At 65.7% G+C, this 48,960-nt stretch carries 46 protein-coding genes and 1 pseudogene; 16 read left to right on the top strand and 31 right to left on the bottom strand.

Translation table 11 applies throughout. From position 1 onward, the window contains the following. From ACX12L_RS20215 to ACX12L_RS20170, 10 genes and pseudogenes are all read right to left on the bottom strand, one after another. Positions 1-139, bottom strand: a pseudogene (locus tag ACX12L_RS20215) (electron transfer flavoprotein subunit beta/FixA family protein); the annotation flags it as partial. A 24-nt stretch (positions 140-163) separates the two neighbouring features. After that, positions 164-1,138 carry an NAD(P)H-dependent flavin oxidoreductase gene (locus tag ACX12L_RS20210; RefSeq protein WP_459264232.1) on the bottom strand — a complete coding sequence of 325 codons (975 nt, stop codon included), beginning with the start codon at positions 1,136-1,138 and terminating at the stop codon, positions 164-166. A 7-nt stretch (positions 1,139-1,145) separates the two neighbouring features. Beyond that, complete coding sequence (locus ACX12L_RS20205; protein ID WP_459264231.1) at positions 1,146-2,141, bottom strand: Bug family tripartite tricarboxylate transporter substrate binding protein; 996 nt, start codon at positions 2,139-2,141, stop codon at positions 1,146-1,148. Positions 2,142-2,214: 73 nt separating this feature from the next. Further along, positions 2,215-3,447, bottom strand: coding sequence for a CaiB/BaiF CoA transferase family protein (locus ACX12L_RS20200; RefSeq protein WP_459264230.1), 1,233 nt, complete (start codon positions 3,445-3,447; stop codon positions 2,215-2,217). A 24-nt stretch (positions 3,448-3,471) separates the two neighbouring features. After that, on the bottom strand, positions 3,472-3,894 hold the full coding sequence (locus tag ACX12L_RS20195) for a PaaI family thioesterase (protein WP_459264229.1): 423 nt from the start codon (positions 3,892-3,894) through the stop codon (positions 3,472-3,474). Positions 3,895-3,929: 35 nt separating this feature from the next. Beyond that, positions 3,930-4,736 (bottom strand): oxepin-CoA hydrolase, alternative type, encoded by an 807-nt coding sequence (locus ACX12L_RS20190; RefSeq protein ID WP_459264228.1) that lies wholly within the window; start codon positions 4,734-4,736, stop codon positions 3,930-3,932. 116 nt (positions 4,737-4,852) lie between these two features. After that, positions 4,853-5,983 (bottom strand): acyl-CoA dehydrogenase family protein, encoded by a 1,131-nt coding sequence (locus tag ACX12L_RS20185; RefSeq protein WP_459264227.1) that lies wholly within the window; start codon positions 5,981-5,983, stop codon positions 4,853-4,855. A gap of 10 nt (positions 5,984-5,993) precedes the next feature. Beyond that, the gene (locus ACX12L_RS20180; protein ID WP_459264226.1) at positions 5,994-7,190 is read right to left on the bottom strand and encodes an acyl-CoA dehydrogenase family protein; all 1,197 of its coding nucleotides are present in this window, start codon (positions 7,188-7,190) and stop codon (positions 5,994-5,996) included. Between the two features lie 12 nt (positions 7,191-7,202). Next, positions 7,203-8,402, bottom strand: coding sequence for an acetyl-CoA C-acyltransferase (locus ACX12L_RS20175; protein WP_459264225.1), 1,200 nt, complete (start codon positions 8,400-8,402; stop codon positions 7,203-7,205). 76 nt (positions 8,403-8,478) lie between these two features. Then, positions 8,479-10,596, bottom strand: coding sequence for a 3-hydroxyacyl-CoA dehydrogenase NAD-binding domain-containing protein (locus ACX12L_RS20170; RefSeq protein WP_459264224.1), 2,118 nt, complete (start codon positions 10,594-10,596; stop codon positions 8,479-8,481). A 110-nt stretch (positions 10,597-10,706) separates the two neighbouring features. Here ACX12L_RS20170 and ACX12L_RS20165 point away from each other — a divergent pair, with 110 nt between their 5' ends. Further along, complete coding sequence (locus tag ACX12L_RS20165) at positions 10,707-11,627, top strand: LysR family transcriptional regulator (RefSeq protein WP_459264223.1); 921 nt, start codon at positions 10,707-10,709, stop codon at positions 11,625-11,627. A gap of 18 nt (positions 11,628-11,645) precedes the next feature. On the opposite strand, the gene ACX12L_RS20160 is transcribed toward ACX12L_RS20165, so the two are convergent. From ACX12L_RS20160 to ACX12L_RS20130, 7 genes are all read right to left on the bottom strand, one after another. Continuing rightward, positions 11,646-11,999 carry a hypothetical protein gene (locus tag ACX12L_RS20160; protein ID WP_459264222.1) on the bottom strand — a complete coding sequence of 118 codons (354 nt, stop codon included), beginning with the start codon at positions 11,997-11,999 and terminating at the stop codon, positions 11,646-11,648. A gap of 283 nt (positions 12,000-12,282) precedes the next feature. After that, positions 12,283-13,338, bottom strand: coding sequence for a linear amide C-N hydrolase (locus ACX12L_RS20155; RefSeq protein WP_459264221.1), 1,056 nt, complete (start codon positions 13,336-13,338; stop codon positions 12,283-12,285). 17 nt (positions 13,339-13,355) lie between these two features. Further along, on the bottom strand, positions 13,356-14,177 hold the full coding sequence (locus ACX12L_RS20150) for a porin family protein (protein WP_459264220.1): 822 nt from the start codon (positions 14,175-14,177) through the stop codon (positions 13,356-13,358). A gap of 284 nt (positions 14,178-14,461) precedes the next feature. Beyond that, a complete protein-coding gene (htpX, locus tag ACX12L_RS20145; protein ID WP_459264219.1) occupies positions 14,462-15,334 on the bottom strand; it encodes a protease HtpX in 873 nt (290 codons plus the stop codon). 126 nt (positions 15,335-15,460) lie between these two features. Next, positions 15,461-16,225, bottom strand: coding sequence for a DUF3025 domain-containing protein (locus ACX12L_RS20140; RefSeq protein WP_459264218.1), 765 nt, complete (start codon positions 16,223-16,225; stop codon positions 15,461-15,463). After that, entirely contained in the window at positions 16,207-17,256 is a 1,050-nt protein-coding gene (gene pyrC, locus ACX12L_RS20135; RefSeq protein WP_459264217.1) for a dihydroorotase, read from the bottom strand. The genes ACX12L_RS20140 and pyrC overlap by 19 nt, the downstream gene beginning before the upstream one ends. Positions 17,257-17,310: 54 nt before the next feature. Beyond that, positions 17,311-17,820, bottom strand: a complete 510-nt coding sequence (locus tag ACX12L_RS20130) for a hypothetical protein (RefSeq protein ID WP_459264234.1) — start codon at positions 17,818-17,820, stop codon at positions 17,311-17,313. Between the two features lie 219 nt (positions 17,821-18,039). On the opposite strand from ACX12L_RS20130, the gene ACX12L_RS20125 reads away from it, so the two are divergent. The 3 genes from ACX12L_RS20125 to ACX12L_RS20115 are packed head-to-tail and all read left to right on the top strand — an operon-like array spanning position 18,040 to position 19,257. Continuing rightward, positions 18,040-18,429, top strand: coding sequence for a DUF488 domain-containing protein (locus ACX12L_RS20125; RefSeq protein WP_459264216.1), 390 nt, complete (start codon positions 18,040-18,042; stop codon positions 18,427-18,429). A gap of 14 nt (positions 18,430-18,443) precedes the next feature. Continuing rightward, positions 18,444-18,902 carry a carboxymuconolactone decarboxylase family protein gene (locus ACX12L_RS20120; protein ID WP_459264215.1) on the top strand — a complete coding sequence of 153 codons (459 nt, stop codon included), beginning with the start codon at positions 18,444-18,446 and terminating at the stop codon, positions 18,900-18,902. 19 nt (positions 18,903-18,921) lie between these two features. Further along, positions 18,922-19,257 (top strand): carboxymuconolactone decarboxylase family protein, encoded by a 336-nt coding sequence (locus tag ACX12L_RS20115; RefSeq protein ID WP_459264214.1) that lies wholly within the window; start codon positions 18,922-18,924, stop codon positions 19,255-19,257. Between the two features lie 21 nt (positions 19,258-19,278). Here the strand turns inward: ACX12L_RS20115 and ACX12L_RS20110 are convergent, their stop codons facing one another. Further along, the gene (locus tag ACX12L_RS20110) at positions 19,279-20,226 is read right to left on the bottom strand and encodes a LysR family transcriptional regulator (protein ID WP_459264213.1); all 948 of its coding nucleotides are present in this window, start codon (positions 20,224-20,226) and stop codon (positions 19,279-19,281) included. Between the two features lie 126 nt (positions 20,227-20,352). Between ACX12L_RS20110 and ACX12L_RS20105 the strand changes: the two genes are divergently transcribed. Genes ACX12L_RS20105 through ACX12L_RS20085 form a run of 5 tightly spaced genes read left to right on the top strand, consistent with a single transcriptional unit; the run spans position 20,353 to position 23,648 of the window. Then, positions 20,353-21,681, top strand: a complete 1,329-nt coding sequence (locus tag ACX12L_RS20105; protein ID WP_459264212.1) for an MFS transporter — start codon at positions 20,353-20,355, stop codon at positions 21,679-21,681. Positions 21,682-21,709: 28 nt separating this feature from the next. Then, positions 21,710-22,225 (top strand): 2-oxo-4-hydroxy-4-carboxy-5-ureidoimidazoline decarboxylase, encoded by a 516-nt coding sequence (uraD, locus tag ACX12L_RS20100; RefSeq protein ID WP_459264211.1) that lies wholly within the window; start codon positions 21,710-21,712, stop codon positions 22,223-22,225. A gap of 41 nt (positions 22,226-22,266) precedes the next feature. After that, positions 22,267-22,776 carry a hydroxyisourate hydrolase gene (locus ACX12L_RS20095; RefSeq protein ID WP_459264210.1) on the top strand — a complete coding sequence of 170 codons (510 nt, stop codon included), beginning with the start codon at positions 22,267-22,269 and terminating at the stop codon, positions 22,774-22,776. A gap of 35 nt (positions 22,777-22,811) precedes the next feature. Then, complete coding sequence (gene uraH, locus ACX12L_RS20090) at positions 22,812-23,147, top strand: hydroxyisourate hydrolase (RefSeq protein WP_459264209.1); 336 nt, start codon at positions 22,812-22,814, stop codon at positions 23,145-23,147. Between the two features lie 18 nt (positions 23,148-23,165). After that, positions 23,166-23,648 (top strand): nucleoside deaminase, encoded by a 483-nt coding sequence (locus tag ACX12L_RS20085; RefSeq protein WP_459264208.1) that lies wholly within the window; start codon positions 23,166-23,168, stop codon positions 23,646-23,648. Positions 23,649-23,658: 10 nt separating this feature from the next. Here the strand turns inward: ACX12L_RS20085 and ACX12L_RS20080 are convergent, their stop codons facing one another. Together ACX12L_RS20080 and ACX12L_RS20075 are read right to left on the bottom strand one after the other, a co-directional pair. Further along, the gene (locus tag ACX12L_RS20080; RefSeq protein ID WP_459264233.1) at positions 23,659-24,636 is read right to left on the bottom strand and encodes an alpha-hydroxy acid oxidase; all 978 of its coding nucleotides are present in this window, start codon (positions 24,634-24,636) and stop codon (positions 23,659-23,661) included. A 258-nt stretch (positions 24,637-24,894) separates the two neighbouring features. After that, on the bottom strand, positions 24,895-25,806 hold the full coding sequence (locus ACX12L_RS20075; RefSeq protein ID WP_459264207.1) for a Bug family tripartite tricarboxylate transporter substrate binding protein: 912 nt from the start codon (positions 25,804-25,806) through the stop codon (positions 24,895-24,897). Between the two features lie 53 nt (positions 25,807-25,859). Here ACX12L_RS20075 and ACX12L_RS20070 point away from each other — a divergent pair, with 53 nt between their 5' ends. Beyond that, positions 25,860-26,708: a LysR substrate-binding domain-containing protein gene (locus ACX12L_RS20070; RefSeq protein ID WP_459264206.1), complete on the top strand. Its 849-nt coding sequence runs from the start codon at positions 25,860-25,862 to the stop codon at positions 26,706-26,708. 86 nt (positions 26,709-26,794) lie between these two features. Here ACX12L_RS20070 and ACX12L_RS20065 read toward each other — a convergent pair whose 3' ends face one another. Genes ACX12L_RS20065 through ACX12L_RS20025 form a run of 9 tightly spaced genes read right to left on the bottom strand, consistent with a single transcriptional unit; the run spans position 26,795 to position 36,171 of the window. Further along, a complete protein-coding gene (locus ACX12L_RS20065; RefSeq protein WP_459264205.1) occupies positions 26,795-27,529 on the bottom strand; it encodes an IclR family transcriptional regulator in 735 nt (244 codons plus the stop codon). 20 nt (positions 27,530-27,549) lie between these two features. After that, positions 27,550-28,539, bottom strand: a complete 990-nt coding sequence (locus ACX12L_RS20060) for an NAD(P)H-dependent flavin oxidoreductase (protein WP_459264204.1) — start codon at positions 28,537-28,539, stop codon at positions 27,550-27,552. Between the two features lie 8 nt (positions 28,540-28,547). Next, positions 28,548-29,360: an SDR family NAD(P)-dependent oxidoreductase gene (locus ACX12L_RS20055; protein ID WP_459264203.1), complete on the bottom strand. Its 813-nt coding sequence runs from the start codon at positions 29,358-29,360 to the stop codon at positions 28,548-28,550. Positions 29,361-29,413: 53 nt separating this feature from the next. Further along, positions 29,414-30,205, bottom strand: coding sequence for an enoyl-CoA hydratase/isomerase family protein (locus ACX12L_RS20050; protein WP_459264202.1), 792 nt, complete (start codon positions 30,203-30,205; stop codon positions 29,414-29,416). 8 nt (positions 30,206-30,213) lie between these two features. Next, complete coding sequence (locus ACX12L_RS20045; protein WP_459264201.1) at positions 30,214-31,371, bottom strand: thiolase family protein; 1,158 nt, start codon at positions 31,369-31,371, stop codon at positions 30,214-30,216. Beyond that, entirely contained in the window at positions 31,368-31,757 is a 390-nt protein-coding gene (locus tag ACX12L_RS20040) for a Zn-ribbon domain-containing OB-fold protein (RefSeq protein ID WP_459264200.1), read from the bottom strand. Before ACX12L_RS20040 ends, ACX12L_RS20045 begins: the two co-directional genes overlap by 4 nt. A gap of 37 nt (positions 31,758-31,794) precedes the next feature. Further along, entirely contained in the window at positions 31,795-32,874 is a 1,080-nt protein-coding gene (locus tag ACX12L_RS20035; protein ID WP_459264199.1) for a CaiB/BaiF CoA transferase family protein, read from the bottom strand. After that, positions 32,871-35,015: an acetate--CoA ligase family protein gene (locus ACX12L_RS20030; protein ID WP_459264198.1), complete on the bottom strand. Its 2,145-nt coding sequence runs from the start codon at positions 35,013-35,015 to the stop codon at positions 32,871-32,873. The genes ACX12L_RS20035 and ACX12L_RS20030 overlap by 4 nt, the downstream gene beginning before the upstream one ends. 4 nt (positions 35,016-35,019) lie before the next feature. After that, complete coding sequence (locus ACX12L_RS20025) at positions 35,020-36,171, bottom strand: acyl-CoA dehydrogenase family protein (RefSeq protein WP_459264197.1); 1,152 nt, start codon at positions 36,169-36,171, stop codon at positions 35,020-35,022. Between the two features lie 186 nt (positions 36,172-36,357). Between ACX12L_RS20025 and ACX12L_RS20020 the strand changes: the two genes are divergently transcribed. Beyond that, positions 36,358-37,347: a Bug family tripartite tricarboxylate transporter substrate binding protein gene (locus ACX12L_RS20020; RefSeq protein ID WP_459264196.1), complete on the top strand. Its 990-nt coding sequence runs from the start codon at positions 36,358-36,360 to the stop codon at positions 37,345-37,347. A 48-nt stretch (positions 37,348-37,395) separates the two neighbouring features. On the opposite strand, the gene uvrA is transcribed toward ACX12L_RS20020, so the two are convergent. After that, entirely contained in the window at positions 37,396-43,218 is a 5,823-nt protein-coding gene (uvrA, locus tag ACX12L_RS20015; protein WP_459264195.1) for an excinuclease ABC subunit UvrA, read from the bottom strand. A gap of 133 nt (positions 43,219-43,351) precedes the next feature. On the opposite strand from uvrA, the gene ACX12L_RS20010 reads away from it, so the two are divergent. Beyond that, positions 43,352-44,464, top strand: coding sequence for an ABC transporter substrate-binding protein (locus tag ACX12L_RS20010; protein ID WP_459264194.1), 1,113 nt, complete (start codon positions 43,352-43,354; stop codon positions 44,462-44,464). Positions 44,465-44,677: 213 nt separating this feature from the next. On the opposite strand, the gene ACX12L_RS20005 is transcribed toward ACX12L_RS20010, so the two are convergent. After that, positions 44,678-45,706 carry a GlxA family transcriptional regulator gene (locus tag ACX12L_RS20005; RefSeq protein ID WP_459264193.1) on the bottom strand — a complete coding sequence of 343 codons (1,029 nt, stop codon included), beginning with the start codon at positions 45,704-45,706 and terminating at the stop codon, positions 44,678-44,680. A gap of 175 nt (positions 45,707-45,881) precedes the next feature. Between ACX12L_RS20005 and ACX12L_RS20000 the strand changes: the two genes are divergently transcribed. The 4 genes from ACX12L_RS20000 (at position 45,882) to ACX12L_RS19985 (ending at position 48,900) form a co-directional block, all read left to right on the top strand. After that, the gene (locus tag ACX12L_RS20000) at positions 45,882-46,754 is read left to right on the top strand and encodes an EamA family transporter (protein WP_459264192.1); all 873 of its coding nucleotides are present in this window, start codon (positions 45,882-45,884) and stop codon (positions 46,752-46,754) included. 31 nt (positions 46,755-46,785) lie between these two features. After that, positions 46,786-47,334 (top strand): PaaI family thioesterase, encoded by a 549-nt coding sequence (locus tag ACX12L_RS19995; protein ID WP_459264191.1) that lies wholly within the window; start codon positions 46,786-46,788, stop codon positions 47,332-47,334. A 100-nt stretch (positions 47,335-47,434) separates the two neighbouring features. Further along, a complete protein-coding gene (locus tag ACX12L_RS19990; RefSeq protein WP_459264190.1) occupies positions 47,435-47,935 on the top strand; it encodes an OsmC family protein in 501 nt (166 codons plus the stop codon). Between the two features lie 23 nt (positions 47,936-47,958). After that, positions 47,959-48,900 (top strand): LysR family transcriptional regulator, encoded by a 942-nt coding sequence (locus ACX12L_RS19985; protein WP_459264189.1) that lies wholly within the window; start codon positions 47,959-47,961, stop codon positions 48,898-48,900. The last annotated feature ends 60 nt before the right edge of the window (positions 48,901-48,960 follow it).

Genomic DNA, 48,960 nt, shown 5'->3' with positions numbered 1-48,960 from the left:
CGGCTTCCTCGACGGCGATTTCGTCGAAGGGGTTCATGCTCATCTTCACGTTGGCGATGTCTACGCCCGTGCCGTCCGATTTCACCCGGACTTTCACGTTGTAGTCCACCACGCGCTTGACGGGGACGAGGATTTTCATGGAGAGCTTCTTTCTGCTGGGGGGTTATCGGAGCATGCCGGCCAGGCGTTCCTGGATCAGCGCCTCGGCCTGGGACATGATGGAATCGATGAGCTGCTGCACGGTGGGCACGTCGCGGATCAGGCCGGCGACCATGCCGCAGGACCAGACGCCGGCCCCCATGTCGCCCTGCTGCATGATGCGCGGGTAGACGCCGGCCACCTCGGGCGCGATGTTGGCGAACGTGACGGCCGCGCCCAGTTCGCGCTCCTTTTGCAGCACGCGCTCGGTGGCGGCGTTGGTCAGCACGCGCTCGGTATTGCGCAGCGGCCGCATGATCAGGCGCGTGTCCAGTTCGCTGGCGGCGACGATGGCCTGCTTGACGTTGTCGTGCACCGGCGCCTCCCGGGTGGCGATGAAGCGCGTGCCCATGTTGACGCCATCGGCGCCCAGCGCCAGCGCGGCCACGAGCGAGCGGCCGTCCGCCATGCCGCCCGAGGCGACGAACGGGATCTTGAGCTCCTCGGCCGCGCGCGGCAGCAGGATGAAGTTGGGGATGTCGTCCTCGCCCGGATGGCCGCCGCACTCGAAGCCGTCCACGCTGACGGCGTCGCAGCCGATGGCCTCGGCCTTGAGCGCGTGGCGCACCGAGGTGCACTTGTGGATGACCTTGATGCCCGCCTCCTTGAGCGCGGGCAGCCATTTCTGCGGGTTGTTGCCCGCGGTCTCGACGATCTTCACGCCGCCCTCGACGATGGCCTTCACGTAGCCCGGATAGTCGGGCGGGTTGACCGCGGGCAGGAAGGTGAGATTCACGCCGAAGGGCTTGTCGGTCATCTCGCGGCAGCGCGCGATCTCCCTGGCCAGCAGCTCGGGCGTCTTCTGCGTCAGGCCGGTGATGATGCCCAGCCCCCCGGCGTTGGAGACGGCCGATGCCAGCTCGGCATAGCCCACGTGGTGCATGCCGCCCTGGATGATGGGGTGCGCTATGCCGAACAGTTCTGTGATACGGGTCTTCATGTGGTCCTCATTCAGGCGCAATGCCCTTGTCGCGGATGATCTGGCCCCAGCGGCCGTAGTCGTTCTGGATGCGCTGGCCCATCTGCGCCGGGTCCTGGAAGTGGGCGATGGCGCCAACGCCCAGCAGCTTGTCCTGGATCTCCTTGTCGGCCAGGATCTGCTTGACCTCGGCGGCGATGCGGTCCACCACGGCCTTGGGCGTACCCTGGGGCGCCAGCAGGCCGCCCCAGGACACGGCGTCGTAGCCCTTGATGCCCTGCTCGGCGATGGTCTTCACCTCGGGCAGCATGACCACGCGCTGGGGCGAGCCCACGGCAATGGCGCGCAGCTTGCCCGCCTGGATGTGCGGCAGCGCCGCCACCAGGTCGGCATACATGATGGGCACCTGGCCGCCGATGGTGTCGGTGATGGCCGGCACGCCGCCCTTGTAGGGCACGTGCTGCATGTCGAAGCCCGCCATCTGCTTGAGCAGTTCCATGCTCAGGTGGCCGAAGCTGCCGGCGCCCGAGCTGGTGTAGTTCAGCGGGGTCTTCTGCGCCTTGGCGTGGGCGATGAGCGACTTGAGGTCGGCCACATCGGGCAGCAGCTTGGGGTTGACGACGATGACGATGGGCAGGTCGTACACCGTGGCCACGGGCGCGAAGTCCTTCACCGTGTCGTAGCCGGTCTTCCGGTACAGGTGCGGGGCCAGCAGCGTGGGCGTGGCCAGCATCATCAGCGTGTAGCCGTCGGGCGCGCTCTTGGCGACCTGGCCCGCGGCGATGGAGCCCGAGGCGCCGGGGCGGTTGTCCACCACCACGGCCTGCTTGAGCCGTTCGGCCAGCTTCTGGCCCACGATGCGCGAGGCCGTGTCGGTCGGGCCGCCGGCCGGGAAGGGCACGACCAGCTTGACCATCTTGTCGGGCCAGGCGCCCTGCGCCTGCACGCCGCCCGCCATGCCGGCCAGCAGCGGCGTGGCGGCCAGGGCCAGGGCGGCGCGGCGGTTCATTGCGGAAAACTTCATTGCTCGGTTCCTCTAGTCAAAAACGCATGCAGCCCTTGTGTACCAAGCGGCTGCAGCTATGCTTTCCAAAGCATCACGGTTGCGGCAGGGTCAGCACGCCCTGCGCCTGCAGGGCCTGCAGCTGCTCGTCGCTCAGTGCCAGCAGCTTGTGCAGCACCTCGCGCGTGCCCTCGCCCAGCGTGGGCGGCGCGTTGCGGATCGGCAGGCGCTGGCCGTCCAGGCGGTACGGCGGCGCGAACACCGGCGTGGTGCCCACGACCGGGTGCGGCATGTCCTGCACCATGCGGCCGCGGCGCGTGCGCTCGCTGCTCAGCGCCTCGTGCAGGCCGGCCACGCGGCCGCAGGGGATGCCGGCGGCCGTCAGGCGCTCGAGCAGCAGGTCGCGCGGGAAGGTGTGGATCAGCTCCTTGAGCAGGGGGCTGAGCTCCAGGCGGTTCCTGGCGCGCTCCACGTTGGTGGCGAAGCGCGGGTCCTCCACGATGTCCGGGCGCATGATGACCTGGCGGCAGAACTTGTCGAACTGGGCGTTGTTGCCCACGGCGATGATCAGGGGGCCGTCCGCCGCCTCGTACATGCCGTAGGGCACGATGGAGGGATGGGCGTTGCCGTAGCGCTCGGGGTCGTGGCCGAGCTTGAGCGCGTCCAGCCCGTAGTAGCCCGTGACCGTGAGGCCGCAGTCGTACAGCGCCATCTGGATCAATTGCCCCTTGCCCGTGCGCTCGCGCCTGAACAGCGCCGCCAGCACGGCCTGGGCCGCGTACATGCCGGTCATCAGGTCCACCACGGCCACGCCGAACTTCAGCGGCGGCGTGTTCGCCTCGCCGTTGAGTGCCATGAGCCCGGCCTCGCCCTGTATCACCAGGTCGTAGCCGGGGCGGCTGGCCTCGGGGCCGGTCACGTCGTAGCCGGCCACGGCGCAGTAGACCAGGTCCGGCTTGATGGCCTTGAGCTGCTCGTAGCCCAGGCCGAGCTTTTCGGCGCCGCCGGTCTTGAAGTTGTGGATGACCACGTCGCACTGGGGCACCAGGTCGTGGACGATCTTCAGCCCCTCGGCCGTCTGCAGGTCGATGGTGATGGACCGCTTGTTGCGGTTCATGCTGTTGTAGTAGGTGGTCTCGGTCTTGCCGATGCGCAGGCCCCAGTCGCGCGTGTCGTCGCCGCGGCCCGGGTGCTCCACCTTGACCACCTCGGCGCCGAAGTCGGCCAGCACCATGGCGCACATGGGGCCGGCGAACACGCGCGAGAGGTCGAGCACGCGCACGCCTTGCAGGGGAAAGTCCTGGACGGACGGGTTGGTCGATGTCATGGCTCGCACTCCTTGTTGCTCACGTCAATCCGTTTTCCTGGCGCCCATGAGGGCAATCGTTCCCTGGGCGACGGCGCACAGTTTCTCGGCGCCATCGGAGACCGCATAGACATCGCAGCGGCAGACCGCCTGCGTTCGGCCCGCATGCACGGCCGTGGCGCGTGCCGCAAGAAAATCGCCGACAGCGGGGCGCACATAGTTGATCTTGTATTCCGAGGTCACGACACCGGGCCCCAGTGCCATGCCGCCGGCAAACGTGAGCGCGTTGTCCGCCAGATACGAGACCACGCCGCCGTGCACGAAGCCGTGCTGCTGCCTGATCTGTTCGGTGACGGGCACGCGCAGCTCCACCACCTGCGCCGTGTATTGCGTCACTTCTGCCTGAACCAGGCGGCTGAACGGCTGCGCGTCCAGGACCCGCCGTGCGTCTTCAATGGATCGGCTCATACGTCCATGTCTCCCCGCGCCAGGCGCACCAGCGCTCAGCCCTGCCTGCCGCCGCGCAGCTTGGCAAAGTCGGGCGCGCGCTTTTCCAGGAAGGCGTTGATGCCCTCGCGCGACTCCTCGGTCTCCTGCGACAGCGGCATGTACAGCGCCTCCAGCTCCAGCTGCTGCTCCAGCGTATTGCGCGGCGCCACGCGGCACAGGTGCTTGATGCGCGCCATGGCCAGGTCTGGCCCGGCGGCCACCTGCCGCGCCATCTCCAGCGCCGTGGCCAGGGCCTGGCCGGGCTCGGCCAGGCGGTTGGCCACGCCGAGCTGGTGCATGCGCTCGCCGCTCACGCGTTCGCCCGTCAGGCACAGCTCGGTGAGCAGCTGGCGCGGCAGCGTTTCCGCCAGCAGCGCGGTGGCGCCGCCGTCGGGCGTGAGCCCCACCTTGACGTAGGCCACGGAAAACTGCGCGTTCTTCGCGGCCACCAGCATGTCGCCGGCCAGCGCCAGCGACAGGCCGGCGCCCGCGGCCGCGCCCTCCACGGCCATGATCACGGGCTTGGGGCAGTCGCGCAGCGCGCGCACCACGTCGTGCAGGGCTTCGATCTTCAGGCGCCGCTGCGCGATCGGCTGCTCGCGCCGGTGCGCGATCTGGCGCAGGTCGCCGCCGGAGCAGAAATGCCCGCCCTCGCCGGTGAGCACCACGGCGCCTACGGTGCTGTCGCACGCGGCCGCGTGCAGCGCCGCCGTGAGTCCCGTGTAGAAGCCCGGCGTGAGCGCGTTGCGCGCGCCGGGGTTGTTGTTGGACAGCACGAGCACGGCACCCTCGCGGCGGGTCAGCAGGGCGTTATCGGTCATGGGCATCTCCTGTATTAGTTTTTTGATAGCTGGCAGCGCTTGCTGGGCAAGGGCTGGCGGCTTTTTTCCTTGATCCCCTCGCCCCAGGGGGGACGAGGGAGCCAATGCGGCGAGGTTCAGGCGGCCAGCGCCATCCAGCGCGCCAGGTGGTGGTCCATGTCGCCGAGCTGGTGGTCGATCAACACGAGGCGCTTGGCGTAGTGGGCCAGCGGCAGCTCCCAGGTCACGCCGATGCCGCCGTGCATCTGGATCGCCTCTTCCGCGATCAGCGTGCCGATCTTGCCCACGCTGTACTTGGCGGCCGACAGGGCCTTCTCGCGCGCCACGCGGTCGGTGCCATCGATGGCCGCGGCGGCGTTGATCACGGCCGAGCGCGCCTGCTCCACCTCCAGCAGCATGTCGGCCATGCGGTGCTGCAGGGCCTGGAAGCTGCCGATGGGCACGCCGAACTGCTTGCGCGTGCGCAGGTATTCCAGCGTGTCGGTCTTGGCCTTGTCCATGGCACCCAGGCTTTCGGCCGCCAGCGCCAGCAGGCCGAAGCCCACGCAGCGCTCCAGCAGCGCATGGCCGGCGCCTTCGGCGCCCAGCAGCGCATCCGCGCCGACCTTGACGCCAGCCAAGGCCACCTCGGCCGCGTGGCCGCCGTCGATGCGGCCATAGCCGCGCGCGCTGATGCCGGCGGCGTCGCCGGGCACCAGGAACAGCGAGATGCCGGCCTCGTCGCCCACGGCGCCGCTGGTGCGCGCGCTCACCAGCAACAGCTGCGCCTGGTCGCCGAACAGCACCACGGCCTTGGCGCCGTCGAGCACCCAGCCGCCGCCGTCCCGCTTCGCGGTGGTGGCGACGCGGTTCAGCTCGTAGTGGTTGGCGGGCTCGTCATGCGCCAGGGCAGCCAGCGTGGTGCCGGCGATGATGCCCTCCAGGCGGTCCTTTTGCGCCGCGCTGCCGGCCTCGGCCAGCGCGCGTCCGACCAGCAGCGCGCCCAGCAGGGGCTCGGCCACCAGGTGGTTGCCCAGGGCCTCGAACACCAGGGCGATGTCCGGCCCCTGGCCTCCGAGGCCGCCATCGGCCTCCTTGAACAGCGCGCCGATGGCGCCGATCTCGGCCAGCTTGGCATAGGTCTCGGCGCTGAAGCCGGCCGCGCCATAGGCCGCCCGGTTGCGGTATTCGGCGGGGTATTGCTCGCCCAGGTAGCGCTGCAGCGCGTCCGCCAGCATGCGGCGGTCTTCGTTGTGCTCAAAGTTCATGCCCGTCCCCTCACAGCCCCAGGATCATCTTGGAGATGATGTTGCGCTGGATTTCGTTGGAGCCGCCGAAGATCGACAGCTTGCGGTAGTTGAAGTACGCGGCCGCGGCGGTGGCGGCCTCCTTGGGGCCGACGGGCGCCTGATCGTACTCGGCGAACTGCGCGGCCTCGATGTAGGGCAGCGCATACGGCCCCATGGCGCGGCGGATCAGCGACAGCAGCTCCTGGCGGATCACCGTGCCGCGGATCTTGAGCATGGAGCTCTCGGCCCCCGGCACGCCGCCGCCCTGCACCGCGGCGAGCACGCGCAGGTTGGTGGTCTTCATGTTCTCCAGGTCGATCTCGACCTGCGCCATGCGCGTGGCGAACTGCGGGTCCTGCGCCAGCGGCTTGCCGTTGCGGTGCACGCGCGCCGCGATCACCTTCAGCTTTTCCAGCGCGGCCATGGAGAAGCCCACGCCGGCGATGCCCGTGCGCTCGTAGGTCAGCAGGTACTTGGCGTAGGTCCAGCCCTTGTTCTCCTCGCCCACCAGGTTCGCCAAAGGCACCTTCACGTCGGTGAGGAAGACCTCGTTGACCTCGGCGTCGCCGTCCAGCGTGCGGATGGGGCGCACCTCCACGCCGGGCTGGTCCATGTCGATGAGCACGAAGCTGATGCCCGACTGCGCCTTGGCCTGCCTGTCGGTGCGCACCAGGCAGAACATCATGTTGGCGTGCTGGCCCTGGGTGGTCCAGGTCTTCTGGCCGTTGACGACGTAGTGGTCGCCCTCGCGCACGGCCGTGGTCTTGAGGCTGGCCAGGTCCGAACCCGCGCCGGGCTCGGAATAACCCTGGCACCACCAGTCGTCGCCATTGAGGATGCGCGGCAGCCAGCGCTGCTTCTGCGCCTCGTTGCCGTACTTGATCAGCACCGGGCCCAGCATGGACAGGCCGAACGGCACCAGGCGCGGGCCGCCGGCCATGGCGCATTCATCGTCGAAGATGAACTTCTGGATCGGGGTCCAGCCGGTGCCGCCATGCTCCTTGGGCCAGTGGTAGGCGAGCCAGCCCTTCTGGTTCAGGATGGCGTGCCAGCCCTCCTGGTCGGCGCGCGTCAGGCGCTGGCCGGCCTTGACCTTGGCGGCGAGCTGCGGGGGCAGATGGTCCTTGAGGAAGGCGCGCACCTCGGCGCGGAACGCCTCTTCTTCGGGGGTGAATTGCAGGTCCATGGTGGTGCTTTCTCAGAAAATCTCGAACAGGCCGGCCGCGCCCATGCCGCCGCCGATGCACATGGTGACCACGCCCCACTTGGCCTTCTCGCCGCGCGCCTTGCGGCGCTGGCCTTCGAGCAGGACGTGGCCCGCCAGGCGCGCGCCCGTCATGCCGAACGGGTGGCCGATGGAGATGGCGCCGCCGTTGACGTTCAGGCGCTCCATGGGAATGCCCAGCTTGCGCTGGCAGTACAGCGCCTGCGAGGCGAAGGCCTCGTTGAGCTCCCACAGGTCGATGTCCTCGACCTTCAGGCCCGTGCGCTCGAGCAGGCGCGGCACGGCGAACACCGGGCCGATGCCCATCTCGTCGGGCTCGCAGCCGGCGATGGCGAAGCCGCGCAAGGCGCCCAGCGGTTGCAGGCCGCGGCGCTCGGCCTCCTTGGCCTCCATCAGCACGCAGGCGGCCGAGCCGTCGGACAGCTGCGAGGCATTGCCCGCGGTGATGAACTTGCCCGCGCCCTTCACCGGCTCCAGCTTGGCCAGGCCTTCCAGCGTGGTGCCCGGGCGGTTGCAGTTGTCCATGGTAGCCACCACCTCGCGGTGGGTGACCTCGCCGGTCTCCTTGTTCTTCTCGGCCATGGTGGTGGCGCAGGGCACGATCTCGTTGGCGAACACGCCGGCGGCCTGGGCGGCGGCGGTGCGCTGCTGGCTCAGCAGCGCGAACGCGTCCTGGTCCTCGCGCGTGATGCCGTAGCGCTGGGCCACCACGTCAGCGGTGTCGATCATCTCCATGAACAGCGCGGGCTTGTGCTCGAGCAGCCAGGGGTCCATGTCGGACGTGCCGGTGCGGCCCGCGGGGCGCATGAGCGAGATGCTCTCCACGCCGCCGGCGACCATGGCGGGCACGCCCTCCATGACGATGCGCCCGGCCGCCACGGCGATCGCCTGCAGGCCCGACGAGCAGAAGCGGTTGATCACGGTGCCGCCCACCGTCACCGGCAGGCCGGCGCGCAGCGCGGTCTGGCGGCCGATGTTGCGGCCGGTGGTGCCCTCGGGGTAGCCGCAGCCCCAGATCAGGTCCTCGATCAGGCCGGGCTCGATGCCGGCGCGCTGCACCGCGGCCTGCACCGAGAAGGCGCCGAGCTGGGCGCCGGGGGTGACGTTGAATTCGCCGCGGTGCGACTTGGCCAGAGGCGTGCGGGCGGTGGAAACGATGACGGCTTCGCGCATGGTGTGCTCCTTTGATGGTTCTGTATGTCTATGAAATTTCTCCCTCTCCCCCGTGGGGGAGAGGGCGTGCCGGGAATCAGCCGCGCTGGTTCAGGCTGGCGAAGTTCTTGCCCTCGGCAACCAGCTTTTCCAGCAGCGGCGCGGGCTGCCAGAACAGCGCGTCTTCCTTGGCGAATTCGCGGATGTCGGCCAGGACCTTGGGCAGGCCGGCCATGTCGGCCCACTGCATCGGGCCGCCACGCCAGCGCGGGAAGCCGTAGCCGAACAGGAAGGTCACGTCGATGTCCAGCGGGCGCAGCGCGATGCCCTCCTCCAGCACCTTGGCGCCCTCGTTCACCATGGCCGCCATGTAGCGGCGCATGATCTCCTCGTGCGTGAAGGCGCGCGGCGCGATGCCCTTCTTCGTGCGCTCGGCGTCCACGATGGCCAGCACCTCGGGGTCCTGCTGGCCGGTGCGTGCTCCTTCAGGGTACAGGTACCAGCCGCGCCCGGTCTTCTGGCCGAACCAGCCGCGCTCGGCAACGCGGTCGGCGATCTCCACGTAGCGCGCCCTGGGGTCGCGCGTGGCCGCCTTGCGCTTGCGCGTGGCCCAGCCGATGTCGCCGCCCGCCAGGTCCGACATCTGGAACGGCCCCATGGGGTAGCCGAACTCGCGCACGGCCGCGTCGATCTCGTAGGGGCTGGCGCCGTCCTCCAGGATGTGGTTGGCCGCCTCGCGGTAGACGGACAGGATGCGGTTGCCAATGAAGCCGTCGCACACGCCGGCGCGCACCGGCACCTTCTTCATGCGCTTGGCCAGCTCGAACGCGGTGACCACCACGTCGGGCGCCACCTTGGCGGGCACCACGATCTCCAGCAGCCGCATGATGTTGGCCGGGCTGAAGAAGTGCAGGCCGATCACGTCCTGCGGACGGCTGGTGACGGCGGCGATGGCGTCGATGTCCAGGTACGAGGTGTTGGTGGCCAGCACCGCTCCGCTCTTGCACACGCGGTCGAGTTCCTTGAACACGGCCTTCTTGACCTCGATGTCCTCGAACACCGCCTCGATCACCAGGTCCACATCCTTGATGTCGTCATACGCGGTGCTGGGCTGGTAGCGCGCAAGAATAGCGGCCTTGGCCTCGGCGGTCATGCGGCCCCTGGCGATCAGGCCGTCGTAGACCTTCTCCACGTTCTTCCGGCCGCGCGCGATCGACTCGGCATCGCGCTCGATCATCACCACCTCCAGGCCCGCGTCCAGGGCCGAGACCGTGATGCCCGCGCCCATGGTGCCGCCGCCGATGACGGCCAGCTTGGCGAAATGGCGCGGCGCGGCGCCCTTGGCCTCGGGGATCTTGGCGGTCTCGCGCTCGGAGAAGAAGGCATGCACCAGGCCGGCGCGCTGCGGGCTGTTCAGGCATTCGAGGAACAGTTCGCGCTCGCGCTTCACACCGTCGGCGAAGGGCATCTGCACGGCGGCCTTGACGCATTCGATGATCTTCCCCGGAGAGAACAGGCCGCGCGTCTTCTTGGCCGTGTCGGCCGCCAGCTGGTCCAGCGCCGCCAGGGCCGCGGCCTTGTCGGCCACCTCCAGGTCGCAGGTGCGGCGCGGCAGCGTGCCGCCGGCGAGCAGTTCGCGCACATAGGCGAGGCCGGCAGCCTCGGGGTCGTCGCCCTCGACCAGCCTGTCCACCAGGCCGGCGGCCAGGGCCGCCTTGGCAGACAGGTGCTGGCCAGCGAGCATCAGTTCGGCCGCGGGCAGCGCGCCCATCAGGCGTGGCGAACGCTGCGTGCCGCCGGCGCCGGGCAGCAGGCCCAGATTCACCTCGGGCAGGCCCAGCTTGGCGCCGGGCAAGGCCAGGCGGTAATGCGTGGCCATGGCGACCTCCAGCCCGCCGCCCAGCGCCGGGCCGTGGATGGATGCCACCACCAGCTTGCTGCCGGCCTCCATGCGGTTGAGCACCTCGGGCAGGAAGGGGGCCATCGGCGGCTTGCCGAACTCGCGGATGTCCGCGCCGGCGATGAAGGCCCGCCCCCGGCCCACGAGCAGCATGGCGCGGACGGCGGCATCCTGCTCCAGCCGCTCCAGGGCCGCCTGAAGGCCGGCACGCACGGCCTGGCCCAGCGCGTTGACGGGTGGGTTGTCGATGCTGACCACCAGCACCTCGCCATCGAGGCGGATCTGGACGGGGGAAGCGCCGGCTTGCTCGCTCATCGTGTTGTCTCCTGATGAAAAGTAAAGACGCCCATTCTGCATAGACAGGCGGTTTTAACAATAACATCATTCATTGACAAAGAGTCAAATACAACTTGACAATCCATCGCATGGACCTGCAATCCCTCACCCTTCTGGTGGAAATCATCGACAGCGGCAACCTGAGCCAGGCGGCGCGCAAACTCAGGATGACGCGCGCCAACGTCAGCTACCACCTGGCGCAGCTGGAAAAGTCCGTGGGTGTGCAGCTCATCAAGCGCAGCACGCGCCGCGTGGAGCCCACCGAGATCGGCCTGCGCCTGTACGAGCACGGCCGCGCGATACAGAACGAGATAGTGGCCGCGCGCGAGACCGTCACCAGCCTGGGCCAGGGACTGCTGGGGCGCGTGGGCATCAGCGTGCCCAGCGGCTATGGCCAGCTCGTGATGAGCGAGTGGCTGATCGAGTTCAAGCGGCTGTACCCCGGCATCGTGCTGGACGTGCTGTTCGAAAACCGCACGGACCATCTGCGCGACGAGGTGGACATCGCCATCCGCGTCATCGCCGAGCCGCCGCTGTCGGTGATCGCACGCAGCCTGGGGCCCATGCACTACGTAGCCTGCGCCTCACGCGCCTACGTCGCCAGCCACGGCCTGCCCGCCACGCTGTACGAACTGCGCAACAGCCCGGTGATCACGGCCGGCGTGACCGGCCGCCAGCTGCGCCTGTCGGCCTACCAGGGCGAGGAACGCCAGGAGGTGCTGCTGGAGCCCACGCTGATCTCCGAGCACTTCCCGTTCCTGCGCCAGGGCATCCTGGCCGGGCTGGGCATAGGCCTGGTGCCCGACTACGTAGTGCAGGCCGAGGTGGCCAGCGGCGAGGTGCTGCTCACGCTGCAGGAATACCGCCTGAGCATCTTCGGCAGCCACATGTACCTGATGTACCTGCCCGACCGCCACCAGACGCGCGCCGTGCGCACCTGCATCGACTTCCTGATGGCCAAGGCCGGGCATGGCGCGTCGCCGGCAACGCCGCAGGACGCCCAGGCGTAATGCACTGCGGGGTCTGTATCAGCGCGGGCCCCAGCGGCCGCCGCGCTGCTGCCAGCCGCGCGGCCCATGGTCCCAGCGGCGCGGGTGCCAGACATAGCCGGGGCGCGGCGGCACGGCCCAGTAGCCCGGCGTCCAGGCATAGCGCCCGCCGCCCCAGCCCCAGTAGCCGTTGATCCACACATGCACCGGCGAGGGCGCGACCGGAACCACCTCGGCCTGCACGGGCGGCGGAGCCGTGGGGGCATACACCACATCGCCCACCGGATAGGCCGGGGCCACCACGCAGCCAGTCAGCGCCAGGCCGGCGGCGGCCAGCGCCAGGGCCGGCAGCGCGCGGCGCAGGCCCGTTGTAAACGTCGATGTAAGAATCACGATGCTCTCTCCTGACAGTCAGGCCCCTACAACGAGAAAACCCCTACCGGATGTTGACAGGGGTTTGTGAAGACGGGGTAAAGAAGCGCAGCCAGATGCAGTTGCACACGCCGTAGTGCCCCGCGCCGCCACCTCGGCAGTTTTCCTGCGAGCGGCTGTCCAAGGTCGTGAGCGGACTGCACTTTCTGGTCTTTGCCGTGCCCATGCTACCGGCCGCCGCTCGGATACTGGCTTCGGCTGGAAGTTCAGAACACGCCCTGGTCTCCGGCCATTTCGTCCACCGCTACTCGGCCGCCTTGAATTCGAAAGGCTTGGCAGGAACGAATTGGCTCGACACTTCACCGGCAAGAATCCGATTCATGTCCACCCCTAGTTTGAGGGTCTGTGCTTGGGCCCCTTGCGAAAAGTCGAGACGCTTGAGATCCACCCAGAACACATTGGGCGACGTCGCGGACTCGGCATAGAACAGCTTGTTCTTGTGATCCGCCACGACACGCCAGCGTGTCGTGGACAGATTGGGGGCGTCCGGCAGGCTGATGCCATAGGGCACAGAGACATTCCGAACAATGCTGAACACCGCGGCTGCGGCGGTCCTAGGGTCGTCGGTCTGAACGACCGCATCGGCGTAATAACTTGCGCGCACGAACCGGTCGGATGCGCGATTGGTGCCGGGCAAAAACGTGCGCCCATCGACGCCGCTCCAGTAGCGCGTGATCGCGAGCTGCTCATCGTAGGAGGGTTCGTTCGTCATCACGCGGAACTCGCGGCCATGATGAATGCGCAGCTTGCCATCAATCCACTCCAAAATCGCGCTATCTCCCGTCGCGTCCGACAGCGACAGGTGCAGCGGGGCAAGACTGCCGGGCCGGCCGGGAACTTCGCCGCTGACCACCTGCACCGGCGTGGATTGCGCATGCTTGACCGCCTCGTCGACCGTGGCGAATTGATCAAGAAAATACTGCGCCCATATCGACAGCGATATGCGAGGTGTGGCGCCATCGTCCTGGGGATATTTGGCGTTGGCCAGCCACAGTAAATTGGCATTGAGGCCGGCCTCGTTCATCCCGTCCACCGCCGAGATTTCATAGCCGGAAACGATCACGCTGCCATAGGCCGAAGTCCACTCCACCGATCGCGGCCCGGCGGCCCCGTGCCGCTTCATGCCGCGCGGAAAGACCCAGAGATTGCTGAGAATGGGATCTTTGAAGTCCATCGAACGGCCAGTGAGATACGTTCCGCCGGGACCGTGGTAGATGACACGAGTGCAAGCCTGCGCCTCAACGGCCATTAACGCCGTGGCCGCGGCCAGTATGGTGAGAATGTGAGCGAATCGGGACATATTCAAAGTGCACTCCCTTAAAACCGATAAGTCAGCCCCAGGACCGGGCCGCTCAGGCGCGTGTCATAGATATGGCCACCACGGTCGTAATCGACATGGAGCACCTTGTAGCCCGCCGACGCAGAAAGGCGATCAGAGAAGACATAGTTGACCGTCGCATGCGTCGACCAAGTGTGGTTTGCGCCGACGCCGAAGCCGCCGGCATCCGCCTGCGCTTGCAGGGAGAGTTTCTGTGTGATGGGAAGAAAGGCGCGGACACCTACCACAGGATCCACCCAACTGAAACTCTCCCCATGCCTGGCTGACCGCGTTCCGATGGAGGCGTGGCTCGCAGTCACCGAGACATCCGTGGAAATATGCCAGTAGCGTACGCCCCCCAAGGCATCGAGGGTAAATCGCGGTGAGTCGATGACGCGGTAGCCACCTTGCAATGTCGCCGAGAACTGCTTGCTGTTGACCTTTGCATTGACACTAGATCCTGGCGGGATCGGAACGCCCAGACCTGGTACCTGGAATGCCGCCAGAGGGCCACTGCCCTGACCATTCGCCGTGCGGACATACATCACATCGCCCGACAGCACGAATCGATCGCGGCGGCCCCACACATTGACGAAGCCGCCCATTCTAAAGTCATGCATCACATCCGAAAAGGACTTATCTACATCCATCGTCGGGGCATGCTGGAATGGGGAAATATGGCCTTTGAGTCCGGCGGCCCACACATAGGGGGTGACCTGCCATTTCCACGACCGCTCATCCTTTGGTGTGCGGGGTGACTGTGTTGGCTGGCCTGCAGCAATGCCATCGGCATAGGCGGCCTGTACGGTGAAGAGCGTCAAGCAAAGAGCTGCTGCATATCGATTCGAGGCATACCCCCTCCATACAGATAACTTCATCTTTTGAATGACTTCCCCCGTCATGGCGCCCTTTGTGATTCGGATATGGATAGGCGATGGCGAACCTATCAGTCCGTAATCTATAGATGTTTCAATTTCGCACCTGCATCCTGCGATATTGTCGTGGCCGACTTCCGCTGCTCAGGCTTGCTTCCGGCGCCGCGAGCCGATCTAAGAGCGTGTTTACGGTCTCCCGCCCTCAGGCAATAGGCGGGTGAAAAATCCGTTCAGCGCAGGTTCTGCAGCGCGGCCACGCGCTCCTCGATGGGCGGGTGCGAGGAGAACAGCTTGCCGATGTTCCCCGTGATGCCCATGGCCTGCAGGCTCTGGGGCATCTGGCCCGGGTGCATGCCACCCAGGCGGTGCAGCGCGTTGATCATGGGCTGCTTGCGGCCCATGAGCTGGGCGGCGCCGGCGTCGGCGCGGAACTCGCGCTGGCGCGAGAACCAGGCCACGATGATGGCGGCCAGGAACCCCAGCACGATGTCGAGCACGACGGTGGTGACCATGTAGCCGATGCCGGGGCCCGAGCTGTTCTCGTCGTTCCTGCGCAGGAAGCTGTCCACCGCGTAGCCGATCACGCGCGAGAGGAACACCACGAAGGTGTTCATCACGCCCTGGATCAGCGCCATGGTCACCATGTCGCCGTTGGCCACGTGGGCCACCTCGTGGCCGATCACGGCCTCGACCTCCTCGCGCGTCATGCCCTGCAGGAGGCCCGTGGAGACGGCCACCAGCGCCGAGTTCTTGAACGCGCCCGTGGCGAAGGCGTTGGGCTCGCCCTGGTAGATGCCGACCTCGGGCATCTGGATGCCGGCCTTGTCGGCGAAGCCGCGCACGGTCTCCACGATCCAGGCCTCGTCGGCGTTGCGCGGCGCGTTGATGATTTGCACGCCCATGCTCATCTTGGCGATGGGCTTGCTCATCAGCAGCGAGATGATGGCGCCGCCAAAGCCCATGACGAAGGCGAAGCCGAGCAGCGCGCCCAGGTTCAGGCCGTTGGCCGTCAGGTAGCGGTTCACGCCCAGCAGGCTGGCGACGATGCCCAGCACCGCCACCACGGCGATGTTGGTCAGCAGAAAGAGCGCAATGCGTTTCATCGAAGGGTTCTCCGGACAAGGACAGGAAGTCGCCCGCGGCGCCGCGCCGAGGGCAAACAACAAGGTGGGGATGGCGCGGGGCGGTTCAAGCCACGCTGGCAGCGGCAGGCACCTGTTGTCGATGGCTTATGCGGTGCGCGCGCTGCGGAAAACGAGAGAGTCATCATAAAAGCAAAAGTTCTCGTTTTCGGGCCACCAGCCAGGCACGCCCAGAACCGGCAGGGGATTGAACGGCTTGGCCGCCAGCCGCTGCGCCGACAAGCCGGCGGCCAGCCAGCCGTCCACGCTCACTACATTTTCAGTAGCTGCCTGCGCTTGGTAGACATGGGCCGTGATCTGTTTTCGCGGTGAAACCAGCTTCTCCAGCAGCGCATGGCCCAGGATCAGCAGCCGCGCCTGCCGCCACAGCGGGCGCAGCTCCACGCACAGCCTGCGCCACTGGCGCGCGGCCAGCGCCTCGTGCAGGGCCTGCGGGGCCAGCAGCACGGCGCCGTTTTCGTCGAACACCGTGAGCGCGTCGCGCAGCGGCCCGCGCACCGCGCCCACGCCCTCGGCCGCGATCACCTGCGCCTGCAGCCGGTTGAAGCGGCGCTTGGTGGCCGGGTAGTGCAGCCAGACGAGGCCGTTGAAAAAGTCGTGCAGGTTGTCGCGCGTGGGCACGCGGCCCTCGGCGTGGATGAACTGCTCGTAGGCCATGCCCGGCGGCAGCGCCGCCTGGGGCGCGAAGCGCACGCCGGGCGGCGGGGCGGCGCCCTCGTCGATCAGCGCGTTGAGCGCATCGGCCACGCCAGAGCCGGCCTGCACGCGCTGCGCGGCCTGGCGCCCCAAGGGGGCCAGATGGGTCAGCCAGGGGCGCTGCCAGTCGATGGCGGCTAGGCCACCAGCCGCCACGGCAGTGCCTCGCCCGCGCGCAGGGGCTTGAGCTCGGCCTCGCCGAAGGGGAAGCTGTCGGGCGGCATCCAGCTTTCTCGGCGCAGGGTGATCGTGCCCTGGTTGCGCGGCAGGCCGTAGAAGGCCGGGCCGTGGAAGCTGGCGAAGCCCTCCAGCCTGTCGAGCACGCCCGCGTTGTCGAAGGCCTCGGCATACATCTCGATGGCGGCGTGCGCGGTGTAGCAGCCGGCGCAGCCCGTGGCGTGCTCCTTGAGGTGCGCGGGGTGCGGCGCGCTGTCGGTGCCCAGGAAGAACTTGGGGCTGCCGCTGGTGGCCGCCTGCACCAGCGCCTGGCGGTGCAGCTCGCGCTTGAGCACGGGCAGGCAGTAGTAGTGCGGGCGTATGCCGCCCGTGAAGATGGCGTTGCGGTTGTACAGCAGGTGGTGCGCGGTGATGGTGGCCGCGGTGTACGCGTCGCCGTCCGCCACGTACTGCGCGGCCTCGCGGGTGGTGATGTGCTCGAAGACGATCTTGAGCTCGGGGAAGTCGCGGCGCAGCGGGATCAGCTGCCGGTCGATGAACACGGCCTCGCGGTCGAACAGGTCGATGTCGCTGCTCGTCACCTCGCCGTGCACCAGCAGCAGCAGGCCGGCCTTCTGCATGGCCTCCAGCGTCGCGTAGGTCTTGCGCAGGTCGGTCACGCCCGCGTCGCTGTTGGTGGTGGCGCCGGCGGGGTAGAGCTTGCATGCGACCACGCCGGCATCCCTGGCACGCACGATCTCGTCGGGCGGCAGGTTGTCGGTGAGGTACAGCGTCATCAGGGGCTCGAACGACACGCCCTGCGGAACGGCGGCCAGGATGCGCTCCTTGTAGTCGAGCGCCTGGGCCGCCGTGGTCACGGGCGGGCGCAGGTTGGGCATGATGATGGCGCGCCCGAACTGCGCCGCCGTGTGCGGCACGACGGTGCGCAGAGGCTCCCCGTCGCGCATGTGCAGGTGCCAGTCGTCGGGGCGGGTGATGGTGAGGGTGTCGGGGCGATGGGCTGCGGTCATGGCCGTCATTGTCCCATCCACTCCCGGCCATGCGCGGGAGAGCGGGCCGATGGCTCAGCAGCCCGAGGGACGGTTGGGCCGCATGGGCACAACGCCCGAGACGGTCACGCGCGCGCCGGAGCCATCCGTGGCAACCAGTGTCTTGTTGGCCAGACGAACGCGGTCGGTATCGCGCACCACGGCCACGTCGCTCCAGTCGTCGGCGCGGAACTCATGGCCCAGGACGGTGAAGAAGGCCTCGTACACCACGCTGGCATCGGGCCGGTAGCGGATGTCGCCAAACGCCTGCCCGCTGCCACCCACGCGGTTGACACCGTCGAAGCGGAAGGTGCACACCTCGGGGTACGAGCCGATGGGGTTCTTCTTGTCCACATCGGTGAGGTTGATGTTGCCGTCGCCATAGATACCGTTGAGGCCTTCCACGGTAGCGCCGGTGACCGTCAGCACGCCGAGCTGGTCGCTGGGCGTGGGATCGTCGTCATTGCCGCCGCCGCAAGCGCTGAGAAAAAGGGCGGAGGCGGCGGCCACCGTGACGGCGCAAGAGGTTTTGAGGAAAGCATGCATGGTGCTGAGTGCTCCCAGGTGGTTGAACATGGCTCCATCCTAGGAAGGGCGCGGCCGGGAGCACGTGGGCCACGCCCCCCACGCCCTGTAAGAAAAGCCCGCGCGGCCTGGTCGGCGCGCCGGCGGCCACGATGGGTGCCGCGGCCAATACCCCTGCTGGCGGCCGAAGCCGCAGGGGCGCGTATCCTGCCCGGGTGTCGGGCCCTGCAGGACCATGCCATGGACAAGACCATCCCACCCCGCCATGTCCGCATCAAGCGCGCCTACGAGCCGCCCGCGGCCGAGGACGGCGCGCGCATCCTGATCGACCGGCTGTGGCCGCGCGGCGTGAAGAAGGAAGCGCTGGCGCTGGCCGAATGGAACAAGGCGCTGGCCCCGAGCACCGCGCTGCGCCAGTGGTTCAACCACGACCCTGCGCTGTGGGACGAATTCCGCCGCCGCTACGCCGCCGAGTTGCGCGCCCAGCCCGAGGCCTTCGACGCGCTGCGCGAGCGCGCGCGCCATGGCGTGGTGACGCTGGTGTATTCGGCACGTGACGAGACCGTGAACAACGCCGTCGCCATGCGCGCCTTTTTGCTGCAGCCGGACGGACTGGCTGCGGCGCAATGAACAGGAGGTTTTCGATGACGCAACGCCTGGACTACAGGCAGGCATCGCCCCAGGGTTTTGCCGCCATGCTGGGGCTGGAACAGCACGCGCGCACCAGCGGGCTCGACCACACGCTGCTGGAGCTGGTGAAGACGCGCGTGTCGCAGATCAACGGCTGCGCCTTCTGCCTGGACATGCACACCAAGGACGCGCGCGCCGCCGGCGAGAGCGAGCAGCGCCTGTACCTGCTGCCCGCATGGCGCGAGGCGCCCTGCTACACACCGCGCGAACGCGCCGCGCTGGCCTGGGCCGAGGCCGTGACCCTGCTCAAGGACCAGCAGGTGCCGGACGAGGTGTACGCGCAGGCGCGCCGGCAGTTCGACGACAAGGCGCTGGTGGACCTGACGCTGGCCATCGTCGCCATCAACGGCTGGAACCGGCTGTCGGTGGCGTTCCGCACCGAGGCCGGCAGCTACCAGCCCGGCAGCCATTGACATCGAAAGAGGCACGACCATGGACCATGCCATGTACCCGGTCGGCAGCGCCGAGATTGCACGCAAGCGCCGCGAACTCGCGCCCAAGCAGTTGGAAGCGTTTCGCGCCTTCAGCGCCGCCGTGTTCGCCGATGGCGAACTCGACGCGAAGACCAAGCAGCTGATCGCGGTGGCCGTGGCGCATGTCACGCAGTGCCCGTACTGCATACGCGGCCACAACGAGGGCGCGCTCAAGGCCGGCGCCAGCGAGGCGCAGGTCATGGAGGCGATCTGGGTCGCGGCCGAAATGCGCGCCGGCGGCGCCTATGCGCATTCGGCGCTGGCCATCGACACGATGGCCGGACACAAGGGCTGAGCCGCCCCTTTCTCTCCGGAATCAACCGTCCCCGGCAGCCTGCTGGTGCGCAGCCGCCTGGGTGAGCAGCCCGCGCAGCCAGCGGTGCCCTGCCTGGTGGTGGGAGCGCTCATGCCACAGCTGGTAGAAGCGCATGCGCGGAAAGCCCTCGGGCGCTGGCACCATCACCAGCGGCAGGGTGCGCGTGAACTGACGGGCGAAGTGGCGCGCGGTGGTGAAGACCAGATCGCTATGGGCGACCAGATACGGCGCCACGGCGAAATAGGGCACCATCACGCGGGCGTCGCGCACCTGCCGCAACCCTGCCAGATGCGTGTCCACCACCGGACGGTGCGATGCGGCCAGCGGCGTGGGCAGCAGGTGGGCGGCCGCCAGGTAGCGCTCCAGCGGCATGGGGTCGCCGCTTGAGTCCTGGGCCAGCGGATGGTTCGGGTTCATCAGGCAGACCAGGTCGTCCTCCAGCAGCAGCGACAGGTGCAGGCGCTCGGTGGGCTGCGGCCAGTTGCCGACCACGATGTCCAGACTGCCCTGCGCAAGCGCCTGCTCGAAGTCGTAGTCGCCGGACAGCGGCTGTATCACCAGGCGGGCGTGCGGCGCCTCGGCGCGAAAGTGCTGCACCACCTCGGCCATGAAGCTGGTGGCCAGGTAGTCGGGCGAGGCGATGGTGAAGGTCTGCGCGCTGGTGGCGGGGTCGAACGCCTCGGGGCCAGCCAGCATGTGGTCGATCTCGGCCAGCGCGGTGCGGGCGCGGGCGCGCAACTGGCGCGCGCGCTCGGTCGGCACCATGCCGCCGCGCTCGCGCACCAGGATCGGGTCGCCCAGCACTTCGCGCAGGCGCCGCAGGGCGGCGCTGATGGCTGGCTGCGTCTGGTTCATACGCACCGCCGTGCGCGATACGCTGCGCTCGGCCACCAACGCCACCAGGACGCGCAGCAGGTAAGTATCCAGAGGGTCTTGCGCACGGGACATAGATAGCGATGAAAAACATCGGGAACCGTTATGCCGGACATTATGAAAGCTCCGCGCACTACCACCGATTCCTTCCTACAGTCCGGCCAGACACGGTCCACCAGCGAGACCGGCAAGGAGACAAACATGGGAACGACACACGTGATGGACGCATCGGCGCAGCCGCAGGCTGGCGCGCCGGAACTGGACGGGGTCTACCGCAAGATCATCTGGCGGCTGATCCCCTTTCTGATGATGCTGTGGGTGCTGGCGTGGATCGACCGCGTCAATGTGGGCTTCATCAAGCTCACCATGCTTGATGAGTTGAAGTGGAGCGAGGCCGTGTACGGCCTGGGCGCTGGCATCTTCTTCCTGGGCTATTTCTTCTTCGAGGTGCCGAGCAACCTGCTGCTGCAGAAGATCGGCGCCAAGAAGACCATCATGCGCATCACCATCGGCTGGGGCCTGACCTGCATCGCCACGATGTTCGTCAAGACGCCCGAGATGTTCTACTTCCTGCGCTTCCTGATGGGTGCGTTCGAGGCGGGCTTCTACCCCGGCATCATCCTGTACCTGACCTACTGGTTTCCCAACGACCGGCGGGCCAAGGCGTTCGGCATGTTCATGTCGGCCTCGGCCTTCGCGGGCGTGATCGGCGGGCCGCTGGCGGGCACCCTGATGAATGGGCTGCACGGCGTCAACGGCTGGTCGGGCTGGCAATGGGTGCTGCTCATCGAGGGCATTCCCTCGGTGATCGCCGGCTTCGTCACCTTCTTCTATCTGACCGACAAGCCCGAGCAGGCCCGCTGGCTCACGCCGCGCGAACGCCAGCTGGTGCACGATGACCTGGCGCGCGACAACGCGGCCATGGGCCACCGCGAGCACAGCATGCTGGCCTCGCTCAAGAGCGGCCGCATCTGGCTGCTGATCCTGATCTTCTTCTGCGTCATCGCGGCCAACTCGGCGCTCACCTTCTTCGGCCCCTCGCTGGTCAAGGAAGTGGGCTTCACCAACCCCGCCACGGTGGGCTGGATTATGGCCGGTGCCTACCTGTGCGGTGCCTTCGGCATGATCTGGAACGGCTTCCACTCCGACAAGCACCAGGAGTCGCGCTACCACTGTGCGCTGGCAGCGGCTCTGGGGGCGGCCTCCATCCTGGTCATCGCCATGTTCCTGCAGCAAAGCCCGGCCATCGTGCTGGCGGCGCTCACGCTGGCCATCGTCGGCACCATGAGCGCCATCCCCGTTTTCTGGCAGATGCCCAACCGCTTCCTGGCCGGCACGGCCGCGGCGGGCGGCGTGGCGCTCATCAACTCGTTTGCCAACCTGGCGGGCTTTGGTGCGCCGTGGATGCTGGGCGCCATCAAGACGGCCACCGGCAGCCTGTCGTCCGGCCTGTACGTGGTCGCGGGCGTCGAGGTGTGCGCCACGGTGCTCATCCTGGCCTGCGTGCCCGCATTGCGCAAACAACGCTGAACCTTCCCTCACCCAAGACCTACACACCATGCACTCCATCGACCTGTCCACCGTCAACGCCATGGACCGCGACACCTTCGTCCAGGCCCTGGGCCCCACCTTCGAGCTGGCGCCCTGGGTGGCCGAGGCCGCCTGGGCCAGGCGCCCGTTCGCCAGCGTCGGCGCGCTGCATGCCGCCATGCTGGACGCCGTGCGGCAGGCGCCGGACGCTCAGCAGCTGGCCTTCCTGTGCGGCCACCCCGAGCTGGCCGGGCGCGAGGCACAGGCCGGCACCATGACCGCCGAATCCGTGGGCGAGCAGAGCAGCGCGGGCCTGGACGCCCTGAGCCGCGACGAGATGGCCGACATCCAGCGGCTCAACCGCACCTACCGCGAGCGGCACGGCTTCCCCTTCATCATCGCCGTGCGCCACCACGACAAGCAGCAGATCTTCGAGGCGCTGCGCACGCGCGCCGCCGGGCAAACCGAGGTGGAGCGCACGGCCGCGCTGCAGCAGATTGGGCTCATCACACGCGGGCGCATCGAAGCGCTGGTGCGCGAATAGCCCGCACCCCATTCCCCAATGGCATCACAAAAGGAGACATCATGGAAACGCTACCCAACTTTCGTCCCGAGCGCCGGCAGTTCGCCTTGTCCAGCCTGGCGCTGGGAGCCGCCGCGCTCGCAACGCGCGGCGCGCAGGCGCAGGCTGCCCCCGCGGGGCCCCTGCAGTCCAGCGGCCCCATCGTGCTGCACGGCGTGAGCCCCCGGCTGACTGTGCACACGCTGGACACCTTCCACGGCGCGGCGGCCACGGGGCTGCGCATCGATTTCTCCAAGCGCGAAGGCGACCGCTACCGGCAACTGGCCTCCCTGGTCATGAACGGCAACGGCCGCTCGGACGAGCCGCTGCTGATCGGCGACACCTACCAGCCGGGCGACTACGAACTGCTGTTGCACGTGGACGACTTCTACGCCGCCAAGCAGGCCAGGCTGCCCACGCCGCCGTTCCTGTCCAAGGTGCCGGTGCGCATCCGCATCGTCAACGTGGCCGAACGCATCCACCTGCCGATCCAGTTCGGCCCGTGGAGCTACACCTATTCGCGCGGCAGCTGATTTCCCCCGTTCGCAAGACTTGCAAGGAGCGACCCATGGCAGGCATCTCGACCCATGTACTCAACATCACCACCGGCCGGCCGCTGACGGGCCTGAAGGTGGAACTGTTCGACGTGGCGGCCCAGCCGCCCGTGCGCATCAACAGCACCCGCACCAACGCCGACGGCCGCACCGACGCGCCCATGCTGTCCGCCAAGGACGCGCGCACCGGCCACTTCGAGCTGCGGTTCCACGTAGGCGACCATTTCAAGGAGCCGGACACCCTGGCGGACGTGGTGCCCGTGCGCTTTTCCATCTACGACGCCGCGCAGCACTACCACGTGCCCATGCTGTGCGCGCCCTGGTTTTTCTCAACCTATCGCGGCAGCTGACCGCAGGAGCCCATCCCCATGACCCACCCCGATCCGAACGCAGAAAAGTACATGGTCGATGCCATCCGCGCCGCGATGACCAACGTGCGCGAGCGCAAGACCTGGCCCTTCGGCGCCGTGCTCGTGCGCGGCGGCAAGGTGCTCGCCACCGCCGTCAACGAGGTCGATGCGCTGTGCGACCCCTCGGCCCACGCCGAGATGCAGGCCGTGCGCGCCGCGGCCAGGACGCAGGGCGGCACCGACCTGTCGGGCTCCACCGTCTACGCCAGCGGCTACCCCTGCCCCATGTGCCTGACCGCCATGTACCTGGCCGGCGTGAAGGAGGTGTACTACGCCTACTCCAACGAGGACGGCGCGCCCTACGACCTCTCGGCCGAGCGCGGCTACGTCGAGATCGCCCGCCCGATCGAGCAGCGCGAGATGCCGCTGCGCAGCCTGCCCGTGCGCGACACGGGCGAGGACCTGTACGAGGCCTGGCAGCGCGTGGCGCCCGCCGCCTGACGGTACAGTCCTAAGCGGCGCTTTTCACCAGCATCCCCGGGTGCAGTTCGGCAACCCGGCTCACGCCGATCAGCGCCATGTTGCGCCGTATCTCCGAAGCCAGGATGCCGATGGCGTGGCGGATGCCCGCCTCGCCGCCCACCGCGCCGGCGTAGTTGAACGGGCGCCCTACGAAGACGAACCTGGCGCCCAGCGCCAGCAGCACGTCGTTGCCGCGGCGAAAGCCGCTATCGACCATGACCACGTAGTCCGGCCCCACGGCATCCACCACGTGCGGCAGCATCTGCAGCGGCGAGACCGAGCCGTCCAGCTGCCGGCCGCCGTGGTTGGACAGGATGACCCCGTCCGCGCCCGCGTCGCGCGCGGCCAGCGCGTCCTGCGGGTGCAGGATGCCCTTGACCACCAGGGGGCCGCGCCAGCGCTGGCGGATCAGGGCCAGGTGCTCCCAGCCCAGGTGATCGCGCGCGCCGAAGTCGCGCGTGACGGTGGACGAGAGGATGGACGCGCCCCGCGCGGCCTGCGAGTTCTCGAAATGCGGCATGCCGTGCAGCGCCAGTGCGCGCAGGGCCGTGCCCAGCAGCCAGCGCAGGTGGGTGACGCCCTCCCACGCCAGGCGCAGGCTGGGGCGCAGCGGGGTCGAGAAGCCCGCGCGGATGTTGTTCTCGCGGTTGCCCGAAACGGGCGTATCGACCGTGACGACCAGGGTCTTGAAGCCGGCGGACTCCACGCGGTCCAGCAGCTTGAGGATGCGCTCCTTCTCGCCCGGCACATAGGCCTGGAACCAGGCTTGCGGGTCGGCGCACGCCACCTCCTCCATCGCAATCAGCGAAGTGTCGGTCAGCACGCGGGTCACCCAGCGATGGCCGTCGAACGCCTCGCGGTTGCCGCGCAGGGACTTGTCGGTCTCGCAACCGCCGCTCACGTACGCGAAGATGGGCGCAGGCAGGTGCCTGCGGGCCGCGGCCTCGAAATCGTCCAGGGACAGGATGCCCTACAGCCTGCGGGGCGTGGCGGACTGCTCGCCCGCGCCGGACGGCGCGGACGATGCAGGTGCGTTGAACTTCTCGACGTCGAATCGGGTTTGCATGGGGGCACCGGCTTATTTGGAGTCAAAATGGCATCTAGCGCTTGTACAGCAAGCGCTAGCAGCTATATTTTTTGAAATCCTCATTGCGACTGGATATGGACCAGGCACGCGGCGACCCCGTCAGTTGAGCTTGATGTCCGCCTCGCGGATCAGCTTGCCTCACTTGGCATGCTCGCTCTTGATCCATTGGCCGAACTTCGCGCCGTCGGCCGGCGTGGGCATGCTGCCCTCCTGCGCCAGCTTGTCCTGCACCTCCTTGGTGGCCAGCAGCTGCATGGTGGCGTCGCCGATGCGCTTGACCACATCGGCGGGCATGTTGGCCGGCCCCACCAGGCCCAGCCAAGTCGAGGCCTCGAAGTCGGGATAGCCCTGCTCGGCCACCGTGGGCACGTTGGGCAGCGAGGACACGCGCTGCGCCGACGTGACGGCCAGGGCGCGGATCTTGCCGGCGGCCAGTTGGGTCATCACGGATACCGTGTTGCCGAAGTACAACGCCACCTGGCCGCCCAGCAGATCCATCATCGCCGGGCTGACGCCCTTGTAGGGCACCTGCAGGACCTGGATGCCCGCGCGGCGCGCCAGCACTTCACCCGCCAGATGTCCCACCGTGCCGTTGCCGGCCTGGGCAACGCCGTAGAAGCCGGGCCTGGCCTTCGCGGCCTGGATGAAGTCGCCCAAGGTCTTGAACGGCGAGTCCGCGCACACCGTCAGCACCACCGGCTGCAGGGCCACGCTGACGATGGGCGTGAAGTCCTTCAGCGGGTCGAAGGGCATCTTGGCGTACAGGCTGGGGTTGATGGCCAAGTTGGCGGCCTGCCCCATGCCGATGGTGTAGCCGTCCGGCGCGGCCTTGGCCACGGCATCCAGGCCGATGTTGCCGCCAGCGCCCGGCTTGTTGTCGACCACCATCGTCCAGCCCATGCCGGTGTTGAGCTTGTCGGCCACCAGGCGCGATGTCGCGTCGGTGCCGCCGCCTGGCGGGAAGGGCACCACCAGCCGCACGGGCCGTTGCGGCCAGTCGCCATCGGCGTGGGCCAGGCCCTGGAAGCCCAGGGCAGCCGTGGCGGCCATCGCCACGGCAAGCAGGTTGCGTCTACAAGTGCATACAGCGGCTGGAGCAGGCCGTGGGCGGCCCGCTGTTCGAGCGCGCGGGGCGCGGCATCCGCCTCACGCCCGTGGGGCAGGTGCTGCTGGCCCGCGCGCGCATGCTGCGCAATGCCAGCCAGGAGGCGCTGCGCGAGGTGCGCGGCTTCAACGAAGGCATCTCGGGCCACGTGCGCATCGGCAGCGGCCCGGTCGCCGCGGACCACCTGCTGCCCGAGCTGTGCAGCAAGGCCCTGGCGAACGGGCGCAAGGTCACCATCAGCATCGTGATCGGCCCGAGCTGGGAGCTGCGCAGCCGCTTGCGCGAGGGGCAGCTCGATCTGCTGATCGGCCTGACGCCCGAGGACGACGGCGAGCTCATCTCGTCCCCCATCGTCGAAGACATGGTGGTGGTGGTGGCAGCCAGCCAGGCGCACCCCATCTTCCAGCGCTCGCGCATCACGCTCGCAGCCTTGCTGCAGCACCCCTGGGCGCTACCCAGCGCCAACATTCCGAGCCGCCAGTGGCTGGACCAGGCATTCACCTCGCGCGGCATGCCGCCGCCCACGGTGCAGGTCGAGGTCGGCTCGATTCCGCTGCTGCCGCGCATGGTGGCCAAGACCGATCTGCTGACCTTTGTCTCGCGCCACACGCTGCGGCTTGAGCGCAGCCGCTCGCTGCGCGAGGTACGCCTGTCGGCCACCACGCTGCGCCGCCACCTGGGCGTGACCTGCCGGCGCGACGGCTACCTGTCGCCCGCGGCGCAGCGCATTCTCACGCTGCTGCAGGCCAACGGGCACGCGCTGTTCGGCGGGGACGTGCCGCCGCTGGACGACGACTGGACGCCGACGCGGCCGAGAATGTATTTACGCGCTCCCGACCCCAGGTAATAGGCAAGTGAAAATAAAACCGTACGCCAGCGACATCCGTCGAGAGAAGTTTGCCGAGAACCGCTGAGCTTGGTTGGAAAAACAGGCTATTGGAAGATGGAGGACTTCAGACCCATCAAAACTTGCTGGTATTCCTGCTCGTTGCGCTTGAAGCGATTGAGCGGGCCTGAGATTGAAAACGCAATCAGCCTATCGCCTATGCGTCCCGCGATCGCCAGGGCACCTACATCCTCTACCCCTTCGTTGTCACTGCGGGCATAGCCGCTTTTCCTTACCCGGCGGATGTCCTGCAACAGCAACTCGGGATTGGTGATTGTCTGGGCCGTAAGCTGCTTCAGCGGTTTCTTGTTGAGTAGTTTCAGCGCTTCTTCGTCTTCCAGTTCTGCCAACAAAGCCTTTCCGAGTGCGGAGACATGCAGACCGAAACGCGATCCCACTTCGAAGACGTAGCGCAAGCGATGCCGGCCCTGGCGCAAACCGGTAATTTCCACGTGATGGCTGCCAAGAATTCCGGAAATCGCCGTCTCACCGGTGCGCTCGCTCAGCAAGTCCAGGGCATCATTGCACATGCGCGCGATCGGATCGTTTTCCGAGATGGACAAACCCAGCGCATGCAGGCGCGGCGAGGGATAAAAACGCCGTGATCGCTCCGTACGCATCAGATAGCCAGTCTCCACAAGAGTGTGCAAAAGATCCGACGCACTGCTTTCTGCAATCTGAAGCAACTTGGCCACTTCGGCGTTGGAAAGCTCTCGACGTTCGTGGGCGAAGATTTCGAAAATTGTCAACGCTCTAGCGGCGGCAGTGACAAATGCTGGCATATTGAAGAATGAATGAACACTTAGGCACAGTCCTCATTCTGACGGAATTGCGCGTACCAGCGGAGTTCAGCCTCCTGCACAAGCTGCGCCATGGTGGCGGCTACGGGTTCGCGTTGACGAACAAAACCTACTGATTGCCCCAAAGACAGCAGTCCCGTATCAGCGTCACCACCGTCATACGCGGCAGTTTTTCCCAATGAGCCCTTGATCAGCTCACCGAATTCTTCGTGGTTTGCTACGCCATTTGCTTCAAGGTGCAACACCTGCTTTGCCGTCCTGTTGTGCAAAACGCGCCATGGGTGTTTGACGGAACGAAGCACTTGAACGCTTTCATGCGAACCACTTTGAACGATGCGGGCCTTCACTGCAGCGTGAGTGCCTATCTCATCGCACGCCAGGAAGCGGGTGCCAACAACAACGCCATCGCATCCAAGTACCAGCGCTGCAGCAATCTGCCGTCCATGTCCGATGCCTCCGCCCAGCGCGAGTGGAACGGAGAGTTCATCCAGCGCGCAGGCACATGACAGAAACGAAGATTGCTCATGCATTCCCGGATGCCCTCCAGCCTCCATACCAACGATAGCAACCGCATCAGCACCATGCTGTTCCGCTTTGATGGCATGGTCCACAAAGCCGACTTTGTGGATGAGCGTACCGCCTGCGTCATGAATACGCTCGAAGAGCCCCAGGCTTGCGGGTCCGACTGTTTCGAAGTGGCGCACACCCGCGCTCAATGCGATATCGAGTTGCCGCTGCAGCACCATATTGGCTGAATCCCTTTGGCTGGCGGTCAGGTTGACCCCAAAGGGCAGGCCTTCACAGAACTGAGCGCACATGACCAATTGCCGCTCATATTCCGATTCGCTGGCGAAGGAGCGGGGCGTCATGAAAGCTATGCCACCGGCGCGCACCACGGCTGCTACGTAGCGCGCGTCCGAAAGCCACATCAGGCCACCGGCAAAGATAGGCAGGCGGATGCCAAACAGCCGGGAGAGCCGTGTCGACCACATGGAACGATTCAGATCATCACGAAGCCGCCGCTCACGCCAATACTCTGGCCCGTGACATAGGCTGTGCGATCAGAGGCCAGCAAGCACGCCATTGGCGCGACGTCTTCCGGTTTGCACAGCCGCTGCAAGCCGGTAGCAATAGGGTACGCCTTGAGCATTTTCCCCAAGCGTTCGTTGTTCTCTGGAGTGGCCTCGGGACTGAGAGCGCCAGACTTGATGCCCTCATGCGAGACTGCACCCAATGCAATCGTATTGACATTGATGCAGTCCCTGCCATGCTCCTGCGCGATCGCCTTGGCAAATCCGAGCATGGCAGCCTTGGCCCCCGAGTACACAGCAAGACGCGCTTCGCCTGCACGTCCCGCCTCGCTCATGATGTTGACGATCTTGCCCCAGCGGCGCTCTTTCATTCCTGGAAGCACCTTGTTCACGCAGTACAACATGCCCCAGATGTTGAGGTCGATGATTTCCTTCCAGTCAGGCGCCGCCGTTTCCAGAAAAGTGGGCGCAATGCCTCCTTTGGTGCGGCGCCCAACTGTCACGCCGGCATTGTTCACGAGGATGTCGATCGGGCCGAGTTCGGATACCGCTTTATCGATGGCCGCATCAATGTCCGCTTCGCTGGTGATGTCCGCTGGCGCCGCAGTCGCAATGCCGCCCGTCTTCCGGATTTCTTCGGCCACGGCAATAGCACGCTCGGGGAAGAAATCGTTGACGGCGACTCTCACGCCTTCTTCAGCCAGTTGCAGGCAAATGCGGCGGCCTACGCCTTGTCCGCCGCCGGTGACGAAGGCCACTTTGTCCTTGATTTTCAGATCCATGATTCTTGGCTACCTCTGTTGGTTTCGGTTCATTGAAATGCGGTGAAACGGGGTCACGCGCCCCGGAATTGCGGCAGGCGCTTTTCCACGAAAGCCGTCATTCCTTCTTTTCGGTCCTCGCTGCTCACCACGATCGCAGCGGCATAGCGTTCATATTCAAGTCCGGATTCGAGACTTACCTGCACGCCTTGATTGACGGCCTGTTTGATGAAGCGAATGGACAGCGGCGCATTGGCTGCAATCTGGCGAGCCAGTTCCATGGCACGCTGCATCAGGTGTTCCATAGGAACGACTTCGTTGACCAGCCCGATGGACAGCGCTTTCTGCGCCGCAATGTGCTCACACGTGAACATCAATTGTTTGGCCCAGGCTGGACCGACGGCACGCGGCAGGCGCTGCGTGCCGCCGGCCGCCGGCAGCGCGCCGATACGTGCCTCGGGGAGACCGAGTTTTGCGTGCTCCGCAGCGATCCGGAAGTCCGCGCACAACGCCAGTTCAAGGCCGCCACCAAGAGCGACACCGTTGATTGCCGCAATGACTGGAATCTCCAATGCTTCGATGGCACTGAAGAGCTGATGGGTTGCCTTCTGCTGAGCATGGTAGGCGGGCAGCGTCGATGTGCGCGAGGCGCGCTCCTTGATGTCGGCGCCAGCACAGAATGCACGCTCCCCCGATCCGGTGATCACCACCGCACGGATGCCTTCGTCATTGCGGATGCGCTCCGTAAAGGCATGGCGCAGATCCTCTTTCATCGAGCCGCCAAGCGTATTCATCCGATCTGGCCGGTTGAGGGTCACAACGGCGATGGAGTCGTTAACTTCGAGCTGTATGGTTTCGTAGTTCATGAGATTCCTCAAGGCTTGGCCAGAACATGTGCGACCGCGACAGTGCCAAGTCCCACCATGTGCGCGAGAGCGAAACGTGTTCGCGTGTGTTGGCGGCCCGTGGCCTCACCTCGCATCTGGCGCGTGATCTCGGCGATCTGGCCGAGACCCGTGGGTCCGAGCGGATGGCCCATTCCAAGCAAACCGCCCGATGCATTGATGGCGCACTCGCCACCAATACGGGAAGCGCCTCTGTTCAGGTAGTGCGCGCCTTCGCCAGGCTCACAAACGCCGATCGCTTCGCTGTAGACCAGTTCCTCGACACTGAAGGCGTCATGCAGTTCCAGCAGATCCAATTCCTTGGCTCCGATGCCGGCTTGCTCAAGCGCCATTCGCGAAGATCGGGTGACCACATCGATGACTGCGGGCGCGCCATTTCCATCATCACTTGCAAGCCCTTCGCTGTTGGACACTGAGGAGAGCACGCGGATCGCGCGTTGCTTGTCCAGGCCATGCCGCTTGATGGCTGTAGGCGACGCCACGATGACGGCCGCTGCACCTTCCCCTCGCGGAGTGCACTGCAGCGATGTGAGGTCGCCGCAGATCACGGGAGAGTTCATGACCTGTTCGAGCGTACGTGGCTTGCGGAACTGCGCATACGGATTGAGCGACGCGTTGTAATGGTTCTTGACGGCTACCCGAGCCAGGTCTTCGGACCTCAGCCCATACGTTCGCATGCATCGGCGCACCATCAAAGCGAACTTGACCAGAGGAATGGAGGATGTAGGACTGAGCGGAACGATCCCGTCCTTGTTGGCGGCGCGTCGTCCATCGCCAAACTTGTCCACACCGACGGCAAGTACCAAATCTTTTTCACCCGATGCGACCTGCAGGCAGGCGATGCGAAAAGCGGTGGAGCCGGATGCCGAGGCGTTCTCGACCTGCTCGACTTCCAGGCCCGTGGACCCGAGATGCTTGAGCATGACACGCCCCGCGGCCATGCCGATGGCAGCAGTGCCGACGACCGCTCCGTCCAGATCGGAGAATTTCAGGCCCGAATCGGCAAGAGCTTCACGAACGGCCGTGATCCCGAGCACAGGGTAAGGCATCTCCGTCGGAAACTGGTACTTGTGCATGCCGATGCCGACGACGTGCACGGGATTGTCCTTGAGCAGCGTATTGGTCATGCCTGGTCTCCCGATCCGCCAATGACCGGCACGAAGCACCAGCGCCATTGGTCTTTCTTGTCTTTGTAGGCTTGTGGAGCCATCTGCTGCCCAAGGCTCAGTTCTGCTTCGTCGGCCACATGGATGAGTGCCTCCTCGATGACACCAGGAGCCAACTGGACTTCACCGATGACGCAGGGCACATCCAGTTCAGGCGTAAGCACCGTGTGGAGCGTGACATAGTTCTGGAGGATCGCAGGTACCGGCGGAGCCACAGGCTGGAGCAAGGCCGCCCCGCAGCGTCTGCATCCGTAGGCCTGGGGTGGATAGGTATAGGTTCCGCATTCTTCGCAATGCCCGATTGCAAACGCAGGCGGCGATGCAGATGAGTCGATGGTTTCGTTCATGAATGTCTTTCGATTTGCGGCGTTGAATTCGGCCCTGTCACATGCCAGCAAGCCGTACGGGGAAGCGGGCGAGCGGCCCGCCAGATGTTTCGCAGAAAAGTCCACGCGCCTTGAATTGCATGTTTTCATGCAGCATCAGCGGGTTTTCCACCAGACTGACGGGCACATCCGCTGCTTCGAGCCGCTCCAGCGCATCGCATGAGGGCAGGCGTGCAATCGCCAATCGAACGGCGGCATTGATGGCGTCGACATGCTGCACGCGGTACCGGTGGTCCATGAACGCCTCACCTGCAAAATCCTTGAGATCAAGCACTTGCACCAATGCCTGCCAGAAATGGTTTTCCAGTGCCGCAATCGTGATGGCCTGGTTATCGCTGCAACGGAAAACGCCATAGCCGGGACGTTTCTGGATATGCGAGATGGACGCCTGCACATCGTCGGCCCCGATGTGCCTCAACACAGGGGTGCGGACGTTGCACCAATGAGCGGCGCAATCCGCCATGGAAACATCGAGGTGCTGACCCCGACGCGTGCGTTCGCGCTGAAAGAGCGCCGCATTGAGCGCTGCGAGTGCATAGACGCTCGACCCCAGATCGGCATAAGGAACCCCCATGAATGGAGATGGATTGGATTCCGTCATGCTCAACGCGACGACGCCGGCAGTCGCGAGATAGTTCATGTCATGGCCTGAACGTTGCACCCACGGGCCATCCGATCCATACCCGCTGACCGACACATAGATGAGCTGCGGATTACGCACCAGCATGTCCGCGGGGCCCAGTCCCAGCCGCTGCATGACGCCGGGGCGATAGTTCTCGACCAGCACGTCGGCCTCATCAAGCAGTGCCAGCACTTCTTGGCGATCCTGCGCGTCCTTCAGGTTGAACTGGGCGAACCGCTTGCCCCGGTTCAATGCTTCGAACAACGGCGGCGACATGACGCGCAGATTGTCGCCATGCGGCGGACGCTCTATCTTGATGACGTCCGCCCCCATTTCCACCAGACTCTGCGTCATGAACGGACCTGGAACGAGTTCGCCGAAATCGAGCACACGCACGCCAGCCAGAGGGCTCTGATCGGCAGCGGACTGCAGCGTTGCCTCTTTCCACTGGGTCATGTGAGTACTACTCCGCCTTGGGGTTCACGACCTACGATGACCGCATCAAGCACACAGACTCCCGCACCCTTGGGTCCCACCCATACCGGATTGAGATCAATCTCGTCAATGGAGTCGGCATACCGCTCAACGAAGCCCGAGACCTTCATGAGCAGTTCGACAAGAGCCTCCGTATCCGCCGCTGGCCTGCCGCGTGCGCCCTGAAGCAGAGCACTGCTGCGCACTTCCTGCAGCATGGCTTGCGCCTCTTCGCGCTGAAGCGGCAGCAAACGGCGGGTAACGTCCTTGAATAGCTCGACATAGATGCCGCCGAGGCCGAAAGTCAGAACGTGGCCGAAAACAGGATCCCGCGATACACCCACCAGAACTTCGACCCCACCGGCCGGCAGCATCTTCTCGATCAGCAGGCCATCCACCTTGGCGTGAGGGGCGTGCGCACGGACGTTGGCCATGACCGCGTCCCAGGCATTGCGCACCGCGGCTTCATCCTGCATGTTCACGAATACGCCCCCCATATCGCTCTTGTGGGCAATCTCGGGGCTGGCTACTTTGGCAACGACGGGAAAACCGATTCCGGACGCTTCCCGAACAGCATCTTCCACGGAGCGGGCCAGCGCGGATGGTGGCACCGGCAAGGCATACGCTGCCAGCCATTGCTTGGCATCGCGCTCGCTGAGCTTCAGTGGCGGCTCATTGGCCAGTGCCGGCTTTCCCATCGCTGACCAAGGTTTCCACTGCCGAGGGTGGGCCTGATTGCGCCATTTGCCGTAGTCGATCCAGCGGCGCACGGCCCTGACAGCCTTGCCAATGCTCTTGGAGGGAACGATTCCGTCATTGGCATAGATGGAGAAGGATTTGCCTATGCGGTCCGACATCCAGATCGGCAGGATGGGAACGGGGCTTTGCTTCTGAACACGGCTGACGGCTTCGGCCATTCGCTCGGTGGTCGCACCGTAATCAATGGTTACCGGCAACAGTACCAGCGCCACCCCAGGGTCAGAACAGACGGCAAGCAACGTGCTGTCCATGAGCTGCTCATTGGAGAGAACGGCAGTGGTCGTATCCACCGGATTGCCGATCGCGGCATACCCTGGAAGGAGGGACGCCAGTTTCCCAACGGTTTCAGGCGCGAATTCCGCGAGATGCACGCCGACCTGGCCGACGATATCGGCGGTGAGGGCCGCTGCTCCGCCGGAAGAGCAATAGATGGCGACATCACTGCGTCCGTCCGGCATGTGACGGCTGAGCAGCCAGCCGACATCGATGAGTTCGTCGATATCGTCGACCTCGATGACGCCCAATTGCCGCAGGACAGCCGAGTTCACCTCGGCGGCGCCTGTAATGGATGCCGTGTGCGACGCCGCGGCGCGTTGACCATATTCGGAACGGCCGACCTTGAGCGCAACGACAGGCTTGCCATTGCGCGCGGCCTTTTGCAGCGCGGCGACGAACTTGGCCCCATCCTTGATCCCTTCCACCAGCGTGAGAATCACCTTGATGTCGGGCGCATCCGCCATGTAGTCGATGAAGTCCGCTACCTGAAGATCCGCTTCGTTGCCCGAAGAGCTCCATAGCGCCACACCGACGCCGCGGTCCATTGCCTGCATGAGATTGCGGCCCAGGCCGCCACCCTGCGTTGCGATGCCGAGAGGGCCCGGCCGCAGATCATGTGGAAACGACGGCGAAAACGTCATGCCCAGCCGGCCGTTGACATTGCATGCGCCGGGGCAATTGGGGCCGTAGATGCGCATGCCTGATTGGGCTGCGATTTGTTTGATCTGTTCCTCGAGCGCCTTGCCGTCATCGTCCGCCTCGCTGAAGCCGGAAGTCAGGACCACGGCGAATTTCACCCCTTTGTCCGCGCAGTCCTGCAGCACCTGCACCGCGGATTGAGCGGGCACCACGACGATCGCCACATCGGGCGCTTCAGGGACATCGACGATGCTCGGGTAGCAGCGCTGACCCCGGAGCTCGCTGCGTGTCGGACTCACAAGGTAGATGCTTCCGTCGAAGCGGGAATGATCAAACAGGTTTTCCAGCGTCCGCGCGCCGATGGATGCAGGCTTGTCGGATGCGCCAATGACGGCGATGGAGCGTGGGTTGAAGAGGCGATGAAGTTCGTTCACAAATAACTCCTTCATGGCCTTAGGCAATTGCATTGATGCCGAGAATTTCTCGACCTGCGATCAATGTCTGGATTTCGGTCGTGCCTTCGGGAATCATTCCGCCGCGTGTGTCACGGAAGATGCGCTCGATGGAATAGTCCTCGGAGTAGCCGAGGCCCCCGTGTACCTGCAATGCCATGTTGGCAACTTCATGCGCCGCCTCCGTGGCATACAGCTTGGCAATGGAGCATGCCTGGCGCACATCCTTCCCTGCTTCCAGCGCATGAGCGGCACGCATGCCAAGGGCACGCGCCGCCTCGACGCGGACAGTCATGTCAACGATGTGCTTCTGGATGAGCTGGAAGCTGCCGATGAGCCTGCCAAACTGCTTGCGCTGCTTGACGTAGTCCGTTGACAGATCAAGCGCCGACTGCGCCGCGCCGACAGCACCCATTGCAATGTTCAGCCTGGCTGCGTCCAGTCCTTTGAGCGTGCCGTTGAGCGCCGATCCTTCGACACCCACGAGGTTTTCCTTGGGGATACGCACATCGTTGAAGCCGAGTTCAGCCGTCCCCGTGCATCGCAGCACCATGGTGTCCAGCTTGCGAACGTCATAGTTCGCCTTGGCGCGTTCCACCACGAACGTGGATAGCTTGCCGTCGCAGTTCGGGCTGAAGGTCCGAGCCACGATCATCGCGACATCCGCGTTGTAGCCGTTCGTGATCCAGAGCTTGCGTCCGTTAATCACCCACTCGTCACCCACCAGTTCCGCGCGGGTCTGAATGCCTGCGATGTTGGAGCCGGTATTAGGCTCGGTCAGCCCGGTGCAGACCTTGAGCTTGCCCGCGAGGACGGGCTTGAGGTACTTCTCCTTTTGCTCGGGCGAACCATGCGTGGCAATGCGTTTGATAGAGCCATTGGTGATGTTCACCATGGTGCGCAGCGAGAGCCAGTGATAGCCCAGCTCCTCCATCATCATGGCCCAGGTCGGCATGTCGATGCCATGGCCGCCATCGCTTTCGGGCAGGGTGCCTCCGAGGTAGCCCAGCTCCGCCAGTTGGGGCATGAGCTCGAAGGGGAACGTGCGCTCCTTCTCGTGCCGCGAGATCAAGGGCACAACCTCTTTCACCATGAAGCGGCGGATGTTGTCTTTCAGCGATTGCTGTTCGGGTGTCAGATCAATCTGGCTCATCGCCTTGTCTCCGTTCTTTCTCTGTAACCGCAGTGGAACCAAGCGTCGAGGCGCTTGGAAACGCTGCACCAAAACGCCTCTTAAGTAGAAACGAGTATTGGATGAACTCCAAACTAATCTACGATGCGTCGAATATTACTTCGATCAGTCGTACATTAAAACCTCGTAGACATGGAGACAAACCCTATGATTCGCACTTTGGCAAAGGCAGGCTTGGTGTTGGTGGCGTGTGGCGTGCCATATGGCTCACCGGCGCTGGCGCAGCAGAAATCGGACTATCCATCCCGTCCGATCACGCTGATCGTTCCCTTCACGCCAGGAGGGGTCACGGACAGCAATTCGCGTGTGTGGGCGAAGAAGCTTTCCGAGTTGCTCGGACAACCGGTCATCGTCGAGAACAAGCCGGGCGCAGGAGGGAATATCGGCACGGAGTACGTCGCCAAGACCAAGCCCGATGGCTACACCCTGTTGTACGCAACCCAAGGCACCATGGCCGCGAACAAGTTCCTGTACAAGTCGTTGAAGTTCGATCCGCTACGCGACTTCGACATGGTTCACGGCATGTTCCGCACGCCTCTGATTCTGGTGACCGACGCGAAGAAAAATCTGAAGACGGTGCAGGACGTGGTCAACTATGCAAAGCGCCCGAACGAACAGACATTCTTCGGATCGGCAGGCTCGGGAACAGGGACGCACTTGACTGCCGAGCTGTTTGCCAGCATCACCCGCATCAAGATGACCCATGTGCCCTATAAGGGCAGCGCGCCGGCATTACAGGATCTTCTTGGTGGCCGTCTCGACCTGATGTTTGACTACGCTTCGGTCGTCGGCCCGCATATCAGGAGCGGCGCGTTTACCGGCGTCGCCTTGATGGCCGAGAAACGGCTACCAACCCTGCCTGATGTTCCAACCATGGTGGAACAGGGCTATCCAGATGGGCTCTCGTACGCATGGTCTGGAATCGTTGTGCCAAAGAACACATCTGCGGAAATTGTGAAGACCCTGGAAAAGGCGATCGACCAACTGCTTGACGACAAGCAGTTGGTAGAGCCCTTCATACAGACCGGCAGCGAGCCGTTCTATGGAATGGACTCCGCAAAGTTTCGCCGATTCATTCAACAGGAACAGGCCAAGTGGAGTGATCTGATTGAGAAGACGGGGGCCAAGATCGAATGACCGTCCGCACCTCTCGTTGATCCGACCGACAAGCCGCGCAGGAATGCTTTACCCGCGCGCCAGCACCGGCGCCAGCGCCCGGCCCGTGTGCGTGCCCAGCCGCACCAGGTCCTCGGGCGTGCCGGCGGCCACGATGGTGCCGCCGTCCTTGCCGCCCTCGGGCCCCAGGTCGATGATCCAGTCGGCCTCGGCGATCACGTCGAGGTCGTGCTCGATGACGGCCACGCTGTGGCCGCCGTCCACCAGGCGGTGCAGCACCTGGATGAGCTTGTGCACGTCGGCCATGTGCAGGCCCACGGTGGGCTCGTCGAGCACGTAGAGCGTGTGCGGCGCCTTCTGGCCGCGCCGGCCCACGTCGTCGCGCACCTTGGTCAGTTCGGTCACGAGCTTGATGCGCTGGGCCTCGCCGCCGGAGAGCGTCGGGCTGGGCTGGCCGAGCGTGAGGTAGCCCAGGCCCACGTCCTTCAGCAACTGCAGCGGGTGCGCGATGCTGGGCATGCTGGCGAAGAACTCCACGGCCTCGTCCACCTCCATCTGCAGCACGTCGCCGATGCTTTTGCCGCGCCAGGTAACGGCCAGGGTCTCGGGGTTGAAGCGCGCGCCGTGGCAAACCTCGCAGGGCACCTTCACGTCGGGCAGGAAGCTCATGGCGATGGTGCGCATGCCCTGCCCTTCGCAGCCGGGGCAGCGGCCCTCGCCCGTGTTGAAGCTGAAGCGCCCGGGCGCGTAGCCGCGCGCCTTGGCCTCCAGCGTCTCGGCGAACAGCTTGCGGATGGTGTCCCAGAAACCGATGTAGGTGGCGGGGCAGCTGCGCGGCGTCTTGCCGATGGGCGTCTGGTCCACCTCCAGCACGCGGTCGATGGTCTCGAAGCCCTGCAGGCCCCTGCAACCCACGAGCGCGGGCGCCTTGCCCGCGTCCATGGCCTCGCGCCCGGCCCTGGTGGCACGCTGGCCCACCCAGGCCGCCACGTTGGCCAGCAGCACGTCGCGCGCCAGCGTGGACTTGCCCGAGCCCGATACGCCCGTGACGGCGACCAGGCGCTGCAGCGGCACGCGCGCGTCGATGTCCTGCAGGTTGTGCAGGCAGGCGCCCAGCACGGTGAGCCAGGCCAGGGGCTGGACCGCTTCTTTTTTGCTAGCTGCTAGCGCCTTTTCATTCTTGTTTTCAATGGTTTTTGTGCCTGAAATTGTTTGCTGTAGAGCGCTAGCAGCTCCTTTTTCAGAAGCACCGACCGACCGCCGCGCCTGCAGCGGATGGCGCATGGCATGCAGCAGGTAGCGGCCAGTCTGCGAGTCCTCGGCCGCCTGCACGTCGGCCACCGTGCCCTGCGCCACCAGGCGCCCGCCGCGCTTGCCGGCGCTGGGGCCTATGTCGATGATGTGGTCGGCGCGGCGTATGGTGTCCTCGTCGTGCTCCACCACCACCAGCGTGTTGCCCTTGTCGCCGAGCTTGTGCAGCGCGTTCAGCAGGATCTGGTTGTCGCGCGCGTGCAGGCCTATGGTGGGCTCGTCCAGCACGTAGCACACGCCCTGCAGGTTGCTGCCGAGCTGCGCCGCCAGGCGGATGCGCTGTGCCTCGCCGCCGCTGAGCGTGGGCGCGCCGCGGTCGAGCGTCAGGTAGGACAGGCCGACTTCCTCCAGGAATTCGAGCCTGCTCTGGATCTCGGGGACCAGGTCGCGCGCTATGTCGGCCTTGCGGCCCGTGAGCTGCAGCCCCGCGATCCACTGCCGCACCTCGCTCACCGACAGGTGCGCCACCTCGGTGATGGCCGTGTCCGCGAAGCGCACGGCGCGCGCCACGGGGTTCAGGCGCGTGCCCTGGCAGGCGGGGCAGGCCTGGTCCGCCAGGTCTTCCACCTCGGGCTCGGCGAAGGTCTGCTCGCGGCCGCGGTCGCCTTCCTGCACCGAGTCGTCGAAGGCCTTGCGCTGCTCCTTGGTCAGCTTGACACCCGTGCCCACGCAGTCGGGGCACCAGCCGTGCTTGCTGTTGTACGAGAACAGGCGCGGGTCCAGCTCGGCGTAGCTCGTCGCGCACACGGGGCAGGCGCGCTTGGTGGAGAACACCTGCAGCCGGCCGATGTGGGCCGTGGGCGCGCCGTCCTGCAGCGCCTCCTGCAGGCCGTCGAGGTGGCTGAGCACGTGGACCACGCCCTTGCCCAGCTCCAGCGCCTTGGCGAGCTGCGCGCGCAGCGCGTCCTCCTGGTCGGCCGATACGTGCAGGCTGGCCACGGGCAGCTCGATGGTGTGTTCCTTGAAACGGTCGATGCGCGGGAAGCCCGCCGTGGGCAGGAAGTTGCCGTCCACGCGCAGGTGGGTGTAGCCGCGCGGGCGCGCCCAGTCGGCCAGCTCGGTGTAGACGCCCTTGCGGTTCATCACCAGCGGCGCCAGCAGGCCGATGTGCTGGCCGCGGAACTGCGTGAGCAGTTGCGCGGCGATGCTCTCCATGGTCTGCGGCTGCACGGCCGCGCCGTCGTGCACGCAGTGCTGCACGCCGAGCTTCACGTACAGCAGGCGCAGGAAGTGCCAGACCTCGGTGGTCGTGCCCACGGTGCTCTTGCGCCCGCCGCGCGAGAGGCGCTGCTCTATGGCCACGGTGGGCGGTATGCCGTAGACGGCGTCCACCTCGGGCCGGCCCGCGGGCTGCACGATGGAGCGCGCGTAGGCGTTGAGCGACTCCAGGTAGCGGCGCTGCCCCTCGTTGAACAGGATGTCGAAGGCCAGCGTGGACTTGCCCGAGCCGGAAACGCCCGTGATCACGTTGAAGCGCCCGCGCGGGATGTCCAGCGTGAGGTGCTGCAGGTTGTGCTCGCGGGCATTCACGATTTCAATCGCGTTTTTGGCCCCTAACGCCCGTCCATCAAGCGCCAGCAGCTTCTCTTTTCGTAGCGCGGCGCGCTGCTCGTGCACCGAATGGCCGCCTTCGCCTAGCGCCTGTTCGTACTCGCGCAGCGCGGCGCCGGTGTGCGAGTGCGGGTGCCGGCGCACTTCCTCGGGCGCGCCCTCGGCCACGAGCCGGCCGCCAGCGTCGCCCCCCTCGGGCCCCAGGTCGATGAGCCAGTCGGAGGCGGCGATCACGTCCAGGTTGTGCTCGATGACGATGAGCGAGTGGCCCGCGTCCAGGAGCTTGCGCAGCGCGCGCATGAGCTTGGCGATGTCGTCGAAGTGCAGGCCCGTGGTGGGCTCGTCGAACAGGAACAGCGTGCCCTTGCGCGCGACGGGCTGGCGCGATTTGCTTTGCACGCGAGCCGCTTCCGCGAGGAAGCCTGCCAGTTTCAGCCGCTGCGCCTCGCCGCCCGACAGCGTGGGCACGGGCTGGCCCAGGCGCACGTATTCCAGCCCCACGTCCACGATGGGCGCCAGCGCGCGGATCACCTCGCGGTCGCCCGCGAAGGCCTCGGCGGCCTCGTGCACGGTCAGCTCCAGCACGTCGGCCACGTTGAGCAGCCTGCCTGCGCGCTCGATGCGCACCTCCAGCACCTCGGGCCGGTAGCGCTTGCCATCGCAGTCGGGGCAGCGCAGGTACACGTCCGACAGGAACTGCATCTCCACATGCTCGAAGCCCGATCCGCCGCAGGTGGGGCAGCGCCCGTCGCCCGAGTTGAAGCTGAACTTGGCGGCGGTGTAGCCGCGCTCGCGCGCGAGCGGCGCCACGGCGAACAGCTCGCGGATGGCGTCCCACGCGCCCACGTAGCTCACGGGGTTGGAGCGCGCCGTCTTGCCGATGGGCGACTGGTCCACGAACACCACGTCGCTCAGGTGGTCCGCGCCCAGCAGCCGGTCATGCACGCCGGGCGACTCGGTCGCCTTGCCGAAGTGGCGCATGAGCGCGGGCGCCAGCACGTCCTGGATCAGCGTGGACTTGCCCGAGCCCGACACGCCGGTCACGGTGACCAGGCGCTGCAGCGGGAACTCCACGCTCAGCCCCTGCAGGTTGTGCTCGCGCGCGCCTTCGAGGATCAGGCGCGGCGTGGCGTCCGTCACCAGGCGCTTGAGACCCGTGCCGATGTGCCTGTGCCCGCCCAGGTACTGGCCCGTGAGCGTGGGCGCGCGGCGCAGCTCGCCCACCGTGCCGTCGAACACGATGCGGCCGCCGCGCTCGCCCGGGCCGGGGCCGAAGTCGAGGATGCGGTCGGCCGCGAGCATGACGGCCGGGTCGTGCTCCACCACCACCAGCGTGTTGCCCGCGTCGCGCAGGCGCAGCATAGCCTCGGTGATGCGGTGCATGTCGCGCGGGTGCAGGCCTATGCTGGGCTCGTCGAGCACGAACAGCGTGTTGACGAGGCTCGTGCCCAGCGCCGTGGTCAGGTTGATGCGCTGCACCTCGCCGCCGCTCAGGGTCCGGCTCTGCCGGTCCAGCGTGAGGTAGCCGATGCCCACGTCGCACAGGTACTTGAGGCGCGTGGAGATCTCCTCGTGCAGCAGCTGCAGCGCCTGCCGCTCCCCCTCGCCCGGCCCTGCGTCCTCGCCCTGCGCGGGGGCGGCCCCCAGGCGCGCGAAGAACCGCCGCAGCCGCTCTATCGGCAGCATCATCAGGTCGTGCAGGCACAGGCCCGGCAGCGCCTCCAGCTGCGCGCGGGTCCACTGAACGCCCTGCGGCATGAAGCGGCGCGCGGGGTCCAGCACCGCGTCGGCGTCTTCCTTGCTGCCGATGCGCCACAGCAGGCTCTCGGTCTTCAGGCGCGCGCCCGCGCACACGGGGCATGGCGTGTAGCTGCGGTACTTGGACAGCAGCACACGGATGTGCATCTTGTAGGCCTTGCTCTCCAAGTACGCGAAGAAGCGCCGTATGCCGTACCACTGCCTGTTCCAGTTGCCCTCCTTGAAGCCCGGCGTGCCCTCGATCACCCAGTGCCGCTGCTCGGCCGTGAGCTTGTACCAGGGCGTGTCGCGCGGAATGCCCGCGGCCTCGGCATGGCGCATCAGGTCGTCCTGGCACTCCTTCCACGCGGGCGTCTGTATGGGCTTGATGGCGCCGGCGCGCAGCGTGAGCTTCTCGTTCGGGACGACCAGGCCCCAGTCCACGCCGATCACCCGGCCGAAGCCCCGGCAGGTATCGCAGGCGCCCACGGCCGAGTTGAAGGAGAACATGGAGGCGATGGGCTCGGCGTAGCGCAGGTCGCTCTCGGGGCAGTGCAGGCCGGTCGAGAAGCGCCACAGCTCCGGCTCTCCCTCGTCCTGCAGGCGATAGACGTTGAGCCGCCCGCCGCCGCGCTTGAGCGCCACCTCGATGGCCTCGACCACGCGCACGCGCTCGGCCTGCCCGAAGCGGAAGCGGTCGGCCACCACGTCGAGCAGCTTTTTGCCGTCCCGCTCGCGCTCGGCCTGCACCCTGGTGAAGCCGCTGGCGGACAGCCATTGTTCGAGCTGCTCGGCCGTGATGCCGGCCGGCAGCTCCACGGGGAAGGTGAGCACGATGCGCGGGTCGCCCTCGGCGGCGCAGCGCCGCTGCAGCTCGGCGTAGATGGTGTCGGGCGAGTCGTGGCGCACGGGCAGCGCCGTCTTGCGGTCGAACAGCTGGCCGGCGCGCGCGAACAGCAGCTTGAGGTGGTCGTTGAGCTCCGTCATCGTGCCCACGGTGGAGCGCGAGCTGCGCACGGGGTTGGTCTGGTCGATGGCGATGGCCGGCGGCACGCCCTCCACCTTGTCCACGGCCGGCTTGTCCATGCGATCCAGGAACTGGCGCGCATAGGCGCTGAAGGTCTCCACGTAGCGGCGCTGGCCCTCGGCGTACAGCGTGTCGAACACCAGGCTGGACTTGCCCGAGCCACTCGGGCCGGTCACCACGGTGAGCTCGCCCGTGCGGATGTCCAGGTCGATGTTCTTGAGGTTGTGCTGGCGCGCTCCGTGGATACGGATCAGTCCCTGGGTCATGGGAGTTCTTTCTGCTTCGAGGCCGAACATTCTAGGGATGCGCGGATCGCACGCTCGCCTCGTGCAAAACATCCCTTCGGGGCACCCGATCCGGTAGACTGCCGCGCAGCATCAACCACGGAGAGGCGAGACCATGCAGGCATGGCAGAAATGGGGAGCGGCCCTGGCCCTGGGCGCGTTGCTGGGCACGGCCCAGGCCCAGATCCTGGTGGGCCAGACCGCGGGGCTTTCGGGCGTGGTCGGCCCGGGCGTGCAGGAAACCGCCGCGGGCGCCAGGCTTTTCATCGACGCGGTGAACGCCAAGGGCGGTGTCCATGGCCAGAAGATCGAGCTGGTCTCCATGGACGACAAGTTCGATCCCAAGACCGCGGGCGAGAACGCGCGCGTGCTGATCGAGGACAGGAAGGTGCACGTCATGTTCCTCACGCGCGGCACGCCGCACACCGAGGCCATCGTCCCGCACCTGGACAAGCATGGCGTGGCCCTCGTGGGCCCCTCCACGGGCGCCATGGTGCTGCACCAGCCCGTGCGCAAGCATGTTTTCAACGTGCGCGCCACCTACCAGCGCGAGGCCGAGAAGGCCATGGCCCACCTGGCCTCGCTGGGCATGACGCGCATCGCCGTGCTGTATGCCGACGACAGCTTCGGCGCCGACGGCGTGGCCGGCGCGCAGAAGGGCCTGGCGCAGGCCCGGCTGGAGCCCGTGGTGCTGGAGAAATTCAACCGCGCCCAGCCCGACTTCGCCCCCCTGGCGGCCAAGATCGCGCAGGCGCAGGCACAGGCCACGCTGATCATCGGCTCGGGCACCACCGTGGTCGACGGCTATGCGGCGCTGCGCAAGGCGGGCTCCACGGCGCAGCTCGTGACGCTGTCGAACAACGCCTCCAACGGCTTCATCAAGGGCCTGGGCGAGCACGCGCGCGGTGTCATCGTGTCCCAGGTCTTCCCCAACGAACGCAGCCTGGGCTATCCCATGGTCCGGGAGGCGATCGAGCTGAACAAGGCCCGCGGCCAGGGCGACGTGAGCCCCGCGATGCTCGAAGGCTTCGCCGCCGCCAAGGTGCTGGTCGAAGGACTGCGCCGCGCCGGCCCCAAGCCCACCCGGGAGAAGATCCAGTCGGCGCTCGAATCGATACAGCAGCTCGACCTGGGCGGCCTGTTCGTCTCCTACGGCGAGAACGACCACACGGGGCTCGACTTCGCGGACCTGTCCATCATCGGCGCCGACGGCAAATTCCGCCGCTGACCTAAGGCTGCACATGAAAAATGTCCGTTGTCAAGTTTTTTCTGCAATGGTTCTGCAGAAAAAACTCCAAACAACGCAATAGCTTAGGTCAGATTTCGATGCCTGCGCGCCCTTTGCTCTTGATGAGCCAAGGGCCACATAAGGGCGATCCAGAGAGAAACCTTGGAGCAAGCCAGCGAGCTCATGGCACACCATAGGATTCGGCCTGACTGGCTACTCTGCGTGGTCAGTCAAGCCTTTCCTGGCGAACCTCTGCCGATACAACTCCGGGGTAATCCCCGCGTGTCGGCGCAGGCTGCGCTGAAGGCTGTCGACAGAGCCGAAGCCAGCCCGCTGGGCAATGCGCTCCAAAGGCCATGATGTCTGCTCCAGACGGCTTTTGGCATGTTCCAGTCGCAGGGCCTCTACGAAGCGGGCCGGGGTTTTCCCGGTTTCCATGCGGAACTGCCGCGCGAAGTGGCGCTCGCTCATCGCCATGCGCTCAGCGAGAGCAGCTACGCTCAGGTCGTTTCCTGGATGCTCGACCATCCACATGATCAAATCCCGAAACCGGTCACTGGCTTGCATCTGCGCTTGCAATCCGGCGGAAAACTGCGATTGCCCCCCGGGGCGCCGCAAGTAGACAACCAGATCGCGCGCCACGGACAAGGCAACAGGCTGTCCTAAATCCTCCTCTACCAGGGCCAGCGACAAATCAATGGCTGCGGTAATCCCGGCAGAGCAATAGAACGGCGGATCGGCCACATAGATGGCATCGGGCTCCACCCGGACTTTGGGATACTGGCTCGCCAAATGTGTGCACGCATTCCAATGCGTCGTCGCACGACGACCGTCCAGCAAGCCGGCAGCCGCCAACGCGAATGCTCCTGTGCATACGCTGCCCATCCGCCTGACGGTTTGCACCTTACGCCGCAGCCATGGCAACAGACTCGCTGCGGAGCCGTCTGGCTCGAAAGCGCTTATGGCGCCACCCGCGACCAGAATGGTGTCGATAGAGCCTCGTATATCGGCAACCGCAGTGGAGTCGGCCCAGCGCAAGCCTGAACTGGCCTGGATGGTGCCTCCATGAGGTGATGCCAGCACAAGGCGATAGGCCGGACGCTCACCGTTCGCAGCAGCCAATCGTGATGCCTTGGAGAAGACTTCCCAAGGGCCGGATACATCCAACGATAGAAAACCGTCAAAGGCAAGCAGCACCACGACGCGGGTCCGAACGGAAGTATTGAACGCTTTTGCGACCATGGCAGGATTTGCGGTTATGTTGTCCTACCAGCCATGGTACGCCTGAATATGCTGGAGATCACCACTGAATTTTTCTGAGGGAAGCATTGATGATGGCCTGCGTATGGTGTGCGGCTCACTACCCCGGCGACGGGATCGGAGCCAGGAATTGAAGCCCCCTCACTTGGGACTAGCATTGCTGGTCGTCGTGCTATGGACGCTGAGCTTCCTCGCCGTGAAACTGGGCCTGCGCGATGTCCCGCCGCTGGCTTTGTCCACGGCAAGACTGATCCTCACGTCACTGCCCTGGGTGCTGATCCTGCCGCGCCCACCTGTGGCCTTGCACAAGGTTGCGCAGTACGGCATCTGCATGTTCGCCCTGCAACTAGGCCTTTTGGCCACGGGCATCCATTTAGGCGTTCCGGCTGGTTTGGCCGCAGTTCTGTTGCAGGTACACGTCTTCGTGACTGCCGTGCTGGCAGCGTTGTTCCTGAATGAGCGTCCGGGGCGCTGGCAGGTTCTGGGGGCGTTGATTGCGTTTTCTGGGCTGGGTCTCGTGGCCCTGCAGGCAGGGGCCATCACCGGTACGCGGCCCATGCTGGGCTTGCTGCTGATACTGCTGGCAGCGACCGCGTGGGGGTCGGCCAACATCGTCAGCAAGCGCCTGGGCAAAGTTGACCTGCTGGCATTGATTGCATGGGGGAGCCTATTCTCCTGGCCGCCCTTGCTGCTGGCTTCGCTGGCGCTTGAGGGCCCGAGGCTGGTATGGCACAGCTTTCAGAACCTGTCGGGTGTGGGCTTGGGGGCGATCCTGTATATGGCCTACTTCGGCACGTTCCTGGCCTATGCGCTGTGGAGCAGGTTGCTGCACCTCTATCCGGCAACGCAGGTGGCGCCGTTCACGCTGCTGGTGCCCGTGCTGACCCTGCTGTCATCGGCCGCGGTTCTGGGTGAGCCCTTGTCCTGGTGGAAATTGGCTGCCGCCGGGCTGGTTCTGGCGGGGGTGCTCACCGCAACATTCGGCGCGCGGGCGGCGCAGCGCTTCCAGCGCACCTATGGCTCAGCGTGAGGAAATCCCTCTCATCGACACCTTTCTCACCATGTCCATTGAACAAAAGTCCTCTTTAGCCGATTGGCTCGCCGAAGAGCAAGCCATCAGGAAGCGCATGGCCAGTGGCCCTGGAGCAGGCGTGGCGCAACCGGAGCAGACCGCAGCGAAAACTGGACTCGACGTTCTTCAATCCATGTTGAACGGAGAAATTCCCTACGCACCCATGGCGAAGACTCTGGGCTATGTATTGATCGCTGTAGGGCCTGGCACTGCATCTTTCCAAGGCGTGCCAAGCCCCGGGTTTCTCAATTCGATTGGAACCGTGCATGGTGGCTGGTACGCCACCTTGCTCGACTCGGCCATGGGATGCAGCGTTTACACCATGATGCCCGCCGGTCGCGCATACACGACAGCCGAACTCAAGGTGAATCTGGTGCGCGGTGTTTCGCTCGACTTGCCCTGTGTGCGTGCTGAGGGCCGGGTTATTCACTGTGGCCGGCGGGTGGCCACCGCAGAGGCTCGTCTGGTTGGCCCTGATGGTGCTTTGTATGGTCACGCAACCACGACATGTTTGGTCTTCGATGTTTCCCCAGATTGAAAATGAGTCCAGAGACATGGGCGATGTGCCATTTTGGGGTAGACCAATACGCAACAAGATTCTGCGTTAATTTTTTCACCCATATCAGAAGGAAGCTAGCATGAAGCCACATGTTGTTGAAATCGAATGGGATCGTAAAGAAAGTAAGTTTCTCGACCACCGATACAGCAGAGTCCACATCTGGCGCTTCGATGGCGGGGTGGAGCTTCGTGGTTCCAGTTCTCCGGATGTTGTCCGCGTACCGCTTTCTGATCCTTCAGCCGTCGATCCCGAAGAGGCGTTTGTAGCTTCGCTTTCCAGTTGCCACATGCTATGGTTTCTTGATCTCGCCGCGCGCGATGGGTATCTGGTGGATGCCTATACCGATCGGGCGGAAGGCAGATTGACGAAAAGGCCCGATGGAAGAATGTGGCTGTCGCTTGTTGCCCTCAATCCGGTAGTTAGATTCTCAGGCGAGAAAGCTCCAACCAAGGCCACTGTTGAGGATCTACACCATCGAGCACATGAAGAATGCTTTTTGGCGAACGCCGTTAAATCCGAAATCTCTATTCGAGGTTCTTGGACGCATCGCCACGCAGAGGTAGGTATCCCTGATTGTTGATATCGAATTGAAATCAAGTATTCATGGAGCTACGCCACCTGCGCTGCTTCCTGGCCGTTGCTGAAGAACTCCACTTCGCCCGCGCCGCCGAGCGCCTTCACATTGACCAATCGCCCCTGTCCCGCGCCATCAAGGAACTGGAGGAAGACCTGGGCGTGCGGCTGTTCATCCGCAACTCGCGCAGCACCCGCCTGTCGCGTGCCGGGCAGGTCTTCAAGGAGCATGTGCCGCGCATCTTCGCGGCCTTGCAGCAGGCCCGCGACGGGGCCAAGGCGGTTGCGGCAGGCTATGACGGCCAATTGCGCATTGCGCTGTCCGATGGCATCACGCCGCCACACCTTGGGGCCTTTCTGGCGAAGTGCCGGGACGATGATCCCGAGGTCGGCATTCAACTGAGCGAAGTCCCGTTGTCGCAGCAGCTCAAGGGATTGCAAGACGATCTGTACGACGCCGGATTCGCGCAGTCCGACGAGGTGGGTGAGGGGCTTCTGGCCGTCCCCGTTTGGCATGATCCGCTGGTCGTGGCGATGCCTGCCACGCACCCTCTGATGGCCTACAAGCGCATCCCGCTGCAAGAGGTCTTGCGTTACCCGCTGTTGATGGGTGACCCGCACCTGTGCGAGGGCTATTGCCGTCAAGTCGCCAAGGTGCTGCGCACGGTCGATCAAGAGCCGCTGGTGACCGATGAAGTGGCTTCGCTCGATCTGGCGCTGACCCTGGTTTCCGCTGGTTATGCCTTGGCATTTGTCGGTGCTTCGCAGATTGCCGCGAGCCGCTCTCCCGACGTGAGCAGCCGCCCGCTGGCGGGCATGTCGCCCACCTTGACCACCTACCTCCTGCGTGCCGATACGGCCCCGTCCGAGCCGCTGGCCCGCTTCATCGAGCGCGCCACTGCGGCCCTGTCACCGACCGCCGTAATGGAGCCACCGATGTTCGGCGTAATGGAGCCAGCAACAGGTGGGTAAAACGACGCCCCGAGGGGGTTAAGACTGGGTCGATTTTGCAGCCTTTTGCGGGCTGGCTTT

It is taken from the genome of Alicycliphilus sp. T452, assembly GCF_054512775.1.
This window is presented reverse-complemented; position numbering and strand designations above follow the sequence as displayed.

Excerpts from the sequence above, each read along its gene's own strand:
- ACX12L_RS20030 (WP_459264198.1), bottom strand. The coding sequence starts at position 35,015 with ATGAAGGAGTTATTTGTGAACGAACTTCATCGCCTCTTCAACCCACGC.
- pyrC (WP_459264217.1), bottom strand. The coding sequence starts at position 17,256 with ATGACCGCAGCCCATCGCCCCGACACCCTCACCATCACCCGCCCCGAC.
- ACX12L_RS20170 (WP_459264224.1), bottom strand. The coding sequence starts at position 10,596 with ATGAGCGAGCAAGCCGGCGCTTCCCCCGTCCAGATCCGCCTCGATGGC.
- ACX12L_RS20095 (WP_459264210.1), top strand. The coding sequence starts at position 22,267 with ATGGAAACGCTACCCAACTTTCGTCCCGAGCGCCGGCAGTTCGCCTTG.
- uraH (WP_459264209.1), top strand. The coding sequence starts at position 22,812 with ATGGCAGGCATCTCGACCCATGTACTCAACATCACCACCGGCCGGCCG.
- ACX12L_RS20040 (WP_459264200.1), bottom strand. The coding sequence starts at position 31,757 with ATGAACGAAACCATCGACTCATCTGCATCGCCGCCTGCGTTTGCAATC.
- ACX12L_RS20175 (WP_459264225.1), bottom strand. The coding sequence starts at position 8,402 with ATGCGCGAAGCCGTCATCGTTTCCACCGCCCGCACGCCTCTGGCCAAG.
- ACX12L_RS20200 (WP_459264230.1), bottom strand. The coding sequence starts at position 3,447 with ATGACATCGACCAACCCGTCCGTCCAGGACTTTCCCCTGCAAGGCGTG.
- ACX12L_RS20165 (WP_459264223.1), top strand. The coding sequence starts at position 10,707 with ATGGACCTGCAATCCCTCACCCTTCTGGTGGAAATCATCGACAGCGGC.
- ACX12L_RS20105 (WP_459264212.1), top strand. The coding sequence starts at position 20,353 with ATGGGAACGACACACGTGATGGACGCATCGGCGCAGCCGCAGGCTGGC.
- ACX12L_RS20055 (WP_459264203.1), bottom strand. The coding sequence starts at position 29,360 with ATGGATCTGAAAATCAAGGACAAAGTGGCCTTCGTCACCGGCGGCGGA.
- ACX12L_RS20210 (WP_459264232.1), bottom strand. The coding sequence starts at position 1,138 with ATGAAGACCCGTATCACAGAACTGTTCGGCATAGCGCACCCCATCATC.
- ACX12L_RS20005 (WP_459264193.1), bottom strand. The coding sequence starts at position 45,706 with ATGGTCGCAAAAGCGTTCAATACTTCCGTTCGGACCCGCGTCGTGGTG.
- uraD (WP_459264211.1), top strand. The coding sequence starts at position 21,710 with ATGCACTCCATCGACCTGTCCACCGTCAACGCCATGGACCGCGACACC.
- ACX12L_RS20130 (WP_459264234.1), bottom strand. The coding sequence starts at position 17,820 with ATGCATGCTTTCCTCAAAACCTCTTGCGCCGTCACGGTGGCCGCCGCC.
- ACX12L_RS19985 (WP_459264189.1), top strand. The coding sequence starts at position 47,959 with ATGGAGCTACGCCACCTGCGCTGCTTCCTGGCCGTTGCTGAAGAACTC.
- ACX12L_RS20155 (WP_459264221.1), bottom strand. The coding sequence starts at position 13,338 with ATGTCCCGATTCGCTCACATTCTCACCATACTGGCCGCGGCCACGGCG.
- htpX (WP_459264219.1), bottom strand. The coding sequence starts at position 15,334 with ATGAAACGCATTGCGCTCTTTCTGCTGACCAACATCGCCGTGGTGGCG.
- ACX12L_RS20045 (WP_459264201.1), bottom strand. The coding sequence starts at position 31,371 with ATGACCAATACGCTGCTCAAGGACAATCCCGTGCACGTCGTCGGCATC.
- uvrA (WP_459264195.1), bottom strand. The coding sequence starts at position 43,218 with ATGACCCAGGGACTGATCCGTATCCACGGAGCGCGCCAGCACAACCTC.
- ACX12L_RS20085 (WP_459264208.1), top strand. The coding sequence starts at position 23,166 with ATGACCCACCCCGATCCGAACGCAGAAAAGTACATGGTCGATGCCATC.
- ACX12L_RS20180 (WP_459264226.1), bottom strand. The coding sequence starts at position 7,190 with ATGGACCTGCAATTCACCCCCGAAGAAGAGGCGTTCCGCGCCGAGGTG.
- ACX12L_RS20195 (WP_459264229.1), bottom strand. The coding sequence starts at position 3,894 with ATGAGCCGATCCATTGAAGACGCACGGCGGGTCCTGGACGCGCAGCCG.
- ACX12L_RS20125 (WP_459264216.1), top strand. The coding sequence starts at position 18,040 with ATGGACAAGACCATCCCACCCCGCCATGTCCGCATCAAGCGCGCCTAC.
- ACX12L_RS20050 (WP_459264202.1), bottom strand. The coding sequence starts at position 30,205 with ATGAACTACGAAACCATACAGCTCGAAGTTAACGACTCCATCGCCGTT.
- ACX12L_RS19990 (WP_459264190.1), top strand. The coding sequence starts at position 47,435 with ATGAAGCCACATGTTGTTGAAATCGAATGGGATCGTAAAGAAAGTAAG.
- ACX12L_RS20120 (WP_459264215.1), top strand. The coding sequence starts at position 18,444 with ATGACGCAACGCCTGGACTACAGGCAGGCATCGCCCCAGGGTTTTGCC.
- ACX12L_RS20025 (WP_459264197.1), bottom strand. The coding sequence starts at position 36,171 with ATGAGCCAGATTGATCTGACACCCGAACAGCAATCGCTGAAAGACAAC.
- ACX12L_RS20065 (WP_459264205.1), bottom strand. The coding sequence starts at position 27,529 with ATGCCAGCATTTGTCACTGCCGCCGCTAGAGCGTTGACAATTTTCGAA.
- ACX12L_RS20190 (WP_459264228.1), bottom strand. The coding sequence starts at position 4,736 with ATGACCGATAACGCCCTGCTGACCCGCCGCGAGGGTGCCGTGCTCGTG.
- ACX12L_RS19995 (WP_459264191.1), top strand. The coding sequence starts at position 46,786 with ATGTCCATTGAACAAAAGTCCTCTTTAGCCGATTGGCTCGCCGAAGAG.
- ACX12L_RS20010 (WP_459264194.1), top strand. The coding sequence starts at position 43,352 with ATGCAGGCATGGCAGAAATGGGGAGCGGCCCTGGCCCTGGGCGCGTTG.
- ACX12L_RS20185 (WP_459264227.1), bottom strand. The coding sequence starts at position 5,983 with ATGAACTTTGAGCACAACGAAGACCGCCGCATGCTGGCGGACGCGCTG.
- ACX12L_RS20115 (WP_459264214.1), top strand. The coding sequence starts at position 18,922 with ATGGACCATGCCATGTACCCGGTCGGCAGCGCCGAGATTGCACGCAAG.
- ACX12L_RS20060 (WP_459264204.1), bottom strand. The coding sequence starts at position 28,539 with ATGTGGTCGACACGGCTCTCCCGGCTGTTTGGCATCCGCCTGCCTATC.
- ACX12L_RS20205 (WP_459264231.1), bottom strand. The coding sequence starts at position 2,141 with ATGAAGTTTTCCGCAATGAACCGCCGCGCCGCCCTGGCCCTGGCCGCC.
- ACX12L_RS20035 (WP_459264199.1), bottom strand. The coding sequence starts at position 32,874 with ATGACCCAGTGGAAAGAGGCAACGCTGCAGTCCGCTGCCGATCAGAGC.
- ACX12L_RS20020 (WP_459264196.1), top strand. The coding sequence starts at position 36,358 with ATGATTCGCACTTTGGCAAAGGCAGGCTTGGTGTTGGTGGCGTGTGGC.
- ACX12L_RS20075 (WP_459264207.1), bottom strand. The coding sequence starts at position 25,806 with ATGGCCGCCACGGCTGCCCTGGGCTTCCAGGGCCTGGCCCACGCCGAT.
- ACX12L_RS20110 (WP_459264213.1), bottom strand. The coding sequence starts at position 20,226 with ATGTCCCGTGCGCAAGACCCTCTGGATACTTACCTGCTGCGCGTCCTG.